52 protein-coding genes, 1 tRNA gene and 3 rRNA genes (1 of these 56 only partly in view) are annotated in these 57671 nt (G+C 37.4%); 30 read left to right on the top strand and 26 right to left on the bottom strand.

Annotated features, from left to right (window positions below):
- Window positions 1–126 precede the first annotated feature (126 nt).
- The 7 genes from HO345_RS10220 to HO345_RS10190 form a co-directional block, all read right to left on the bottom strand.
- Window positions 127–696, bottom strand: a complete 570-nt coding sequence (locus HO345_RS10220; RefSeq protein WP_301338708.1) for a His/Gly/Thr/Pro-type tRNA ligase C-terminal domain-containing protein — start codon at window positions 694–696, stop codon at window positions 127–129.
- A gap of 3 nt (window positions 697–699) precedes the next feature.
- On the bottom strand, window positions 700–1974 hold the full coding sequence (locus tag HO345_RS10215) for an ATP-binding protein (RefSeq protein WP_253682816.1): 1275 nt from the start codon (window positions 1972–1974) through the stop codon (window positions 700–702).
- Window positions 1975–2133: 159 nt separating this feature from the next.
- Complete coding sequence (locus tag HO345_RS10210; RefSeq protein ID WP_253682815.1) at window positions 2134–3489, bottom strand: RNA-binding domain-containing protein; 1356 nt, start codon at window positions 3487–3489, stop codon at window positions 2134–2136.
- 87 nt (window positions 3490–3576) lie between these two features.
- Window positions 3577–4200, bottom strand: coding sequence for a hypothetical protein (locus tag HO345_RS10205; protein ID WP_253682814.1), 624 nt, complete (start codon window positions 4198–4200; stop codon window positions 3577–3579).
- 14 nt (window positions 4201–4214) lie between these two features.
- Complete coding sequence (locus tag HO345_RS10200) at window positions 4215–4754, bottom strand: hypothetical protein (RefSeq protein WP_253682813.1); 540 nt, start codon at window positions 4752–4754, stop codon at window positions 4215–4217.
- 18 nt (window positions 4755–4772) lie between these two features.
- On the bottom strand, window positions 4773–5324 hold the full coding sequence (locus HO345_RS10195; RefSeq protein WP_253682812.1) for a hypothetical protein: 552 nt from the start codon (window positions 5322–5324) through the stop codon (window positions 4773–4775).
- 53 nt (window positions 5325–5377) lie between these two features.
- Window positions 5378–5905 carry a hypothetical protein gene (locus HO345_RS10190; protein WP_253682811.1) on the bottom strand — a complete coding sequence of 176 codons (528 nt, stop codon included), beginning with the start codon at window positions 5903–5905 and terminating at the stop codon, window positions 5378–5380.
- Between the two features lie 180 nt (window positions 5906–6085).
- Here HO345_RS10190 and HO345_RS10185 point away from each other — a divergent pair, with 180 nt between their 5' ends.
- From HO345_RS10185 to HO345_RS10135, 11 genes are all read left to right on the top strand, one after another.
- Window positions 6086–6718, top strand: coding sequence for a hypothetical protein (locus HO345_RS10185; RefSeq protein ID WP_253682810.1), 633 nt, complete (start codon window positions 6086–6088; stop codon window positions 6716–6718).
- 10 nt (window positions 6719–6728) lie between these two features.
- The gene (locus HO345_RS10180) at window positions 6729–7334 is read left to right on the top strand and encodes a hypothetical protein (RefSeq protein WP_253682809.1); all 606 of its coding nucleotides are present in this window, start codon (window positions 6729–6731) and stop codon (window positions 7332–7334) included.
- A 111-nt stretch (window positions 7335–7445) separates the two neighbouring features.
- A complete protein-coding gene (locus HO345_RS10175) occupies window positions 7446–7943 on the top strand; it encodes a YfbM family protein (RefSeq protein ID WP_010693305.1) in 498 nt (165 codons plus the stop codon).
- A gap of 55 nt (window positions 7944–7998) precedes the next feature.
- Window positions 7999–8649 (top strand): DUF4304 domain-containing protein, encoded by a 651-nt coding sequence (locus tag HO345_RS10170; RefSeq protein ID WP_010693303.1) that lies wholly within the window; start codon window positions 7999–8001, stop codon window positions 8647–8649.
- Window positions 8650–8682: 33 nt separating this feature from the next.
- Entirely contained in the window at window positions 8683–9378 is a 696-nt protein-coding gene (locus HO345_RS10165) for a DUF6966 domain-containing protein (protein ID WP_253682808.1), read from the top strand.
- A 62-nt stretch (window positions 9379–9440) separates the two neighbouring features.
- Complete coding sequence (locus tag HO345_RS10160) at window positions 9441–9581, top strand: hypothetical protein (protein WP_253682807.1); 141 nt, start codon at window positions 9441–9443, stop codon at window positions 9579–9581.
- A complete protein-coding gene (locus tag HO345_RS10155; protein WP_253682806.1) occupies window positions 9559–10014 on the top strand; it encodes a hypothetical protein in 456 nt (151 codons plus the stop codon). Before HO345_RS10160 ends, HO345_RS10155 begins: the two co-directional genes overlap by 23 nt.
- Window positions 10015–10061: 47 nt before the next feature.
- Complete coding sequence (locus HO345_RS10150) at window positions 10062–11045, top strand: hypothetical protein (protein ID WP_253682805.1); 984 nt, start codon at window positions 10062–10064, stop codon at window positions 11043–11045.
- Between the two features lie 12 nt (window positions 11046–11057).
- On the top strand, window positions 11058–11357 hold the full coding sequence (locus tag HO345_RS10145) for a hypothetical protein (RefSeq protein WP_002686970.1): 300 nt from the start codon (window positions 11058–11060) through the stop codon (window positions 11355–11357).
- 382 nt (window positions 11358–11739) lie between these two features.
- Window positions 11740–12141 (top strand): hypothetical protein, encoded by a 402-nt coding sequence (locus HO345_RS10140; protein ID WP_436411227.1) that lies wholly within the window; start codon window positions 11740–11742, stop codon window positions 12139–12141.
- A gap of 24 nt (window positions 12142–12165) precedes the next feature.
- A complete protein-coding gene (locus HO345_RS10135) occupies window positions 12166–13359 on the top strand; it encodes a leucine-rich repeat domain-containing protein (RefSeq protein WP_253682804.1) in 1194 nt (397 codons plus the stop codon).
- 312 nt (window positions 13360–13671) lie between these two features.
- On the opposite strand, the gene gatB is transcribed toward HO345_RS10135, so the two are convergent.
- Genes gatB through gatC form a run of 3 tightly spaced genes read right to left on the bottom strand, consistent with a single transcriptional unit; the run spans window position 13672 to window position 16929 of the window.
- On the bottom strand, window positions 13672–15153 hold the full coding sequence (gene gatB, locus HO345_RS10130; protein WP_253682803.1) for an Asp-tRNA(Asn)/Glu-tRNA(Gln) amidotransferase subunit GatB: 1482 nt from the start codon (window positions 15151–15153) through the stop codon (window positions 13672–13674).
- Window positions 15146–16603: an Asp-tRNA(Asn)/Glu-tRNA(Gln) amidotransferase subunit GatA gene (gene gatA / locus HO345_RS10125; protein ID WP_253682802.1), complete on the bottom strand. Its 1458-nt coding sequence runs from the start codon at window positions 16601–16603 to the stop codon at window positions 15146–15148. Before gatA ends, gatB begins: the two co-directional genes overlap by 8 nt.
- Before the next feature lie 14 nt (window positions 16604–16617).
- Window positions 16618–16929 (bottom strand): Asp-tRNA(Asn)/Glu-tRNA(Gln) amidotransferase subunit GatC, encoded by a 312-nt coding sequence (gene gatC, locus HO345_RS10120; RefSeq protein WP_147625341.1) that lies wholly within the window; start codon window positions 16927–16929, stop codon window positions 16618–16620.
- A 582-nt stretch (window positions 16930–17511) separates the two neighbouring features.
- Here gatC and HO345_RS10115 point away from each other — a divergent pair.
- From HO345_RS10115 to HO345_RS10085, 7 genes are all read left to right on the top strand, one after another.
- A 16S ribosomal RNA gene (locus tag HO345_RS10115) occupies window positions 17512–19056 on the top strand.
- A gap of 127 nt (window positions 19057–19183) precedes the next feature.
- Window positions 19184–19257: transfer RNA gene (locus HO345_RS10110), tRNA-Ile, on the top strand.
- Between the two features lie 180 nt (window positions 19258–19437).
- Window positions 19438–22397, top strand: a 23S ribosomal RNA gene (locus HO345_RS10105).
- Window positions 22398–22505: 108 nt separating this feature from the next.
- Window positions 22506–22617, top strand: a 5S ribosomal RNA gene (rrf, locus tag HO345_RS10100).
- Together the 16S, 23S and 5S rRNA genes with 1 tRNA gene alongside form the textbook arrangement of a ribosomal RNA operon.
- Window positions 22618–22797: 180 nt before the next feature.
- On the top strand, window positions 22798–24096 hold the full coding sequence (locus HO345_RS10095; RefSeq protein ID WP_010693255.1) for a DUF58 domain-containing protein: 1299 nt from the start codon (window positions 22798–22800) through the stop codon (window positions 24094–24096).
- Window positions 24080–27796 (top strand): transglutaminase domain-containing protein, encoded by a 3717-nt coding sequence (locus HO345_RS10090; RefSeq protein WP_253682801.1) that lies wholly within the window; start codon window positions 24080–24082, stop codon window positions 27794–27796. The genes HO345_RS10095 and HO345_RS10090 overlap by 17 nt, the downstream gene beginning before the upstream one ends.
- 46 nt (window positions 27797–27842) lie before the next feature.
- Window positions 27843–28811, top strand: coding sequence for an AAA family ATPase (locus HO345_RS10085; protein ID WP_253682800.1), 969 nt, complete (start codon window positions 27843–27845; stop codon window positions 28809–28811).
- A 24-nt stretch (window positions 28812–28835) separates the two neighbouring features.
- Here the strand turns inward: HO345_RS10085 and HO345_RS10080 are convergent, their stop codons facing one another.
- The 3 genes from HO345_RS10080 to HO345_RS10070 are packed head-to-tail and all read right to left on the bottom strand — an operon-like array spanning window position 28836 to window position 32425.
- Window positions 28836–29609 (bottom strand): TIGR03943 family putative permease subunit, encoded by a 774-nt coding sequence (locus HO345_RS10080; RefSeq protein ID WP_253682799.1) that lies wholly within the window; start codon window positions 29607–29609, stop codon window positions 28836–28838.
- Window positions 29606–30544: a permease gene (locus HO345_RS10075; protein ID WP_253682798.1), complete on the bottom strand. Its 939-nt coding sequence runs from the start codon at window positions 30542–30544 to the stop codon at window positions 29606–29608. Before HO345_RS10075 ends, HO345_RS10080 begins: the two co-directional genes overlap by 4 nt.
- Before the next feature lie 3 nt (window positions 30545–30547).
- Window positions 30548–32425, bottom strand: coding sequence for a hypothetical protein (locus HO345_RS10070; protein ID WP_366796385.1), 1878 nt, complete (start codon window positions 32423–32425; stop codon window positions 30548–30550).
- 285 nt (window positions 32426–32710) lie between these two features.
- Here HO345_RS10070 and HO345_RS10065 point away from each other — a divergent pair, with 285 nt between their 5' ends.
- From HO345_RS10065 to HO345_RS10050, 4 genes are all read left to right on the top strand, one after another.
- Window positions 32711–34501 (top strand): ABC transporter ATP-binding protein, encoded by a 1791-nt coding sequence (locus HO345_RS10065; protein WP_253682796.1) that lies wholly within the window; start codon window positions 32711–32713, stop codon window positions 34499–34501.
- Window positions 34502–34518: 17 nt separating this feature from the next.
- Window positions 34519–36348: an ABC transporter ATP-binding protein gene (locus HO345_RS10060; protein WP_253682795.1), complete on the top strand. Its 1830-nt coding sequence runs from the start codon at window positions 34519–34521 to the stop codon at window positions 36346–36348.
- 66 nt (window positions 36349–36414) lie between these two features.
- On the top strand, window positions 36415–37359 hold the full coding sequence (locus HO345_RS10055; RefSeq protein WP_253682794.1) for a hypothetical protein: 945 nt from the start codon (window positions 36415–36417) through the stop codon (window positions 37357–37359).
- Window positions 37360–37379: 20 nt separating this feature from the next.
- On the top strand, window positions 37380–37610 hold the full coding sequence (locus tag HO345_RS10050; RefSeq protein WP_253682793.1) for a PspC domain-containing protein: 231 nt from the start codon (window positions 37380–37382) through the stop codon (window positions 37608–37610).
- A 49-nt stretch (window positions 37611–37659) separates the two neighbouring features.
- Here the strand turns inward: HO345_RS10050 and HO345_RS10045 are convergent, their stop codons facing one another.
- Genes HO345_RS10045 through HO345_RS10035 form a run of 3 tightly spaced genes read right to left on the bottom strand, consistent with a single transcriptional unit; the run spans window position 37660 to window position 39733 of the window.
- Window positions 37660–38619 carry a poly(ethylene terephthalate) hydrolase family protein gene (locus tag HO345_RS10045; protein WP_253682792.1) on the bottom strand — a complete coding sequence of 320 codons (960 nt, stop codon included), beginning with the start codon at window positions 38617–38619 and terminating at the stop codon, window positions 37660–37662.
- Between the two features lie 6 nt (window positions 38620–38625).
- Window positions 38626–39567, bottom strand: a complete 942-nt coding sequence (gene pip / locus HO345_RS10040) for a prolyl aminopeptidase (RefSeq protein ID WP_253682791.1) — start codon at window positions 39565–39567, stop codon at window positions 38626–38628.
- A complete protein-coding gene (locus HO345_RS10035; RefSeq protein ID WP_253682790.1) occupies window positions 39551–39733 on the bottom strand; it encodes a hypothetical protein in 183 nt (60 codons plus the stop codon). The genes pip and HO345_RS10035 overlap by 17 nt, the downstream gene beginning before the upstream one ends.
- A gap of 110 nt (window positions 39734–39843) precedes the next feature.
- Here HO345_RS10035 and HO345_RS10030 point away from each other — a divergent pair, with 110 nt between their 5' ends.
- From HO345_RS10030 to HO345_RS10015, 4 genes are all read left to right on the top strand, one after another.
- Window positions 39844–40227 (top strand): hypothetical protein, encoded by a 384-nt coding sequence (locus HO345_RS10030; protein WP_366796676.1) that lies wholly within the window; start codon window positions 39844–39846, stop codon window positions 40225–40227.
- 72 nt (window positions 40228–40299) lie between these two features.
- A complete protein-coding gene (locus HO345_RS10025; protein WP_253682789.1) occupies window positions 40300–41322 on the top strand; it encodes an ABC transporter substrate-binding protein in 1023 nt (340 codons plus the stop codon).
- Complete coding sequence (locus HO345_RS10020) at window positions 41319–42323, top strand: FecCD family ABC transporter permease (RefSeq protein ID WP_253682788.1); 1005 nt, start codon at window positions 41319–41321, stop codon at window positions 42321–42323. The genes HO345_RS10025 and HO345_RS10020 overlap by 4 nt, the downstream gene beginning before the upstream one ends.
- Window positions 42307–43110, top strand: a complete 804-nt coding sequence (locus HO345_RS10015; RefSeq protein WP_253682787.1) for an ABC transporter ATP-binding protein — start codon at window positions 42307–42309, stop codon at window positions 43108–43110. Before HO345_RS10020 ends, HO345_RS10015 begins: the two co-directional genes overlap by 17 nt.
- Here HO345_RS10015 and HO345_RS10010 read toward each other — a convergent pair.
- The 9 genes from HO345_RS10010 to HO345_RS09970 all read right to left on the bottom strand — a co-directional run bounded on the left by HO345_RS10010 (window position 43089) and on the right by HO345_RS09970 (window position 54280).
- Window positions 43089–45359: a xanthine dehydrogenase family protein molybdopterin-binding subunit gene (locus HO345_RS10010; protein ID WP_253682786.1), complete on the bottom strand. Its 2271-nt coding sequence runs from the start codon at window positions 45357–45359 to the stop codon at window positions 43089–43091. The two genes, HO345_RS10015 and HO345_RS10010, sit on opposite strands and share 22 nt — an antisense overlap.
- Before the next feature lie 8 nt (window positions 45360–45367).
- Entirely contained in the window at window positions 45368–46207 is an 840-nt protein-coding gene (locus HO345_RS10005; protein ID WP_253682785.1) for an FAD binding domain-containing protein, read from the bottom strand.
- Window positions 46207–46668, bottom strand: coding sequence for a (2Fe-2S)-binding protein (locus HO345_RS10000; RefSeq protein ID WP_253682784.1), 462 nt, complete (start codon window positions 46666–46668; stop codon window positions 46207–46209). Before HO345_RS10000 ends, HO345_RS10005 begins: the two co-directional genes overlap by 1 nt.
- 78 nt (window positions 46669–46746) lie before the next feature.
- Window positions 46747–47322: an NTP transferase domain-containing protein gene (locus tag HO345_RS09995; RefSeq protein ID WP_253682783.1), complete on the bottom strand. Its 576-nt coding sequence runs from the start codon at window positions 47320–47322 to the stop codon at window positions 46747–46749.
- A 45-nt stretch (window positions 47323–47367) separates the two neighbouring features.
- Window positions 47368–48327: an XdhC family protein gene (locus tag HO345_RS09990; RefSeq protein ID WP_253682782.1), complete on the bottom strand. Its 960-nt coding sequence runs from the start codon at window positions 48325–48327 to the stop codon at window positions 47368–47370.
- A gap of 38 nt (window positions 48328–48365) precedes the next feature.
- Entirely contained in the window at window positions 48366–49910 is a 1545-nt protein-coding gene (locus tag HO345_RS09985) for a BCCT family transporter (RefSeq protein ID WP_253682781.1), read from the bottom strand.
- 11 nt (window positions 49911–49921) lie between these two features.
- Complete coding sequence (locus tag HO345_RS09980) at window positions 49922–51418, bottom strand: HAL/PAL/TAL family ammonia-lyase (RefSeq protein ID WP_253682780.1); 1497 nt, start codon at window positions 51416–51418, stop codon at window positions 49922–49924.
- Window positions 51419–51574: 156 nt separating this feature from the next.
- On the bottom strand, window positions 51575–52435 hold the full coding sequence (locus HO345_RS09975; protein WP_253682779.1) for a DUF4300 family protein: 861 nt from the start codon (window positions 52433–52435) through the stop codon (window positions 51575–51577).
- Window positions 52436–52501: 66 nt separating this feature from the next.
- Window positions 52502–54280 carry an ABC transporter ATP-binding protein gene (locus tag HO345_RS09970; protein ID WP_253682778.1) on the bottom strand — a complete coding sequence of 593 codons (1779 nt, stop codon included), beginning with the start codon at window positions 54278–54280 and terminating at the stop codon, window positions 52502–52504.
- Window positions 54281–54304: 24 nt separating this feature from the next.
- Here HO345_RS09970 and HO345_RS13155 point away from each other — a divergent pair, with 24 nt between their 5' ends.
- A complete protein-coding gene (locus HO345_RS13155; protein WP_366796674.1) occupies window positions 54305–54439 on the top strand; it encodes a DUF2871 family protein in 135 nt (44 codons plus the stop codon).
- 89 nt (window positions 54440–54528) lie between these two features.
- Here the strand turns inward: HO345_RS13155 and HO345_RS09965 are convergent, their stop codons facing one another.
- A complete protein-coding gene (locus HO345_RS09965; protein ID WP_253682777.1) occupies window positions 54529–55416 on the bottom strand; it encodes a PD-(D/E)XK nuclease family transposase in 888 nt (295 codons plus the stop codon).
- A gap of 201 nt (window positions 55417–55617) precedes the next feature.
- Here HO345_RS09965 and HO345_RS09960 point away from each other — a divergent pair, with 201 nt between their 5' ends.
- The 3 genes in view from HO345_RS09960 to flgE are tightly spaced (at most 12 nt apart) and all read left to right on the top strand, a layout consistent with a single transcriptional unit that may run on beyond the window.
- Window positions 55618–56991 (top strand): flagellar hook-length control protein FliK, encoded by a 1374-nt coding sequence (locus HO345_RS09960; protein WP_253682776.1) that lies wholly within the window; start codon window positions 55618–55620, stop codon window positions 56989–56991.
- Window positions 56992–57002: 11 nt separating this feature from the next.
- Window positions 57003–57512: a flagellar hook assembly protein FlgD gene (flgD, locus tag HO345_RS09955; protein ID WP_253682775.1), complete on the top strand. Its 510-nt coding sequence runs from the start codon at window positions 57003–57005 to the stop codon at window positions 57510–57512.
- A gap of 12 nt (window positions 57513–57524) precedes the next feature.
- Window positions 57525–57671, top strand: the beginning of a protein-coding gene (flgE, locus tag HO345_RS09950) for a flagellar hook protein FlgE (protein ID WP_253682774.1). It continues 1245 nt past the right edge of the window; 147 of the gene's 1392 nt are visible here — the first part of the coding sequence; its start codon is at window positions 57525–57527; its stop codon lies beyond the right edge, outside the window.

The following is a 57671-nucleotide window of genomic DNA, read 5'->3' as shown; positions in this document are numbered from 1 at the left end:
ACAATCCCATCTAGGGATCATTTTATTATCTCAAAATTTACCTTTTTTGTCTAAAATATCGGGAGGGAAAAATCAAAAAATAGGGGTTAAAAACCCCTATCGAAATTTCTTTAAAGTAAAATAAAACTACATGCCCATTGATGGCATTTGTGACAAATTACAAACATATTTTACAAAATCATCAAGTGACATTTTTTTATTTTCGTTTTCTCCTAATTCCCTGAATGTTATCATATTTTCAGATTTTTCTTTATCCCCGATTGTTACAATTATATTAACTTTAGCAACGGAATGTTCACGAACTTTGTATCCAATTTTTTCATTACGATCATCAACAGACACATTTAACCCGCATGATTTTAATTTATTCATAATATCATTTGCATAATCAGTTACAGATTCATTAATTGTCGCAATTACAATTTGTGATGGGGATAACCAAAATGGTAAATGACCAGCATGTTGTTCAATTAATATACCCAAGAAACGTTCAATTGACCCGAATAATGCCCTGTGTATCATTATTGGTCGTTCTTTTTGATTTGATTCATTTACATACGAAATATCAAATCTTTCCGGTAAATTCATATCAACTTGAACCGTTCCACACTGCCATTTTCTTCCCAGCCTTTCCCTGCTGTAAAATTTGTAACAAATAATTTTTTTACAAGCATTCCGTTTTCGAGAGGCAGCCAAAAATTAATTTTTCAAACATCCTATAGGCACTATAAAAATACCATCTTCTCGTTTATATGCAAACTCTCCTATTCCAATAACTATCATCAAAAAAGAAGGAGCAGGCATTTTTGATGTATCGATTTTATTCGACAACGATTTTAAGTTTTCCGCTGCATCTTCAATAAATTTTTGGCCGCCCAGTTTAATTTCTGCTAAACCATATCTGCCATTTTTTAGATGAATTACCGTATCACATTCCAAACCTGATTTATCCCTATAATGTAAAACATTACCTCCAATACTTTCTGCATATACTCGAAGATCTCTTACACACAGCGTTTCAAATAGCAGCCCCATTGTGTTTAAATCATTAGTCAAATCTTTCGGCCCAATTCCAAGAGCGGCTACCGCTATTGAAGGATCTACATAGTATCTTGTATCGGAAGATCTGATTGATGTTTTTGATCTTAAATTAGGATTCCACGCAGGCATATCTTCGACCACAAAAATATTTTTTAGTGCGTTAATATAGGATGCAATAGTGTCTTCATTTAAAGATTCCGTATCATTTGAAATTATATCATCCCTCAGCATAGTGTTGGAAATTTGTGTTCCTTGATTTCTTGCAAAAGACCTCATCAATCTTTTTACTCTTTCCGGATTTTTACTCACACCATCAGCTCTATTAATATCGGATTTTATGACTGCTTCATAGTAATCTTCAGCTTGGAGTAATGCAGGTTTTTCCTTCATTCCAACGGCATGAGGCCACCCGCCTCTGCAAATTAAAAAAGCCAATTTTTCTATACTTAAATTATTCATACCGTCTATCACATTAGGATTTTCAAAAAGTTGATTCAAGCTTACTTCTCCTGTTGAATCTCCTGATTCAAATAAAGACATGGGTCTCATCATTAACCATGTAAAGCGTCCTGTTCCTGAATGAGTTATTTCCCTTGATTCTATCGGTACTGCCGAACCTGTAAGTATAAATTGTCCTTCTTCACCTCTTGTATCAACCTCATATCTTGCTGCATCCCATAGCTTTGGTGCTATCTGCCATTCGTCAATAAGTCTTGGGGTCTTACCTTTTAGCAATCTTCCGGGGTCTATTTCAGACATTTGGATATTTGTTTCTCTTTTGCTTGGTTCATCCATTCTCAATATACTGCCTGCGACTTGCATTGCTGTTGTGGTTTTTCCGCACCATTTAGGGCCTTCAATAACAACAGCTCCTTTTGACTCAAGTTTATCTTTTAACATATCGTCTACTATGCGGACTCTATATTCTTTCATTAAGCTTTACCTCTGCATATATTATGTCATTTTTTCGGCGTTTTGGCAATATTTTTTTCGGCATTTTGGTTGAAAATTTTTCGGCGTTTTGGCAGTTATTTTACATTCCATTTAAGTAACGGAGGTAGGGTTTTTCCTAATTTGAGCGATTCGGTTGTTTTATTTTACTACAATCCATTTTCCGTCACGTTTTGACCCGATCCTTTCTATTATGTTTTTTTCTTGTAAAGTTTTAAAAGTCCTTTCAATTGTTCTTTTGGAAACTTCTATTTTTTCTGCAAGATCAGCGGAAGTATAGCTTGGTTTTTCTATTAACAGTTCAATTACTCTTTTCTCTGTTTTATTCAAACCGACATTCAAACCGACATTCAAACCGACATTCAAACCGACATTCAAACCGACATTTTTATTTGTCAACACAGCCGTAACTTCTTTTTCAAATGGAATTATGCAGCGGATATAGTTACTTTCAATTTCAAAGACTTTTTTTCCATACTTCTCGACAATTGTCGGGATTCCATGCCCCGTATGTTCTGTCAGACCCATAGTTAGAAAAATTCTCATCAATGTTGCATTTCTCGGTTTACTGATACCCTCGAAAAATTGTTTCTTAGTTAAGCCGTTTGGAAGACCTCCGTGTGACAATATTTCAAGTCTGTCGTTATACATAGATATTTGCGGTTCGGTAACCAGCCAATCATTATGAACTAGAGCATTTAATATGGCCTCATTTACACAGTCATAATCAAATAAATAGGTATCTTTTCTAGGTCTAACTGTTGTATTTGAAATACAGATATTTTCAGCTTGTAATCTATTTTTTATTTTGCTATAAGTTGTTAAAAGGCAGCCATAGCCATAGTCGCTTCTTTCAGAAATTGAAGCTTTGTTTTTCCCTTGAAATTTTACAAATATAAAAGGGATATTATTTTTATCCGATAATAGTTCAGCTAATAAATTGTATTCTCCGATTTCATTCCGTAAGTTCAAATTACTTTCAAAGGTCTTATCTTCCAGATGATAACCTTTTTCAGAATAGTATATTTTGAGCTCCCTAAAAGATAATTCTTTTGAATTTGATTTTTTCTTAATCATGTATTCTCTATCAATAAATTTCTGTTCATATCTTATTTTTATCTGTTCCGGAGTCATTTCTTTGCAAGTTGTTCCTATCCTTATCGAACATCCGGTAGAAGAAAACCCATACTTCTTTTGGCAATAAATATGGTTTTTGCCTTTATTAATGTGAATTACAATGATTGGTTTTTCATCATCAAATTTTATCTCTGATTTTATTTCGTCTTGCGGATTCGGCTCTATTTGTGATGTAATAATATCGGATATTTTCCTAAGCACTTCATCACTTTTATTTACACCAACTACAATACCATTATCTTTCACTCCAACAAAAATTGTCCCGCCGTCTCCATTAAGAAAAGATACTATTTCTTTTACAATCGTTTCCCTATATTTTTCTTTTAACTCTATTTTTTCCGATTCAATGTATTTATTCATTTTTGTTATCCTCTAATATGTTAATTATAGCATATTAGTAATATTTATAAAATACAAACGCGTTTAACTCCTTAATTTTAAATTATATTAAACATTTGAATTCACATTAAATTTATAAGTATCGTCTTCATTATCACATTTTGTCACATTATTATTTACTGCATTTTCATTCTTTTTGAACACAAAGGCATAGCCGTAGTTTTTGCTTTCTCTTTCAGTTTTCTCGATTTTTTCCAAGCCTATGAGGTCGAATTCATATTTTCCTTTGGGTATATCAAAACCTAAACGGTAATTATACGGCTCCATAATTTCTTTCGGACCGGTTTTAATATATTCCGTGTGCTCTGTAATATTTTTTTTAATATTTTCAAAATCATAGTCCAAATCATCGAAGCAGGAAAAACATATCTTATTTAAATCCCCCACTTCAAGATAAAATTTTTCAAACCTGCATACTTCTTTAAATCCTTCAGGTATGACAGCTTCTTCATTTATAGAGGCGAATATATGATATTCAAAAGAATTGATTCGATAAAATGGGACAAGCTTGCCTTTTTCTACAAGCTCCAGAAAAAGATCGAAGTTCTTTTGCAGATAACTTAAAAGCTTCTTCGCCCTGCATTTTTTTGAAGCAAGATATCCCGTAAGCAAATCAATAGGAATAATAGCCATTCCGTAACCGTCTGTTGTTAATTCTCCGATATAGTGCATTATCATCTCCTCCGTTATTTCTTTTCTTCGATAAAATCAATTACATCCGACCAACCTTCATCTTTTGCATCATAAGCCCAGCGTTTATCCGTCAAGAATTCAAGGTCATCAATGCTTTTATGCAAAGCCTCGGACATTTCTTTTCTCTTATCTGCGGGAATCGAATTTAAATATGTATCGCTTATTTTGAATCTGACATTTTGAAGAAAATTGACCGTATCTACATAGGTGCTGGAATATTCAAAAACCGTATTTTCAGGGAAACATTTTATCACATTTTCAAAGGCCGCTTTCATATCGGGTAATTTTAATGCTGCCAATGTGTCGGGAACATACCGGATAAGCTGAGGATAATTACAGATAAATTCCCACCAACCGTCACCCTTCCAATTTCCTATGATGTTAACGGCAATATGAAAAAGAAATAAGTCTTCATCGGTTTGATTTTTAATTTCTTCTATTTCTCCGATTTCCCATAGTTTATCTGACACTTCCGCAAAGAAGCTTTCATTAAAATTTTTTTGATTTTTAATCAATTCTTTCAGTGTAAGCATTTTATTTCTCCTGTTTTGCTACTTCGAAACATCAAATCCCAGTTTCTTTAAATTGTTCATTTGTTTTTGTTGATGTTCTGCCGTGCCGGCTCCGGTTAGAACGTCGCTGTAAATTTCACTTGCGGGCCAATCATCGTAATAATTATTGAGGAACTGCGGGACTTTTTCGTGTATAGGTTGAATGATTGAAATAAAGCCCTGTTTAAGGCATTGAATATAAGTTTTTTCATCAAGTATTTCAGTATGGGCGTATTTGTCAAATGAAGTTCGGCGGTTGAGGGCTCCTTCAATGTCCCAAGGTGTAAATACAACTAAATGCAGAGGACGGCTCCAGCGTTCAATATCCGTTTTATCGGGCGAAGGAAAAAGCTTTTTCCAAAAGCCTCGTTTTACTGCATAGCTGCCGGTAGAAATATACAGGCGATATGGTGTATTTTCAAACGCTTCTTCGGATATTTCACCGGAAAGGGGGGCGAATACTCCGTATAAATCGCAATTTAAAAGGCGGGCATAATAGGATTTTTCGCCTGCATCTATTTCGTAAATTGCACCAAGTTCGTATCGTGCCATTTCATACCTCCCATAAAAACTTTTTGCAAGGATTAGCAAATCTTGAAGAAGCCTTAACCTTCCCCGAATATTCGGGAAAAGAGTTTTTTCATTTCTCTTGCATATTTGACCGCACCCGGAATACGCAGCCTTTTATAATAATCTGCTAAAATTTCAGGATGATTTTTTAATATATCGAATTCCAGCATATACATGGCTAAACATGACTTTGTATATTTGCCGACTGAAATAAGTTTTGATTTTTCATCTTCATCAAGTTCTTCTTCCGGAGCAAATTCGCCGTCAGGATATTCATCTGGCGTATCATTACTATACTTCCAAAATTCTTTTGTCCAAAGAACAATATCGCTTTTATTTTCTTTGATTAGATGCAAATACCATTCGGCCAGTTCTTTTTCGGTAGATAATTTACAAGTAAAACCTTCCAATAAAAATTGACGTTGTTTTAATCTATCATGTAATCGGGAAATTTCAATATCCTTGATTTTTTCTTCAATACTTGCCGAGTCCGTAAGCCGAATCAGCTCCGAATAGATTTCGCTATCTAAAAATTCTTTTAAAGTATTTGTTTCTTTTGCCATGTAAAAGCCCTTCACCAATTAAATATTGTTTGTATTATATCATTTTTAACCGTTTTTTTCTATATATCAGAGTAGTTGTTTTTATATTTTTACTATATAGAAAAACACCATAAAATCATGTATAATTTGATAAAGTAAAACCGGATATTACTTATGTTCGGATTAGGAGAGAGGGAATAAATGACCACTAAAAAATTTGCTCAATATATGGAAAAACAATGCAAAGGAATAAATAATTTTTCACTGGAAGCCATTTTTGAAGAGTATATTGTACTCGTGTCAGGGAAACGAATCGGTGTGTTGTATCAGGAAAAGTTTTATGTCCTTTATGCGCCAACTTTTGAAAAAACGGAAAATATACTGCCTTGTTTTAAAACGATAAATTTATTTAATTGGAAGTATTATCAATTCATTGAAGTTACAAATCTGGAAGATAAGGAGAACCTTGAAAAAATCATACATTATGTCTATCATGAATTATATTTTCTAAAAGAAGTGGTCGTTGATATAGGATTTATATTTCAAAGTTATAGAGGCTATCCTGAAACTATTTATAAACTATATGAAGAAAATCTTACATTTCTTAATTTTGCCTATGAAAAAAAACTGATAAAGGAAAATCCTGTAGACAGAGAAGGCAGAATTGTAAAACTTTTATATACGAATCTCGATTTAACCGAAACCGGACAGAAAATTTTATATGACTTATATAATAAATGGCTGATCTATACGGATAAAAATGATGCCGATTCTTTAAAAAGAGCACGGAATATAAAACAATTGGAGAAGTATTATCAAAAACTGGTGGGATAAAAATAGATAGATGAACACGATAATGGATAACTCAAATTTTAATATTCAAGAATGGGTAAATTTAAATTCTTATACCGACAGTAAAGGTTGGAAAGGATATTGCAGAAGAAATAAGCCTTTTACTATTTTCCGCGCAAATAAAATAGTCGATTATTTTATGCATTTTTTTAGAAAACATACAAATAATATAATAATAGTTTCTAATATTTTCAAAGTAAAAGAATATAATCTAAATAAGAGCAATATAAATAATTACATAAAATACATAGAAAAATATCTGATTGATTTTGGATATATAAAAATAATAACTGCTTCTATTTACGATAATGCTAATTGCCTATCTTTAGGCTTCAAAAAATTTCTCACTACGGATTATGATATTATATCTATGTTCTCTTTATTAATGATGATGGATGAAGGAATTGACGGACATTGTTTTTTTATTTTTGATGAATTAGGACTTATTGCTTATCCTCATGATGATACAGGTTTTGGATTTATACGTATCAAAAATACTAAAGTTCACTATGAGGATTTGTTTCTTAAAAGTGTATCTCAATTTTCAGATTTTACTAGCGTTGTTAAGGGCAATATCTTGATACCGAAACAGAATTAGTATACAATAGATTTAGGTACTATTCGATTGACATTATCTTAATAACGTAGTACAAAAGACAAGAGTATTCACAAGAATGATAATTTAGATAACAGCTAAGGAGAATTTGATATGGGAATGATTGCAAACTATCAACTCATAAGTGATAGGGACTTAAAAAAACTTATGACCGAAAAAGACATTGCGGATTTTACGGAAGAACTTCAAGAAGCCGAAGACTGTATTTTATTCGACATGGATAAAATGTGGGACGTTTTACATTTTGTACTTACCGGTGTTTCAGCAGGAAAGCCGATAGAGGGTAACCCGCTCAGTGAAGCAATTGTCGGAGTAAATTCTTTCGAAGAATGCGAAGATTTTATCGGATATACAAAAAAGGAAACCATACCATTAATCGTGAAAAAATTAAATGAAACCGATATTGATTCTCTTTTGGAAAACTTCAGTATGCAAAAATGTAAGGAAAATAAATTGTATCCGAATATCTGGGATTATGAAGATGAAAAAGAAGAAATTATAGATGAACTTAAATGTGCATTTGCCGGACTTAAAGATTTTTATAACGAAGCAGCCCAAGCAGGTCAAAATGTTTTGGTTTCCATTTATTAAAATGTGAAGATTTTGAAATATTAGAATTTTGGAAATGAGTTTTTAGGAGGAAGTTATGAAACCAAGAGAACTTTGCGAAAAAGCATGGCAAGAAATAGCACGCAATTTCCCCGACTTTAAAGTGTTAGGTAAAGGAAAGACTTTACGAAAAATTGCAAATAACAAAGACATTATTTTTGAAATATATTTTCAAGCCAATAGATACAACTGTGAATCTAGTGTTGAGTTTATCCCGCATATCAACATTTATTCAAAGGCTATAAAAAAAGCAGGCATAACCGGTGAAGGAATTATTTACGGCGGAGAGCTTAGTTCTTTAGCCGGAAGAAAAGCGGGCGCTTGGTGGCAGTTGGCCGGTGCAAGCTATAAAGATACCGTAACGCAAATTACGGGATTATTACATAAACACATTATGCCTTTATTTGCAGACTTTGAAGATACAAATAAAAATATTGAAAGAATTTTAAACGGCTCATTAAAAGGGTATGCTTTGCTCTACTATATCTACTATTTTGGCGGCAAAGAGCCGGCTGAAAGATATTTTAATAAAGTCATCAAAGAAGATAACTTAAAGAAAAAATATATTTCGTTTTATAACTCATTAAAAGAAATCCCAAAAGAAAATATCGATTTACATTTTGAGGACTTTTACGGCGCAAGTTTAATTAAATTTGCATATTTACATGGTTTAGAAATTATTCAATAATCTTTAGAAAAATGGGATAGGAGGAGGTAAACTATGGACGAGCGTATTGTGAAACAATTTCCGGATTTTCTAAGAGAAAATGATAGATACTATATTTATGCATTGCAAGCTTTAAAACAATTGTTTACCGAAACATCCTGTACTTGGCGAAAATGGATTGAAATCGATATTGAAGAATACTTAAGCACAGGCAGCGTTGAGCATCATCTTGGGGCTTACGGAGGAATGGGCAGTATAAATGATATTTGGATTTGCAAGGTAAATAATCATACTATAAACGACGAGGCTGAACCATGGGCAAATGAGTTGATGGAATATCTTAAATGCCTTTCTTACGGAATTGCAAATATAATAAAAGCAGGGAAAAAAATCAATATTGAAAAAATATTCACAGAAAGCCGGTCACGGAAAATCTTAACCGGCATTCAGTGTGAGGCTTGCGGTTTTCCACAAATACACAAAAGAGAAACGGATTCATATTTGGCTTCACTTCTTTTACCTAACATGGTAAAAGAGGCTGTTTTACAAAACAAAACGGAAGAATTGATTGCCGCTTGTCTCATACCGGATATTCCGAACTTGGTTGAAGAAAGAGAGCGGATTATAAAACTTGCAGAACAAAGCGGAATCGGCTTTTCGGTATCTAAAAATTCTTGCTGCAAAAAATGCGGCGGCGATACAAGAATTAGATATTGGAAATTAGACGGTAATATTTTTAAACCGTCTTAAGGTAATATGAGTGAAATTGGGATTGCTGTTAAACAAATGGGCATCTCGTCTTTGGAAGAACTTTGGCTTATACAAAAGCGTGGTACTTCCAAAGCGAAGATTTAAATGATGCATGGCGTTTGAGTATAGGAACACAGGATAGATATGTAATTCAAAAAACTAAGAATAAGGATAAACAAGATGAAGAACAAAATAATAATTAACGATAAAATATTTATTTTCAATGAACATAACGGCTGTTATGAAGGCTGCTGTAAAATTTGGGGCAATGAAGTGCAAACAGTAATTGAAGTCAAATATGAACTGCCTGATATCCTTTCTCCTATTTTATCAAGACTGGAATGGCTTAACGTAAATAGAGAAAAAATATTGGATGCACTTTTAAAAGAGAATAGCTATTTTGTAGATACTATAAACGAAATGATAGACAATAAAGAATTTGAAGCTGATAGCCATATTACCATTGCCGATTTTAGAGCCTCTCTGTTTATTTTATATCTTAATTTTGAACTTGACTCAAACGGTGTAACTTGCTCTTTCGATCTTGATGCAAAACCTGATTATCTTTTGGGGCATTTAGCTTTTATGACAATGGATAAAGAATATAATATCAAAAATGACGGTATAAACGGATAAATTATAATTTGAATAATAGATAAGGAGAAAAAGAAAAAAAAACGGATATGAATGAAATTTATGCAATTAACGACTTATCGGAACTGGAAAATTTTTTACATTCTCAAAACTTCATTGAAAAACTGCGTGAAAAACTTTTTGCGGAATTTTTAAAATATGCGGATTATAAAAGCGTATCGGAGTGGAACAAGGCGGTGCGGCTTTGCGAATGTCTTGCCGTAATCGGCTGGGGAAACCATGAACCATTGGAAGCGTCAAGAGGTGTGTTTTTTAACGGTAATCCCCGCACCTTTTTTTGCAACAGATTCGGAGAGCTCCGTTTTGTCGAAGCAATATGGTCAAAAAGAAAAACGGGATTTACGATGGAGCAGGGCAGAACTTCCTATTATCCCAGTCCCGACTACAAAGACCAGAAGCAACCGATGTGTTGGGATTATCCCGTAATCGAAAATATAGAAGACATAAAAATTGAAAGTCAACGCAATTGGATTCCTAAAAATCCTGTTTGGATTGTACGTACAATATCCAACTGTTATGAAAATTCCAAACCTGTTATAGAAAGTATTGAGGAAAAACTTCAGGACGAATTGAATAAAAAGATGCGTCCTGAAAAATACGGCAAAGCCGTAAATTGTATTTTCTTGAAATGTGCTTTCAGTTATTATGACAATGCTCATTGTAAAACAAACTATATCATCGATGAATCGGGACGCAAATTATCAAATCAAAAAGCATGGAACGAATTGCACGAATTATATACGAAAGAGGAAATTTCCGAAAACGGATATTACTTGCGTCCCCGATTTCAATACGGGCCTTTTAAAGCAGATACGGGCAAGATAGAGGTAGTCATTCATTTTGAAAAAGAATTCAGCTTATTAACACATCATCAGCAAAAAGAAAAACTGGCAGAGTATTTTTTACTTGCTCTTAAAACCATTTCAGAAAAACAAAAAAAGAAAACACCGAATTATGATTTCAATTTAATGATTTCCGATTTTACCGAAATAGCAAAAAAGTGGATGAATTAGGGAGGTGTAAATATGATACCGATTCAAGGTTTAGGACTTCTTTATGTTATGGTAATTTATATAGGTGGAATATCTTTGATATCGAAATTGTCTTTTATCAGCTCGCAAAGCAGTAAGGTGCAAACAATTGTGATATTGATAAGCCACATAATTCTTTCAACTATAAATTATTTTCTTTCACGATTTTTAAACCGAAACGGAGTAAAGCACAGTGTTGCAGGTGCACGTTTGGAAAACGCCGTTATCGCTTTAAGCCTGATACTTTTGTTTGTGATATGTCTTATGATATACGGAGAATTTTTTAAGGGATAGAAAAAACGAGATACCAATTTATGATTTAATCAACACCCCTGATGCATAATTTTTCCGAGAAACAGCGATATTTCTGACTTGGGACAACAGGACTTTTCCAGCAGCGCAGATTCAAAAGGAGCCCGCAAGGAACGCCAAGGGAAAATGAAAGAATATGTCATCAAAACACCATCAAAATTCCTTTGCGCTCTTAGCATCTTTGCGGTTATATAGTATGAGCCTTTTTAAAAATAGGCGGAGCAGATTCAAGGCGCAAGAAAAAAACACCCGCAGGCGTGCTTTTTGCACGTCGAGGATTGTTTTTTTTGAAGCAACGCAGAAGATGCCCGTATATTTTAAAAAAAAACATTGAAATCCGCATAAAACCGTGCTATACTGTACAGTGATGATAGGAAAACGCTTAAAAAGCACCGCTGGCAGTTACAACCATTCTCACAAAAAAAGTGCAAAAAGTTTTGCAAAAGGACTTGACAAAGCCGAAACGCACCTCATAATTTTTAGCGACAAGCGACAAGCGACAAGCGACAAGCGACAAGCGACAAGCGACAAGCGACAAGCAACAAAGCGGCATAAATTCCCGCTCCGCCCAAACAAATTCACAATTAAATACAAATTTTCTCACAGCACACCGCACGCACAAGAGCAAATTCCTATCCTTGTGCGTTTTTTACATTACACATTCAATAAAACCGCAACGAACGCAACAAACGCAAATGATTATAAAAGAATGTCTTACAAAGCCTATCTTAAAACACCTTGCGTCCTTGGCGTGCTCAGCGGTTAAATTAAAAAATATAAGGAGTTTTTTATGAAACATCTAAGTAAGAAGACGAGAGCCGCGGCGCTCATCACAGCCGCAGTTTTAGCGCTTGTTGCGCTATTTGGAATGACCGGCTGTCCGAACAACGCGGGCGGAAGCGGTTCAGGAAGCGGTAACTCCGGCGGCGGAGGCGGAGGCAACAGCGGCGGCGGAGGAGGAACGCCCACACCTGTCTACACACAGGTTGCCTACGGCACAAACGGAGCGGACTTACAAGCCTGGCTTCAAAACACCGCTTCAGCGACGGACTTAAACTACATCGAACTGACCGGCGTACCGAATACAGTCCCCGGAACCGCTGCCACAAACGGAAAAGCCGGCCGCTTGGGAGAGATAATCAAAGAGAGCGGTAAAAGGGTTGCCCTTAAACTGCCTGCAAATGTTACCGAAATAGATGATAGGGCATTTCTGGGCTGTACGCGCTTGGAAAGTATAGACCTGTCCGCCTGCACTTCTCTTACCGCAATAAAGCTGGCGGCTTTTACAGGCTGTACATCCTTAAAAGCGGTGCAGCTGCCCCAGAGCCTTACCACGATAGATAATTTCGTTTTTAAAAGCTGTACGGCCTTAAAAGAGGTAGAGCTGCCTCAAAGCCTTACCGTGATAGGAACTGATGCTTTTAAGGGCTGCTCTATTGAAACGCTGGTTATACACTGCGATATCAAAGGTACGATTATCGAAAATTTTACGAAAAAGGATGAGGTAAATAAGAACGTAAAAAAGCTGACTCTCGGAAAAGGCGTTACTGTGATAGGTAATGACGCTTTTTATATTATTGGATACTCCAAGCTTGCAGCCGTCGACTTTTCCGCCTGTACCGCTCTTACCGAAATAGGCGAAAATGCTTTTGCCTACTCTAACTTAACGAATGTGAATCTGTCCGCCTGTATCAAGCTTACCGAAATAGGTAAGAGTGCTTTTTCCAACTGCACTGACTTAACGAATGTTGACCTGTCCGGCTGTACCGCTCTTACCACAATAGGAGAGGAAGCTTTCAACAGCTGTTATGAGGCAACGGTTAAATTGCCGACCGGTATAACTGCAATAGGACACTGGGCTTTCGGTGAAAACGACGAGGACTTTTTGTGCAAAAACGTTCTCATTCCGCGCTCTCATGCTGCAACCATAAAGCACCTTGTAATAGCTTCGGATTATCCTGAAGACAGGATAAGAGAGTATTAGTAACGGCTAATGGTTAATTCCAATGGATAATGGATAATTGGTAATTATGTGGAAAAGTCAATTACACATTAGCAATTACCAATTGAGTTACAAATTACAAATTAAATCGACCGCTCTCAAGCCGGGGAAAGCTCCGGCTCGGGGCGGTTTTTTTTGCACCGTATTTTACATTGCCTGCAAAAGGTCTTCGGTAATTTACCGGTTTTTAGGGGTATGCTGATTAGAACAATCGGAATGTTGCACTCGGTATGATACGGCAAGCCGGTTTGTAGAAAAGCTGCTAGAAAGCATCTGCCTAAAACGGCTGTAAGCTTACTCTGTCAGTCTTTTGTTTACAAGGTCAGCCGCTTGTTTTGGGTTGGCCTTGCCGCCTGATTTTTTCATAACCTGACCCATAAGCCAGCCTGCAACATTGGTCTTTCCGTTTTTCCAATCTTGGACAGCTTCAGCATTTTCGGCAAAAACTTCTTCTACAATTTTTTCGATAAAGGAAGAATCGCTTACCTGTTCCATGCCTTTTTCGGCTATTACGGCAGAAGGCTTTTTACCGCAAGCTATCATCTCGGCAAAAACATCTTTGGCCTGCTTGCTTGTTATCTTTCCTTCTTCAATAACATTTACAAGCTCGGCTATAGCCTCAGGCCCGAATTTTAAATCCGAAAGAGAAGAGTTTGTTTCGTTTAAAACAGCCAGTACTTCTGCCAATATCCAGTTGGCACATTTTTTTGGAGAAGAAGATTTTTTAGCCGCCTCTTCAAACCATTCTGCCAGCTCTTTTTCAGAGGTTAGGGTTTGAACATCGAATTCCGACAAGTGATATTCTTTTTTAAAACGGAGCCGTTTTGCTTCCGGTAATTCTCCGACCGAATCACTTACCTCTTTGATAAACTTATCGCTCAACTCCAAGGCTCTTAAATCCGGTTCGGGCATAAAGCGGTAATCTTCCGCTATTGTTTTTGTACGTTGTACTACGGTCTGTCCCGAAGGTTCATCCCAGCCCATGGTGCGTTTAAAGCCCGTCTTAAAAGCGATGCGGTCTTTGCTGTTGTATTCTTCCAGTTGACGGGAAACCTCATAGGTGCAGGCATCCTTTACAGCCTTAAAGGAGTTCATATTTTTTATTTCGGAAATAGGAGTTCTAAATTCTACACCGTTGTCGATGATTTTTAGATTGACATTTGCATCGCAGCGCAGGGCTCCTTCTTCCATGTTTCCGTCGGTAACGCCGATAAATTTTAAAATCTCTCTGATTGTCTGCATATATTTCGCAGCCTCATCGGGCGTAGACATATCCGGCTTTGAAACAATTTCTATTAGAGGAACGCCTGAGCGGTTAAAGTCAATATAACTGTGCGAGCCTTCTATGTGAAGACTTTTGCCTACATCTTCTTCCAAATGGATTCTCTCAATTCTTATCTTTTTGAATTTCGGCTCTTCATTTTGAGAAGCAAGGTTCACCTCGACTTCACCTTCTTCGCATAGAGGTGTGTAAAATTGAGTTATCTGATAGCCCTTTACAAGGTCGGGATAAAAATAATGCTTTCTGTCGAATTTGGAAAAATTATTTATCCGGCAGCCGAGGGCATGTCCAGCCTTAATTCCGAATTCTACATATTCCTTGCTTACTCTGGGAAGAGCTCCGGGCAGACCCAGACAGCAGGGACAGACCCTCGTATTTGGAATTCCGCCGTAACGGTTTTCGCAAGAACAAAAAGCCTTTGTCTTTGTTAAAAGCTGGCAGTGTATTTCGCAGCCTATAATTATTTCGTATTCTAAATTGCCGTGTTTAAGCATTTTGTTCCTCCCAGGCCTTTGCAAGTTTTAAGATACGGTCTTCAGAAAATTTCTTTCCGCAAAACTGAATGCCTACCGGAAGACCTGCCTTTGTTTTTCCTGCCGGAACCGAAAGGGACGGAATACGGGCAAGGTTTACAAAGGTTGTAAAAAGGTCCGAAAGGTACATAGCGATAGGATCGTCTACTTTTTCGTTAAGCTTAAAGGCCGGGGCCGGAGCCGTAGGGCAGATTATAAAGTCGTATTTTTGTAAAACCTCATTTACGCCCTGAGCTATTTTTGCCCTTACGTTCAAGCTTTTTTCGTAACAGTCTCCTGAAAATTCTTTTGAAAGAACATAGTTGCCGGTTATAATTCGTCTTTTAACTTCGGGGCCGAAGCCTTCGCTTCTTGTTTGAATATAAAGCTCGTCATTTCCCTTGCCGGTATCTTTGCGGAGGCCGAATCTTATTCCGTCTATGCGTGAAAGATTGCTTGCTGCTTCCGAGATTGCAAGGGTATAATATGTCGGAATGGAAGCCTCCAAAACAGGTATGGAAACTTCTTCAAGGTTTGCTCCGTTTTTGGTAAGCCAAGCGCAGAGTTCGTCAAAAACCTGTTTTACTTCCGGATCTAAGCCTTGGGTATTTAAGAATTCCTTGGGGATTGCAATCTTTAATGAGGCTATTTCTTCTTTTGAGTAGGCAGATAGTTTTAATAATGAAGAAAAATCGGCTTCTTCCGAAGTTTCGTCCTTTTCGTCCTTCCCTGCCATCACGGCGAGACCGAGGGCTATATCGGCGGCTTCTTTTCCGAAAAGGCCGACTTGGTCAAGGGAAGAGCTGAAGGCAACTACCCCGTACCTGCTAAAAAGCCCATAAGTCGGTTTAAGGCCGTAAATTCCGCAATAAGAAGCCGGAAGACGGACAGAGCCGCCTGTTTCAGTTCCTAAAGAAAAGGGCGCTTGATTTCCTGCAACTACTGCAGCCGAACCTCCTGAGCTGCCGCCCGGAGTTCTAGCCCTGTCAACGGGATTCCTTGACGGGCCGTAGCATGAAAATTCGGTTGAAGAACCCATAGCGAGTTCGTCCATATTTATTCTTCCCATTAAAACGGCTCCCGCTTCCAATAAGCGGTCTATTACCGTTGCATTGTATGGAGCATAGTAGCCTTGTAATGAGCGGCTGCAGCATGTGCAAAGCTTTCCTGCCATTGAGATATTGTCTTTTACTGCGATGGGCAGGCCCAAAAGAGGCTTTTCATCAAAGGAAACGCCTTGAGCTATAAGCTCATCCGCCTTTTTTGCATTCTCTTCTGCATCTTCAAAAAATTCTATAAATCCGTTTAATGGGAGTGGGTGTTTTAAATCTTTTTCATACTCATCCTTAAATGCTTTAAGAATTTGAAGGGAAGAAAGTTCTTTATTTTTTAATTTGCCGCGCAGCTGTGTAAATGTCAAATCAGTTATCATGAAATTTTATCTCCTTAGGCTCCTGAGCCCAAAACCTTCGGAACCCTAAAATAATTATCCATATATTCCGAAGTCATTTTTTTAAGATCGCTTTGAGCAAGACCTTCTTTTACTTCAGAGGAGCGTAAGTCTGTTTCACTGTGTTTGGCATACATCGAAGAATCCAAACTGCTGTCCGCAAATTTATCCAAGATTTCAAAATAACCTACCAAGTTATTTACCTGTCCCGATAAGCGGGCTTCTTCCTGTTCACCTAAAGAAAGGCGGGAAAGATACAAAAGTGTCGAAAAGACTTCTTTTGATATTTTATTGCTATTTTTTTCCATAAGTAAAGGGAATAATATCATAAATGTAAAAGGATGTTAAGTAGGGCGAAGGAAGGTAAGCAATACACCAAAAAAAGGTCGGAAAAATGGAGAGTTTACCGTCAGAAAACTTGCAAAAACCTTGCAAAAAGCACTTGACAAAAGTTTGAGAAAGGGGTATATTCACACTCACCGTCGGCTAAGACGGTGTGCCTAGAAAATCAAAGAAAACACTAGAAAAGTTTTGCAAGTCTTGCAGTTTTACTGAAGGTAAGCTTCTTAAGTTTAGCAGTTTAAAAGCTGCAAAAAATGTTAAAAAAAATAAAAAAAACTTTTAAAAAGCACTTGACAAAAAGTGAGAAAATACTGTATACTCCTTTTTGCTCGCTATATAACTTTTACCAGTTTTTAGCGGATGATATTTGAAATTAAGAGGGAAGGGAAAGAACAAAAATAGCCAAAGCGTAAAGCTTTTGGTAAGGAAAGTATCAAAAACCGGTAAGGGTTAAGCTGATTAACCTTTACCAAATTCCTTAACAATATAAGTAAGGGACAAACTAAAATTAGAAATCAACCGCTCTTTAAGGGCGGCTTGAAATAATAATGATGGAGAGTTTGATCCTGGCTCAGAACGAACGCTGGCGGCGCGTCTTAAGCATGCAAGTCGAACGGTAAGGGAGAGCTTGCTCTCCCCTAGAGTGGCGGACTGGTGAGTAACGCGTGGGTGACCTGCCCTGAAGATGGGGATAGCTAGTAGAAATATTAGATAATACCGAATGTGCTCATTTACATAAAGGTAAATGAGGAAAGGAGCTACGGCTCCGCTTTAGGATGGGCCCGCGTCCCATTAGCTAGTTGGTGAGGTAAAGGCTCACCAAGGCAACGATGGGTATCCGGCCTGAGAGGGTGAACGGACACATTGGGACTGAGATACGGCCCAAACTCCTACGGGAGGCAGCAGCTAAGAATCTTCCGCAATGGACGAAAGTCTGACGGAGCGACGCCGTGTGAATGAAGAAGGCCGAAAGGTTGTAAAATTCTTTTGCAGATGAAGAATAAACATAGGAGGGAATGCCTGTGAGATGACGGTAATCATGCGAATAAGCCCCGGCTAATTACGTGCCAGCAGCCGCGGTAACACGTAAGGGGCGAGCGTTGTTCGGAATTATTGGGCGTAAAGGGTATGTAGGCGGTTAGGTAAGCCTGGTGTGAAATCTACGAGCTCAACTCGTAAACTGCATTGGGTACTGCTTGACTTGAATCACGGAGGGGAAACCGGAATTCCAAGTGTAGGGGTGGAATCTGTAGATATTTGGAAGAACACCGGTGGCGAAGGCGGGTTTCTGGCCGATGATTGACGCTGATATACGAAGGTGCGGGGAGCAAACAGGATTAGATACCCTGGTAGTCCGCACAGTAAACGATGTACACTAGGTGTCGGGGCAAGAGCTTCGGTGCCGACGCAAACGCATTAAGTGTACCGCCTGGGAAGTATGCCCGCAAGGGTGAAACTCAAAGGAATTGACGGGGGCCCACACAAGCGGTGGAGCATGTGGTTTAATTCGATGATACGCGAGAAACCTTACCTGGGTTTGACATCAAGAGCAATGACATAGAGATATGGCAGCGTAGCAATACGGCTCTTGACAGGTGCTGCATGGCTGTCGTCAGCTCGTGCCGTGAGGTGTTGGGTTAAGTCCCGCAACGAGCGCAACCCCTACTGCCAGTTACTAACAGGTAAAGCTGAGGACTCTGGCGGAACTGCCGATGACAAATCGGAGGAAGGTGGGGATGACGTCAAGTCATCATGGCCCTTACGTCCAGGGCTACACACGTGCTACAATGGTTGCTACAAATCGAAGCGACACCGCGAGGTCAAGCAAAACGCAAAAAAGCAATCGTAGTCCGGATTGAAGTCTGAAACTCGACTTCATGAAGTTGGAATCGCTAGTAATCGCACATCAGCACGGTGCGGTGAATACGTTCCTGGGCCTTGTACACACCGCCCGTCACACCATCCGAGTCGAGGGTACCCGAAGTCGCTAGTCTAACCCGTAAGGGAGGACGGTGCCGAAGGTACGTTTGGTAAGGAGGGTGAAGTCGTAACAAGGTAGCCGTACCGGAAGGTGCGGCTGGATCACCTCCTTTCTAAGAGAAAGGGTAGTTTAGAAGGTTGTTTAACCTTCTAAATAATATACAATGTATATTAGTCTTGAAGTACACAAGACAAATCGATACTTCCTTTTCGTTCTTTCCTGAAACTCTTTTTTTTATAGGGCCTGTAGCTCAGTCGGTTAGAGCACTTCTCTGATAAGGAAGGGGTCATTAGTTCAACTCTAATCAGGCCCATACCGATTGAAAAATCGGCTTAGCATATCCTTTTGGGATTTAGCAACAGATATTTGACATAACTAGGGAAGGGAATGAAGACGCTGTAGTGGTTAAAACATTACAGTGTAAAAGAAAACTAAAAAAAATACAAAACTTCTTTTTTAAACGAAAGATAAAAGAAAGAACGGACAATAATATGGTCAAGCGAGAATAGGTTTATGGCGAATGCCTATGGAGCTAAGAGGCGAAGAAGGCCGTGGTAAGCTGCGAAAAGTTCCGTGTAGGAGCACACATCCTGTGATACGGAAATAGCCGAATGGGGTAACCCGTTAGTAGTGATACTAACATTACGCTCTTGAATAAAATAGAGAGGTAAAGCGATACTGAGTGAACTGAACCATCTAAGTAACTCAAGGAAAAGAAATCAAGTGAGATTCCGAAAGTAGCGGCGAGCGAAATTGGAGGAGCCTAAACCCTTTAAGGGAGTTGAAGGGCTGCATCGGCGTAGGACCGACAAGTTACAAATTCGATTTATAGCAGAAAGGTTTTGGGAAAGCCTGGCGCAGAGGGTGAAACCCCCGTAAGCGAAATAAATCGGACTTGTTGATGCAGTACCTGAGTACGGCGGGGCACGAGAAACCCTGTCGGAAGCCGGGTCGACCACGATCCAAGGCTAAATACTACTTAGCTACCGATAGTGAACAAGTACCGTGAGGGAAAGGTGAAAAGAACCCCAGTAAGGGGAGTGAAATAGAACCTGAAACCGTAAACCAACAAGATGTTACAGCCCTTTTAAGGGTGGTAGCGTGCCTTTTGTAGAATGAGCCTGCGAGTTACGATATGCAGCGAGGTTAAGGAATAGAAGTTCCGGAGCCTAAGGGAAACCGAGTCTGAATAGGGCGAATAGTTGCATGTCGTAGACCCGAAGCCGGAGTGATCTAGTCATGAGCAGGTTGAAGCAAGGGTAAAACCTTGTGGAGGACCGAACTATAATCTGTTAAAAAAGGTATGGATGACTTGTGACTAGGAGTGAAAGGCTAATCAAACCCGGAAATAGCTGGTTCTCCCCGAAATGCCTTTAGGGACAGCCTCATACAAAATTATCGGAGGTAAAGCACTAGTTGGACTAGGGGGCGTCAAAGCCTACCAAACCCAGTTAAACTCTGAATGCCGATAATCAACGTATGGGAGTGAGACTGCGTGCGCTAAGGTTCGCAAGTCAAAAGGGAAACAGCCCAGACCGTCAGCTAAGGTCCCCAAATACTGCTTGAGTGTGAAATGAAGTGTGGATACAAAGACAGCCAGGAGGTTGGCTTAGAAGCAGCAATTCCTTTAAAGAGTGCGTAACAGCTCACTGGTCGAGTGTCCATGCGCAGATAATGTAACGGGGCTAAGCAGTATACCGAAGCTACGGGTCTTACGCGATTTTATGTGTAAGGCGGTAGGGGAGCATTCCATTAACTGATGAAGGCATACTCGCGAGAGGTGCTGGAGGAGATGGAAGAGAGAATGCAGGTATAAGTAACGAAAAGGGAGGTGAGATCCCTCCCCGCCGAAAATCTAAGGTTTCCTGGGTAAAGGTAATCTTCCCAGGGTAAGTCGGCCCCTAAGGCGAGGACGAAGGTCGTAGTCGATGGGAAATCGGTTCATATTCCGATACCTTTTATAATTTCGATGGCAGGACGCATGAGGTGAAACCCGGCCGGCTAACGGATGCCGGTCAAAGTAAGCGAGCCGTTATAAAGGATGATAGGCAAATCCGTCGTCCAAGGTAAGCTGCGACAGCGAGTGAAACTACGGTGGAGCGAAGCGGGCGTAATCAAGGTGCCGGGAAATACTGTCTAAGGTTAAGGTTATAAAAGACCGTACCGTAAACCGACACAGGTAGATGGGATGAGAAATCTAAGGCGCTCGAGAGAACTCGCGTTAAGGAATTCGGCAAAATGCACACGTAACTTCGGAAAAAGTGTGACCTCCTTTTTTTTAAAGATGAGGGGGTGGCAGAAAGCAGGCCCAGGCGACTGTTTATCAAAAACACAGCCATCTGCGAACCAGCAATGGGACGTATAGGTGGTGACACCTGCCCGGTGCCGGAAGGTTAAGAGGAGAGGTTAACAGCAATGTGAAGCTTTGAATTGAAGCCCCGGTAAACGGCGGCCGTAACTATAACGGTCCTAAGGTAGCGAAATTCCTTGTCGGGTAAGTTCCGACCCGCACGAATGGTGTAACGATTCTGGGCACTGTCTCAACGCGAGACTCGGTGAAATTTATATACCGGTAAAGAAGCCGGTTACCCATAGTTAGACGGAAAGACCCCGTGAACCTTCACCGCAACTTATTATTGGGACTTGGTTTATCATGTGTAGAATAGGTGGGAGGCTATGAAGCTTGACCGTTAGGTTGGGTGGAGCCGAAAAGTGAAATACCACCCTTGATAAATCAGGTTTCTAACCTGTCCCGTGAAACCGGGATAGGGACAGTGATAGGCAGGCGGTTTGACTGGGGCGGTCGCCTCCTAAAGAGTAACGGAGGTGCGCGAAGGTCTCCTCACGCCGGTTGGAAATCGGCGCAGCGAGTGTAAAGGCACAAGGAGGCTTAACTGCGAGAGTGACAGCTCAAGCAGATACGAAAGTAGGTCTTAATGATCTGGCGGTAGCGAGTGGAAGCGCCGTCACTTAACGGATAAAAGGTACTCCGGGGATAACAGGCTGATATTCCCCAAGAGTTCACATCGACGGGAATGTTTGGCACCTCGATGTCGGCTCATCGCATCCTGGGGCTGAAGCAGGTCCCAAGGGTTTGGCTGTTCGCCAATTAAAGCGGTACGTGAGCTGGGTTCAGAACGTCGCGAGACAGTTCGGTCCCTATCTGCTATGGGCGTTGGATACGTGAGAGGAGCTGTTTTTAGTACGAGAGGACCGAAATGGACGAACCTCTGGTGTACCGGTTATCCTGCCAAGGGTAATTGCCGGGTAGCTAAGTTCGGAAGGGATAACCGCTGAAGGCATCTAAGTGGGAAGCCCGCCTCAAGACTACGTATCCCTGAGGGTTTAACCCTCCTAAAGACTCCTTGCACACTACAAGGTTGATAGGTTGGAGGTCTAAGCACAGTAATGTGTTCAGCCGACCAATACTAATAAGTCGTGAGGCTTGACCATATTATTGTTTCTTTTTTCTATACATAAAAGATTAACTTTCTTCTTCATTCTCTTTTTTAGTACACTTAAAACCTTTAAAGTTTTAAGTCCTTAATTTGTTTTTTATTGCCAGGTGGCCATAGTGGAGAGGTAATACCCGTTCCCATCCCGAACACGGAAGTCAAGCTCTCTTACGCCGATGATACTGCTGATCAAGTGGGAAAGTAGGATGCTGCCTGGCTTTTTTTATTCGTGCGGAGGCTTTAATACCCCGATGCTCTGCGTCGTAACAAAGGGTATTAAAGCCGACTGCAACCACCTTATGAGAACATACAGTGCGAAACATTGAGCACTGTACCCCGATGCTTTGTGTCGGGGTTGTTGATTGATTCTTTCTTTTAAAAATGATATTATGCCGTTGATGAAGGTTTTTAAGTTTACGGTTTCCGGAACTATTTATATTATATTTTCAATTCTCTTGTTGACGGGAGCCGCTATTCGAGGCGAATTGTTTGCAATTGTTTGCGGTGTTTGCTTATGCCTTTATGTTGTACTTTCTTTAATTCTTGTTAGTGTTTCCGTCTTGTTATGGAAAAAAACGGATTTATTGGTAGAATTAAAAAATGAAAATATTTCCATTCTACCTTCAAGAGGCCGAAAGGGGAAAAAACTTTTTCCGATTGTTTTGCCCGGGGTTCTTGTATTTTACGGTTTTGAGTTTTTATCGGATTTAAAAAATAAAAAAAGCAGAAGTTTAAAATTTAATATTAGACTTAAAAGAACCGCTGCAAATTTTCCTCTGCCGAAGGAAGAACGAGGCAGATTTTTTTTGGAAAAAGAGTATATCAAAATTTCCGATCTTGCAGGATTTTTTTCATTTCGATTGTTAAAAAAAGAAAAATCCATACCTCAGCTTTTTATTTATCCGATGTTGACCGAAATAAAAAGCTTTGCACTTCCCGAAATTTTAAATGAAACATCAGCTCATACTATAAACTTGAAGCGTACTGATGAGCTTTATGATTCCCGTCCTTATTTTCCGGGTGATGATATAAGAAAAATTAATTGGAAGTTATATGCTCACACTCAGGAACTTAGTATAAAGCAAGGAGATTTTGTTCCTCCGCCGAAGATTTTTTTTACAATATATGTTGAAAGTCCGATTGTAGAGAAAGATATTGCATTTTATAAAAAGAAATTCGATGAGTTTATTAATTTGAGTACGTCGATAGCTTTTTATTTACATCAAAAAGGAATAAGTTTTAATATTCGGTTTTATGATAACGAAAAAAATTCTTATGAAACAGGAACCTTTTATCCGGAAGATAGAGATGCGGAAGAATCGATAAAAAGAATTTTTTCCATTCCGCAAATTAAGGTTCAAAAAAAATCGAATAAGCTTGAGCCTAAATTAAAAAAGAATTTTTTTATTGATGAGGAAAACAAAAAAACTTGCTTGCTCTATTTTTTTATGCCTATACAATCGAGTAAGAAAATTTTAGATAAACTTTTTGAAATCTTTTCAGATCATAAAAATGAATGTGTTTTTTATACCGGATTGGAAAGTATAATTACCGGACCTAAAAATATTTTAAATTCTTTTTTATTTTATACTTCGTCTCAAAAAAAATATAACCGCTTGTCAAAAGAAATGAACGAAAAAATTGAAATTCTAAAACACGAATTGAAGAATGGAGGTTTTTATGCTTACTCGATATAAGCTTAATTTTCTTTTACGTATACTCTCATTGTTAATGCTGAGTATTATTCCTTCATTATATTTGTTTGAAATTTTGCCTCATTTTGTTCTTCCTGTCTGGGCTGTAATTATAATTTTTTTGTGTTATCGGTTCCAAAAAAAACAGATAAAACTATCGGCATCTATTATTTTGATATGTTTAAGTTTGATTATTTTTTTGTTTTTGCTTTTATTTTTATTTAAAGTCATTTCAGCCGAACCTTTCGATATTTTATATTTACGTTTGGGAATTATCATTCCTTTTTTGATATTACAAACTGTTTTTATTTCTACTTCTACTATTTATTTTTACAAAAACGAAAAATACCGCCGTTATGAACCTATAATTTTTTTTAGTATTTTTGCTCTTCTTTTTTGGACTCAAGGAAATTTTTCGATGTCGGTTTTTGAACATCCGATATATGCTGTTTTATTTTCTCTTAGCTTTTCTGCAATAGAAATGCTCCGTCTTTTTTTGTCTTCTAATTTTGAAAAAAAAGTCTTTACATTTTTTCTGCTTTTTTTATCGTTTTTTGCTTTTATAATGACCTTTGTACTAAAAAACTATAATGAAGCCTCATCGATTAATCATGGAGGTTTATTGCAGCCTACTCTTTTTAGATTTGATTTTTCCGATTATTTAAAATTGCAAAGTGAAATTAAAATGAGTGATGACCTTATTTTGGTTGCTCATTTTGATAATGATTTTTCTCACAATATGTTGAGGAGAATGTATCTTTCAGGCTGGGATTCTGCAAAAGGATTTTATGAAAAAAAAGCTCCTTCCGAAAAAGCACAAGTTACTTCTTTGCCTAAGGGCCGAAAAGATATTTTGCATAGAGCCTTTTCTATGCGTGAAAAAGTTGCACAAGAATATTTTTTTGTAAATCTATCACCGTCTTCCTTTATAGCTATGGATTATCCGACGCAGGTAATTCCTTATGAGATTTGGGATAGTTCAAAATTTAACGGCGGGTACAAGGTTTTTAGCGATGCAATATTTGATTTTGCATCGGATCTTTACGGCGAGGCGTTTCCATCAGGAGATGAAGATGAGGGAATGTCGAAAGAAGATTTGGATTTTTATACTAAAATTGATGATGAAAGTTTTAAACTTGTGCATCAAACAGCTGAAGATATAACCTGCGATATTCCCGATTATTTGGATAAAATTTTAGCTCTTCAATTTTATTTTACGGATGGCGATTTTCGGTATTCTCTAAAACCTGGAAAAGCTCCTGACGGTAATCAATTAAAATATTTTTTGTGTGAAGCAAAAAAGGGATACTGTACTTATTTTGCATTTTCTTATGCTCTTATGCTTAGAAGCATAGGGATACCTGCCAGAGTAGCAGTAGGATTTTTTGTTCAGCCCGAATCTGAAGTTATGAATTATTATCCGGTACGGGCAAACATGGCTCACGCGTGGGTTGAAGTTTTTTTTCCGTACATAGGCTGGGTTAGTTTCGATCCTACGGCTTCTCAGCTTGCAGAAGGAGAAAATATTAATTTTGGTATGAATGCGGGAGGCGAGGAATTTAATTCTCTTTTAAGTGAGATTCTTGAAAAACGCAGTGAAATAAAAATTACGGAAATTACCGAAAAGGAAGATGACGTTTCAAACATAGGTACTTATATAAAACAATTTTTTAAAGATAACATACCTTTTTTCAGATTTATTATAATTCTTTTTTTAATTATAATACTTGTAATTTTCAAGGCTAGGCCTCATCTTGTATTAAAATTTTCTAAGAATAATAGAAGAATTGTGCTTACAGCCGGTAAGTTATTTAAAAAAAGAAAACGGAGCGCTGAAGAGAAAATAGAAATGAATACTCTAATTCAAAAAGCAAAATTTGCACCGGAATGTACAATAGATGATGCAGAGGCTGCCAAAAATCTTTTAAAAAATAAAACAAAAAAAATCATTGTTTTACTGGCTTTTTGTCTCATCTCGTGTTTTGTATTTGCAGAAAGTGCGGAAAGTATTGTTGTTGAGGCCGAAAAGGCAGTGGAAGCTGAAAATTGGGAGCTGGCCTTGTCTCTTTTACAGGATGGAATAAAGAAATATCCTCAAAATGACAGTTTATTTTTAAAGTTAGGAGAAATTTATTATAATAAAGAATTATATAAACCTGCATATAAAATATTAAAAAAAGGTTTGGAAATTAATCCTGAAAACAGCAGTATCTTATTTTATATTTCCGGTTGTGCATCCTCGTTAAATAAATATGAAGAAGCCTTGATGTATATAAAAAATTATTTACATCTTATTCCTTATGACCGCTTTGCAGCTTCCAATTACGGCTGGTTATGTTATAAGTGCCGCATACCGGAAGAAGGAATACGTTTTTTATTGAATAACATAGAGCGCTACGGGGAAAATATGTCGGTTTATAATTCTTTGGGCACCTTATACAATGAAATGTTTGATTATGAGAAATCGAAAGAGTTTTATACAAAGGCAATAAAAGCTGCTGAACAAGTTAATAGAACATATTCGGGTTCCATTTATTATTATAATAAGTCTATTTTAGAAAGTCAATTTTACCAATTTGACAATGCAATAGATGATGCAAAGGCTGCTTTAAATATGAAAGAGCGTAATTCAGGTTATATGATGCTTGGAGAACTTGAAGAAAGAAGAAATAATTTTTCACAGGCCTTATCTGCATATCTTTCAGCATCAGCCGATGATGACACTCCTCTTTCAGCCTTAAGCATTATAAGTCTATATTTAAAAACAGGTCATATTGAAATGGCCGAACAATATATTTTAAACCAACTTCAAAACACCACTGAAGCATGGATTTCAAATTACGGCTTGAGTGTAAACGAATTTAAAACTAACCTGTATAAAATTAAAAAATCCTTATACATACAAAAATATAATTTTGAAAAAAGCAGATTAAAATTAGGCTTTTTAGATTGGATAAAAAATTTAAGCAATAAGATAAATTATAAACTAAAATATACATATTATGATGCTGTTTTTAGATTATACTCTTTAAAAGTTGCAAAAGAATATAAGAAAAACGCTACAGAAGATTTAAGCGGTAATACAAATAACCTTTATACAAACACTTACTATTATAATGCCTTTAAAGGAAAGGGGAAAAAAGCTTTAAAATATCTTAAAAAAGCCGAATCTATAGAAACTATGTTTATTCCGCAAAGTGCCGGCGCTTATCTTGCAGACCGGGCAATTCTGGAGGGCGATTTAAAACTACTCAATGAAGGTATTTCAAAAATGGATTTGGAGTGGGAAAAAAGTAGTCTTGCAGATTTATATGCCCAGGGAAGTAAAATTGCAAAAAAATATTCTTCACAACTCTATTATATTTATTTGGAATCCCTTTTTGATTTGAATCCTGCCGTCTTTTTGGAATATGATATAAAGTTACCTGTAAAAATAATTGTGGAGATAAATAAAACTGAAAATATAAAAATCAATGCAAAAAAAATGAAAAAATTGATAGTATCATCCCGTTTTGTAGAAGATGCCGATTCAAAATTCTCTCTTCAGTTGACATATTTCAATAAAAGTCTTGCTTTTAAATTATACGATAAAAACGGATATACTCTTTACAGTAAAAATTTTCCGATTCAAAAGTTAGATAAAAACGGATTTAAAAATTCCGTTAATATTTTTGTAAAAGATATTTTTACTTTCAAGTTATAAAGCATTTGATATAGACAAAATTATATTTTCGGTTATACTGTTTGATATGAATACAAAAGATATAATAGATGAGCTTATAAAAAATATCGGTTTAGTGGTAAAAGGAAAAGATGATGTTATTCGTCTTTTTGTTGCGGCGTTTTTGACCGGAGGCAATGTTCTTATAGATGATGTTCCCGGAGTCGGAAAAACAACAATGGTAAAAGCCTTAGCTAAATTAATAAAAAAAGACTATGGAGATACTGCTGAGTTTAAAAGGATTCAATGTACCCCTGACTTACTTCCATATGATATTACCGGTGTTGATGTTTTTAATGCTCAAACTCAAAGTTTTGAATTTATAAAAGGCCCCGTTTTTTGTGACATTTTTTTAGCCGATGAATTAAATAGAACTCCTCCCAAGGTTCAAGCCGCGCTTCTTGAGGTTATGGAAGAAAAACAGGTTACTGTTGGAAGACAAACTTACAAACTACCCGAGACTTTTTTTACGGCTGCCACTCAAAACCCTGTAGAAACATTAGGAACTTATCCTTTGCCTCCGGCTCAGCTTGACAGATTTATGATTTCTATTTCTATAGGTTATCCCGATGATGCGTCTGCTCTTGAAATCCTTGACGGTAATCCCGGTGTGTCGGCACTTTCAAAACTTTATCCCGTCATCACTACAGGCAATATAATTACATCTCGAGAAGAGCAAGAAAGAGTTTACTGTCATAAAGCCCTACAAAAAGCTATAATAGATATCTGCAATAAAACAAGAGAACATTCCGACATTGAATTGGGGGCTTCTCCTAGGGCTTCTTTGCAATTTTTGCATCTTGCAAAAACTATTGCTCTTTCTAATGGACGAAACTGGGTTGAAGATACGGATATTGAAATAATCGCTCCTTATGTTCTTGCCCATAAATGTATTTTTAAAAATAGAAAGGCTAATGCAAAAGAATCTATTGCAGAAATTACAAAATCCGTTTTAATAAAAATGGATAAAGAAACGGACTGGTCTAAAGGGGCTTAAATAAAACAATTATCGGAAAACTCTTTAAAAAGGATAGACATATTCTAAAACCGGACGCGGAATAGATTCTATATTATCGACTATGATTAGAGGTTCAAAACTGCCTTCATATTCTATTTTTGAAATTGTTCCTGTAACGCGTACCCAATCGTCCTCTTTCAGCTCATTGGCCTTAAACCATTGAGCTATGAGACCTGCCGGCTGCATATCGGCTGCACAGCAAACCATCAACATTCTTCCTATAGCAAATTCGTTTTCACTTAAAACTTCAGGATTTTTCCAAACACTACCTTCGATTTTTATCTTCTTATCTACCCATGAGTCCAAATTCAGATAAAGTTCAGGCAGCCAGCGCCCGAAGGTTTCATCATCCATAACCACAAAGCCGTCTTCCAATTCCAAAAGCCTGCTCGGTCTAAAATTGAAATTATAACCGGCTTCTTCTTTTTGCTTTTGAAATAAAAAAATATCTCCGTTAAATGCAAGAGAGTCCGAAGTTAAAGCTTTGTACGGAATAAGGATCGCAAACAAAATTGGCAGTAAAAAAATTACTAGGTACAGGGGACTTTTTCTTTTTGAATGAGTGTGATATGGAAAATAAAAAGCATCCTTCATTGTAAGAATCCCTATTATAAAAAACACAATAGCCGAAAAAATAATTATACCGATGTGCCGGATATGAACATATAACAGGGCTTTTTGTGAGACTACTGCATAGATAAAAATAAAAGACCCTATCAATAACAATAAGGAGCGTATAATTTTTTCAATAAAAACACTTAAAAATATTTTTTTCATATCTTGATTAGAAAACTCATTGCACTTATAAAAATGATATTCATAATAGTTATGATTATAGTTAATTCTATTACAAACCGTTTTTTAAAAATAGATAAAAGCATGAAGATGTTTTTTATATCCATCATGGGGCCGTATACGAGGAAGCCCATAATTGAAAAAAGTGAAAAAGTTCCATAAAAGCTTCGGGCAATAAAGGCATCCGATGTTGAACATGCAGAAAAAATAAAGGCAAAAAGCATCATAATTAAAATTCCGCTCAAAGAATGGGATTCATTAAATTGTATAAAAAAATTACTCGGTACTCCGGCTCGTATTAGGGAAGTAAATAAGGCTCCCAATATAAAATAAGGACCGACATTAAAAAATTCCGCTCCGCTGTGCAAGAACATTTCTTTTAGATTTTCAATAAAGGATCTTTGTCCGGAACCATGAGATGCGCTGTAAGAGTCTTCGCAATTGCAGCCGCAAGAACAATGATTATCGTTCTCTATGTCTTCCTTCAAATATTCGTTTTTAGGATAGAACAAAAGCAATATCCCGATTGAGGCGGCTGTTACTATACCTAAGATTATCCTATATACCGCAATCATCGGAGATTCAGGGAAGGCATATAAGGTGGCCATTATTGAAATGGGATTTAAAATAGGAGCTGCAAGCATAAAGGTTACCGCAATAGGCATGATAACCCCTTTTTTTATAAGTCCTGAAAGAACGGGCACCGAAGCACATTCACATACCGGAAAAACAAGTCCGCCGAATACGGCTGTTAAAAATCCAAGACCGTGTCTGCTCGGAAAAACTTTAACGATAAAATTACCCGAAATAAAAACATGAAGGATTGAAGATATAACTATCCCCAAAAGCATAAAAGGAAAGGCTTGAAGGAGGATGCTTAAAAAAATCGTGTTGGTTGTACTTATAAAACTCAACATAAATTAAGAATACTGCGATACCAATTTTACGATGTAAAGTTCTGCATAGTTTTGTAAAGCCTTTCTCTCCTTTATTTTTAAAAGGCTGGAAGACTCCAGCAGAGTTTTAGCCAGACTTCTGACTCTGTCGGCGGTAAAGCTGGAAAAGGAAAGCGTTCTATTTATGCCCCTTAAATAATCTCGGATTAATGCATTTACGTCCTCTGTCAGATTCTCTCTTGCAGGATGTCCCAAAGTTTGATTCCATTCATCCAAAGCTTTTTCCAAAGTCTGATCCAGTGTCATTCCTTCAGGGATAAATTCAGCGCTTATTTTTTCTGCAGCATCCTTTAATTTTAGCTTCGGCTTTTTATAAGAAGTCTCTTTTTTTTCGGGCTGTACAGGCTGAGGTATCTTTTTCTTTCGTTTAAAAAATGCAATTATTGAAGAAATTATAGGAATCGTATACCAAAATGGAAGAAGAATTTTGGTATCGCTTAAAATCTCGTGTCGGTTGAGCATTAAAATTTCGCTATATGCTGCAGGCTTACCTGCCGGAAAAATTCTGTTTATTTCCATAGCTTGAATTTCATTTAAGCGGGGATCTGCAATGATTGATAAAATAAACGGAGCATTTAAAAGTCCGTATAGATTTGGTGCCGAATGAGCGGTAATTTCTCTTAATAATTCATTAAAAGCCGTGTCATTTTTTATCGAGTCATCTTGCTCAAAATTCATTAACATTTCATGCCATTTTTTTATACATAGCTCCCTAACAGGCTTTCTTGCTTCATTGATAAGAGATATCAAAAGAGGAACAACCTTTTCGGTAAGCAAATAGAATCTATCATTTGAAGCATTTGTAAAGGTAAGAATATCCGGAATTATGTACTTTTCCGAGGAGCTGGCTTTTTGCTTCATAAAATTTTGTAAGGTTTCCTCAGAATATTGCCCAAGCAGCGGAACTCCTCTGGAATCGGTAAATTGTGTTATTTGCTTCATTGTAAAATAATAAGGCGCCTTCTGAAAAGCTAGAAGAAGATTTTTTAAAGCCGTGTCTGTTTGAAGGTCTTTTTGAGTTTTGTTTCTGTAATAGTTATTTAAATATTCCAGAATACCGGCAGCCTGTAGTAAGGCTATCTCATCAGGCAATTTTTCATTCTTTTTGACAAATTCCTGTTTTATGAAGGCACATAACTGTCCCCACAATATATAGTTATCGCCTGATTCTTTAACATTTTGAAAGCTGTTAACACTATGTGCCATAGTTTTTGTGATAAAGGTCTTAACCGTAAATTCCTTACCGGGATTGGCCACCATGAGCCTCTTTTGCATATAATCCCTGCTTTCATCTTTTGATAAAAAAAGTTTAATCTTGCCTAAGGCTAAATTTAAGAGTTTTTCTGTTGTATAAGAACCGGGGAAGATGAGGGCCGGAATGTCTCCATTGTAGTTTAGGGCATATAAAAAAGAATTTTCCTTTGATTCGGGGGCTAGCTCAGCCAAATCATCTGAAACGCTTATTGCCTTTAAAAGTTTCCCGGGAAAATTCCTAGGCAGATCGGATAAAAGCGGAAAAGGGATGTCCGGATGCTGCTCAAGATGTGCATATTGACGGGATATATTGTCTACATGGTAGTATGGAACAAATATAATAGTTGTATTGGATTTATCCGTTGTTATTTCGATATCCCCATCATCTTGTATTTTTTTTAGTTCACTTAAAAGAGTTTCAAGAGAAATTTCAAGATGAACAGCCAACTCCGGTTTTTGCTGTAAAAAATGCCGTGCATAGCGGTGGAGATAATCTTGAAAAGGTTGTAAGGTCACTTGAGCACTGTTTCTACGTAAAGAAAACATCCGCAACAGGTGTAGTAAATCCGTATAAATAGTCATCCCCATATTATACACAAAATTTCCCAATAATTCAAGATTATTATTAAAAAGTTTTTATTTTTTCTAAACCTTAAATTTTTGAACTTCACTTGTCAATACTTCTATGCTTTGCTTATTCCTTTGGGTAATCTCATTTACTTCCTGTACTGCATTATTTATTTCTACAATCGCGAGGATGACTTCAGGGCTTCCATATTTCTATAAAACTTAATTAAAATTGGTTTTGAATTTATATAGCATAAATATTTTTTTTGTGTTAAAATAATAATTTAGGAATTAGGGTATCAAACTATGCAAAATTTAAAAAAACTTTTATCGTATGCGAGAGGGCAAAGCCGGCTTTATCTGCTTGCCCTTATTTTTACGCTTTTTTCGCAAGTGATTGTTGCTATGCAGCCCCAGTTAATCCGAATTACAATAGACTCGGTAATAGGCGGAGCTCCCCTGCCGAAAGGTTTAATATCTCAGCTTGTTGCCTTGTTTAAAAATCACTTAAACGGAACAAGCGGTCTTATTGTGATGGCCTCCTTGGTAGTTGCATTTTCACTTATAAGGGGCATCTTTACATTCGGCAGAATAAATATAGCCAGTATTGCAACCGAGCGCTCAATAAAGACTCTGAGAAACAGATTGTTCAATCACATTCAGCTTCTTCCTTATTCTTATCATTCAAAGGCAGAAACCGGAAATTTGATTCAGCGATGTACTTCTGATGTTGAAACCATCCGCTTGGCTCTGTATTCCCAGATAATGGACACTATAAGTGCCGTGTTTTTAATAATTTATACTATTTACCTGATGGCGCAATTAAACACAAACCTGATGCTTATCTCCTTTTGCATTATGCCTTTAACATTCTTTTCATCAGCTATATTTTTTAAAAGAATTCAAAGTCAATTTAAAAAGGCAACGGAGTATGAAGCCTCAATGACTACTGCGATACAGGAAAATTTAACCGGCATAAGAGTCGTAAAGGCTTTTACCCGCCATCAATACGAAATAGAAAAATTTATTAAACGGAGCGAGAGATACCGCAATCAGAATTTAAAGATTAACAACAGCTTTGCCGCCTTTTGGGCCTTTGCCGATTCTCTTTCGATTGCTCAAGTTTTTGGGATAATCCTTTACGGAAGCCTTCTGGCCTACCGCAATGAGATAACGGCAGGCGATTTGGTAGCCTTTATTTCTTATACGGAAATGTTAATCTGGCCTGTTCGCCGTTTAGGGCGAATAATAAGCAATATCGGTAAATCATTTGTTTCGGCAAACCGTATTGAGACTATTTTAAATGAAACACCTGAAGATATTTTTCCGACAAACGAAAAACCCAAAATTACCGGAAACATAGTTTTTGATTCCGTTTCGTTTTCTTATCCCGAAACGCAAAATCAAAAGATACTTGACAATGTTTCTTTTAGCATTAAAAGCGGACAGACCCTTGCAATCTTAGGGCCTACAGGTTCGGGAAAAAGCTCCCTTGTACATTTACTTGCCCGTCTTTATGAATATGATTCCGGTTCTATTAAAATAGACGGAAAAGAATTAAACACAATAGACAAGGGCTGGATAAGGTCGCAGGTAGGGCTTATTTTGCAGGAGCCTTTTTTATACGGCAGAACAATTATGGAAAACATCAAATTGGCCGTCCCTGATATTTCGGATTCCTCGGCCCGTCATTTCTCAAAGGTTGCTTTTTTAGATGATGAAATAAGTAAGTTTGAAAAAGGCTATGAAACCTTGGTCGGCGAGCGCGGTGTATCTTTATCGGGAGGGCAAAAACAAAGGCTTGCAATTGCCAGAACACTCATCAAAGATTCTCCCGTTATTATTTTTGATGATTCCCTTTCGGCGGTGGATACTCAAACGGATATCAGCATCCGTTCCGCACTAAAGGAAGAAAAGGGAAACAAAACTATGATTATAATTTCGCATAGAATTTCGACTATTTGCGATGCAGATAATATAATCGTTTTAGAAAACGGAAAGATAAGCCAAGAGGGCACTCATGAGGAGCTCATAGCTCAAGAAGGTTTATATAAGAGAATTTACGATATTCAAAGTGCTGTACAAGCTAGAGCGTAATTTAAGGAAATAAAATTATGGAAGATTTTGATATAGATAAAGGTAACGAGAAATTTAAAAGCGGGATATGGAAGAAGGTTCTAAAAGAATTCGGTTATTTTAAGGAGCTGCTGGTTCCGGGCATTCTTTTGGGCGGTCTGACAGGAGCATTGGATGTTGTCCAGCCTAAGATGACCAAATATGTTCTAGACACCTTTGTAAAGGGGCGGGATTTAAGCAATTTTAATGCTTCAATCATTTTTACGGTAGTGTTCTTGCTGATTACTGCAGCCTCTACTTTTTTCTTTATAAAATTTATAGGCCATTTGGAAATAAAAATGTGCCACCGCCTGAGAACAAAGTGTTTTACAAAATTGCAGTCCCTTTCACTTTCTTTTTACGATAAAAATGCTGTCGGCTGGCTTATGTCAAGAATGTCCTCCGATATAAATAAATTATCCAGCATTGTCGCATGGGGTGCAACCGACCTATTTTGGGGTTTTTGTATGATGATGGCTGTAATAATTGCTATGCTTGGAGACAGCCCTCGGCTTGCTCTCATAGGCTTACTGACCCTTCCCGTAATTGTGCTTTTCAGTATTTATCTGCGGGGTAAAATCTTAAAAGCACAAAGACGGGTGCGCAAAATAAATTCTCAATTGACAGCCTCCTACAATGAGGATATTCAGGGTGCTAAGACAACTAAGACCTTGGTTCGTGAAGAACTTAATGCAAAAGAATTCTTGTCCAAAACCGAGGAGATGAAAAAGGCATCTATCATTGGTATCTTAATTTCGTCTATTCTTATGCCAACCGTTCAATTAATCGGCGCTGTCGGCACCGCCCTCATGATTGTGTATGGAGGAATTTCGGTTGTTTCGGGGGCTATTACGATGGGCTTGCTGGTTGCCTTTTTTTCTTATGTTACTCAGTTTAATGCTCCTTTAGCTGAAGCCGCCGACCTTTTTGCCGAATTTATTTCGGCTCAGGCAGCAGCCGAGCGAATTTTCGGGCTTCTTGAAGAGGAGTCCGAAATTAAGGACAAGGATGAGGTTATAAAAAAATACGGTACAGCCATTTGTCCCACAGATGAAAAACGGCCGGCTATTAAGGGTAATGTAAAATTTGACGATGTTTCCTTTTGGTACAAGGAGGGAGAACCTGTATTAAGCGGTTTTAGCCTCGATGTTGAAGCGGGACAGACTATAGCCTTGGTCGGGGCTACGGGAGCCGGAAAATCTACCATTGTCAATCTTTTTTGCAGGTTTTATGAGCCCAAAAGCGGACGCATCCTTGTGGACGGCATAGACTATACGGATATGCCCGAGAGTTGGATTCACGAAAACCTAGGCTATGTGCTTCAGTCTCCCCATCTTTTTTCGGGAACGATTGCAGAAAATATCAGGTACGGAAAATTGGATGCGAGCGATGAAGAAATTATCGAGGCTGCAAAGCTGGTAGATGCCCATGATTTTATAGTTAAAATGGAAAAGGCTTATGATACGGAGGTCGGAGAAGGAGGAAGCCTTCTTTCCACAGGACAAAAGCAGCTTGTTTCTTTTGCCCGAACCTTGGTAAGAAACCCTCGCCTCTTTGTTTTGGACGAAGCAACTTCTTCAATAGATACCGAAACCGAACAAAAAATTCAGAGTGCCATTACGACCGTATTATCGGGACGCACCTCCTTTGTTGTAGCCCATAGATTATCGACAATAAGAAATGCAGATAAGATAATTGTTGTTGAAGGCGGAAAAATGATTGAGTGCGGTAATCATGATGAGCTGATGAAGCAAAAAGGCCATTATTATGAGCTTTATACCCATCAATTTATCAGTGAAGAGCAAAGGTCCTTAAACATAAATAGTTAAAATTATCCTCATTGCTGTTGTCTTTTTGCAATTATAGGTGTATAATAGAAGGAGGAGGAATTGAAAATGCAAAAACTCTACTCAAAAATATTTATCGCAATTTTATGCACGGCTCTTGTTTTAGGCTGTAAGTCGACTCCGAAGCAGGCTTCTGATACTCCATCAGGGCCCGGACAGATATCCGTTAATTCGGTTACATGGATGATAGAAAGATTGGATACTTCAATATGGAACGGAACGCTTAAAGGCAATGGTGAGATGTTTATAAGCTTTTTTATCAATTATGAAGGCTCTTTTAATACAAATTATGTCCAGAAACTTTTGGTTGAATCCCCGGTCGATATGTGGGTATTAAATTCTTCTCAGCTTGAAAAGATAACCGAAATTGATGACAAGGCTAAGATTGCATCCGTAAAACGCCTTCAATGCGGGGAAGGATCAGGTTCCGTTGCTCTCGGAAAGTGGAAATTCATTCTTACCGATAGGAACGGCAATAAGTATGAGCAGGTTCTGGATATTACCGGTTTTGAAAAGAAAGCTCAAGATAAAACCGATGAATCCAAGGCTGAAGAAGGAAACCTTACTTCTGCTGAAACTGCTCCGGAAAATATCAAAAAGATAGTTCCTCAATCTTCGTCAAAGAATGAAATAGCCGCTCTTTCGGTTCCTGTAATTAAATCGGTTTCAAAAGAAGCTGACTCGATAGAAATTTTCTTTTCGGTAAATGATGAACGCGTAAAAAACGGATATTTTTGGTTTGATGTGCCGGGAGAAAAATACTATAAAGATTCCGGTTCTATGATAGATGCATCGGGAAAGCCTGTAAACGGGTGCAGAGCTTTTTCAAAGGACGGAAAGGAATGCCGCTATATTCTGCGCAAGGATGATTCAAATTCCGATTGGTTTAATAAGATAACCGCCTGTTTCTTTGTTGTATCCGATACAAACAGGGTTTCTTCTCCTTGGGAAGAGAGAAACAGAACCGTAAGTGCCAAGTCTGAAGTCAAATAGACTTATTTTACGAGGAAAAGATGAAAAAGAGATTATGCAAATCATCAAGGGATAAAAAAATTTTAGGAGTTTGTGCAGGACTTGCCGAGTATCTTGGTATTGACCCTGTTTTGATAAGGCTCCTGTGGATTATATTTGCTTTATTTGTAGGTTCCGGAATCATTGTTTACATAATAGCGGCTATTATCATGCCCTATGATACGGAAGTTAAGGATGATGATGAGTCCTATGAGTATGCCCCTCGTGATTGATTGAGTTTATAACTATTAAAGCAAAAAGCTGCCGATAAAGGCAGCTTTTTTATTTTAAATTGCGCGAATCATAGCTTGGATAGGTTTCGTGCTCTCTATGTATTTCGGTATAGAGCAAGTCCTTAATATCTTGAAAACTTTCATCATTTATTTGAAAATATTTTAAATTTTCTTTTTTACCCTTTAAAAATGCATCAAGCCATAATACTGAAAGACGGGAATAAAGTTTAAATGCTTTTTCATCATAGCCTCCGGATAGGGGTGTTTTAAAAATATCCAAGGCCCCATTATGCTTTATATTTTTAAATGAGAGAAAACATGCAGGGGCATCTTTATTTAAGTTTTTAAAAAACTTGTAGGTTTTTTCGGGATAAGCGGATCTATCAATTTCGGAAGTTAAAAATAAAACGGCACTTTTAATTTTCGGGAATTCGTCGCCTAGTTCTTCATTGGAGCTTGCTATGGCTTCAACAATAGGTGAGGCTCCATTATAAGGATGAATTGCACTTATAGCCTTAACTTCAGGCATAAGGCTTGCGTAATAAAAAGATGCAGGCCCGCTCATCGAATGGGTTACAATACCTATATTATTTATATCGATTAAGCCGTATAAATCGTGAGAGGAATCTTCATTTTTATTCTTTATCAAATTGTGGACGGCAGTAAAGGTTGGAATCCAATCCTTTGGAATGGCTTTTTTCTTTGAAGTAAAAAGAACTACGGCATATCCGTATGAGGCAAGATAGTGTCCGATAGGTAACAAACCGTATTTATAATTAGCCCAACCATGGCTTATTAAGATAAGAGGATATGTTCCTTTCTTTTTAGGTATATAGACTGTAATTTCACCTCTTAAATTTTCTTCATCTGAAAGGCTCTTGTCCTCTTTGTTGTCCTCCAATGTTTTTTTATAAACACGGTTAAATCCTATCATATTTTTGTCATTGTAAGCTCTTATATCGTAGGGACCTTCAAAGATTTTATGTTTGCCTTGTAAATGAGAATTCATAATAAACTAAAAAAATTTTTTATGGTCTTCTGCAGCTCTTACAAGGCCGTCCACCAGTCCCGGTTCCATGCTGGAGTGTCCTCCGAATAAGACAATGTTCAAATTCGATTTGGGTAATTTTTTATGCAGTTTATAAGCGGAGAAGGGCGGACAGTCCATATCGTATCTTCCTTGCACGATAGTACATGGGAGGTCTTTAATCTTATTGCAGTTGTTTAAGATATAATTATCATCCTTAAAAAAGCACTTGTGTAAAAAGTAATGACATTCAGCCTTGGCCATAGCAAGGGCTTCTTCATCACTCATATCATAGACAGCCGGAAAGAGACGCACGAGGGCCGATTCCCAGCGGCTCCACTTATGGGCAGCTTCAAGCGAAAGTTTTTTATCCTCTCCAAAAAGGCGTTTTGAATAAGCCCTTACCAAGGAGCTCCTTTCTTCCAGCGGAATAAAATTTTGGTAGGCTTCAAAATCTTCAGGGAAGAATTTGGAAGCTCCGCCTTCTTCGTAAATCCAGTCTATTTCTTCTTGCGTTCCTAAAAAGATTCCTCGTAGGATTATAGATACAACCTTATCGGGGTGAGCTATGGAATAGATTAGAGCGAGGGTACTTCCCCAGCTTCCGCCGAAGACCATCCATTTTTTAATACTTAGATGTTCCCGTAGTTTTTCTATATCTTCAACCAGATTTTCCGATTTGTTTTCTTTCATCTCGCAAGGAGGTAAACTTTTTCCCGCACCCCTTTGATCGAATAAAACTATTCGGTAAAATTCGGGATCAAAGTATTGGCTGGCAACCGGAATACATCCTCCTCCGGGGCCTCCGTGTAAAAAAACTACGGGCTTCCCATCGGGATTGCCGTATTGAGCATAATAAATACTGTGAATATCCGAGACCTTTAAAAAGCCTTCATCAAAAAGCGGTGTTTTTTCATATAAAATTTTCATAGATTACCTCTAATAAAAACTTTTTGCAAGGATTATCAAATCCTGAAAAAAGTTTTTCAAGTATGTGCTGAAAGCACATACATATAATAATGCGAAGTTTTGTACCTAAGGTACAAAACTCGGCAGATAAACAGTGAGGCTGAATTTCTGCCGAACTGTTTATCATACCTCCTAATAAAAACTTATGATAGCTTTTTTGTTGCGGAATTTCAAGATACCATATGATTATAAGATTTTTTTCTATAGATCTTTTCTGCCTTGAATAATTAGAAAGCGATAACGATTTTTTTTAATGCCCTTTTAAGATATGGCGAGATTCTTTCAAAGGAGCTTTATAAGCCGTCAAAGCGCAATTTATACAGAAATCGCTTTCTTTATTGGACTCCCGATTTGGATAAGGCTTGGCTTGAATACAGAAAAAAATATCTTCAAACCGAAAAGGTTGCCGAAATGGAAAAGATATATTTTTCAAATCTAAAAAAAATCTCTCTTTCCCTTTCAACTTATGAAGATATAAAGGAACTTATAGAATACACCAAAGCCATTGTTCATAATCTTATATCCCGCTCCTTTATCGAAAACTGGAAACCGGAGGAATTTATTAAGCACTTTCAACAACAAATAATGTGGATGAAAAACGGGCTTAATAGAGGAGAGTGAAATGCTTGACAGACCATTCACATATCTGTAAAATCGTATGTTAGTTATAGTTAAATCACAGGAGGAATATCTATGAGAAAAAAAATGAAGTTGTTTGCTGTTTTAATGTTTGTTATTGCAGGATTCCAATTATGGGCAGGCGGAAGCCGTGAAAAGTCGGGAACCGGGACTTTTGCCGAAGTTACCGACCATCGGGGACGGCAGGTTATAATCCAAAAAAAGCCTGAGCGTATAGTCGCTCCTTTTTATATTTTGAGTAATACGGCTCTTGCAATCGGCTGTAGAGATATAATCGTTTCAGGTGACGGCGGTAAGAGCGGAGTAAGACCCTTTATAAAAGAATTCGCTCCCGAATTAGCTGAAAAGCCCGTTTGCGGCTCTGCAAAGAGTTTAAACCTTGAAGCCCTTGCTTCGGTAAATCCCGATCTTATCCTTGTTCCGTTTAAGGCTGCTGATCAATTGCCTCAAATAGAAGCTCTCGGAGTTCCGGCCTTGGTTGTTGAACCTGAGACTATGGAAAACTTTTTCAGCTATGTGAAAATGTTGGGAAAAGCAGCCGGTAAAAATAAAGAAGCCGATAAACTTCTTAAATTTTATAATGAGATTTTAAGTGATGTGGCAGGTTTTATAAAAGGTGAAGCCCCTGTTTCAGTTTATATGAACAGCCGCTCCGATGCCTTAAATGCACTAAGCCCTAAAATGTTTCAAGCGGAGCTTATTAAGGCTGCAGGCGGCCGATTGGTTACGGACGATATAAAGGACACATATTGGACAAAGGTTTCTCTTGAGCAAGTGCATAAATATGCTCCTCAAGTTATTGTTATGGCTGCTGGTGCAAAAAAATCGGGAGACCTGTCTTCTAAAAAAGAGTGGAAGGGTATTCCTGCGGTAGACACAGGAAAAATTTATACCTTTCCGTCATCTGTTGATGAGTGGGATTCTCCTATTCCCAGTTCATGCTTAGGTATTATTTGGCTCGCAGATAAATTGCATCCTGGTAAGATACCTGAAGGCTATTTTGAAACAAAAGTAAAAGCATTTTATAAGGAATTTTTCGGCAAAGAAAAAGACATAAAATCCTTGAATGTAGAGTGAAACAAAAGTATAAAATATTTTTAGTTATTATTCCCATCATTGCGGTATTCTTTTCGCTTAGTTGGGGAAGGTATTTTATTCCATTTTCGGAAATATTTAAAATACTTATCCCGCTAGGCGGAGAATATTCTAATTCAGCCTATAATGTTTTTATAAATATAAGACTTCCCAGAACTTTATTTGTATTTATTGCAGGGGGCGTTTTAGCTTTAAGCGGTACAAGTTTACAAAGCCTTTTTAGAAATCCTCTTGCTTCCCCCGATATTATAGGTGTTTCTTCCGGCGCTTCTCTTGGGGCAGCTCTTGCAATAGTTATTTTTCATGCAAGTCCTTTTATCGTGCAAACATTTGCTTTTGCAGGGGGAATAATTGCAGTTATCTTAGTCTTACAAATTTCTCATATAGGAGGGGAACATTCTCTTATAAGGCTTATCCTTGCAGGTATTATCATAAATGCAATAGCCGGTTCTTGTGTTTCGATTATTAAATATACTGCCGACCCGATGAATGAGTTACCCTCTCTTGAGTTTTGGCTGATGGGCTGTTTTAATATTATTACATGGCGGAATTTTATCGTGTTTTTGCCGATTGTGTTTTTGGGAGGATGTTTTATTTTTTTATACCGCAGGCAATTAAATATTTTGTCCTTGGGAGATGAAGAAGCTGCAAGCCTCGGCGTATCGGTAAAAAAAATGAGACTGCTTTTTATCGCTTCTTCTACCTTGTTGGTGGCCGTCGTTGTTTCTGCTGCCGGAATAATAAGTTGGATAGGTTTAATTGCTCCTCATATTGTAAGACTTCTTTTTGGAAATAATAACGATAAGCTGGTTCCGTTTTCGTTTATATGCGGGGCATCTCTTTTACTTGTTGCAGATACCTTTGCACGTTCTATCACCGGAGGAGAAATTCCGATAAGTATTATAACGGCATTTATAGGTGCTGCGGGGCTTGCAAGTTTTATGTCGGCTAAAAAGAAGGTAGGCTATGAATACGGCTTTTGAGCTTAAGGATGTTTTTGCCGAAAGAGGAAAAACTACCGTACTTAAAAACATATCGCAAATTATTCCGCAAAATAAGATTATAAGTTTGATAGGTGCGAACGGCGCAGGTAAAACTACTCTTTTAAGATTATTGGCCGGTTTGGAAAAACCTGTAAGCGGAACGCTGTCGGTATTGCAAAAAGATTCAGGCTCATTAACACGGAAAGAATTTTCCCGCTATGTTTCTTATATTCCGCAAGAACATCGGAGCGTCTTTGCTTACACTGTAAGAGACTTTGTAGTTATGGGAAGAAATCCTTATCAATCGGAAATAAAGGCTCCTTCAAAAGAAGATTGGGAATTTACGGATTATGTGCTCGAAAAATTGAGATTAAAAGATTTTGCCGAGCGTCCTTATACTCAGTTAAGTTCGGGTGAAGCCCGTCTAATTTTGCTTGCACGCGGTCTTGTTCAAAATGCTCCTATCATGCTTTTAGATGAACCTACCTCAAACCTTGATTTTTATAATGAGCATAAACTCATAGAAATTATATGCAAGCTGTGTAAAGAAGAAAAAAAGAGCATAATAGTTTCTATTCATAATCCGGCTCTTGCAATTCAATATTCCGATATTGTTTATTGTATTCATCAAAACACAATCTTTGAGATGGTAGAAAAATCCGATAATTCTTTTGACAAAAAAATAATCGAGCTTCTTAATCTTATTTATAAAAAAGATGAGTCTTCACAAATTCATTTAAAATATGTTGATGATAAACCCTTTGTTTATATAAAGCCTCGTTTTTGAGATAATTTTGTAAGTTCTTCAACAATTCTTTCGGGTGTTGCCGGATAGTCGGTAATGTTTGTTCCCAATGCATGATTTATTGCATTAAGAACAGCAGGGGCCGGTGCTACCGCCGAAATTTCGCCTACGCTTTTTAAGCCGTAGGGAGCCTTTTCGTCTTCACTCTCAATAAGAAGCGTTTTTATATATGGCATATCTTGCGAATTTAAAACATGATATTTTGAGAGAGTGCTGTTTTTGATATAGCCTTCTTCATCTCTGATAATTTCCTCGGAAAGAGCCATGCCTAAAATAAATTGGCAGCCGCCGTGAATCTGGCCTTCTGCCAATAAAGGATTAATGGCTTTCCCTATGTCGTGAATTGCAAGCAAATCGGTTATTTCTACAAGCCCCGTTTTTTTGTCGACCTTAACTTCGGCAAAGCAGGCGGCAAAGGCTGCGGGGTTTGTTTTTTGTTCGTGATGAACATAAACGGAAGTTTGATCCGAAAGTTTTTTTTCTCTCATTGTAGCTATCTCTCCGTAAGTGTAGGTTTTAGATGAGTTTTTGATTTTTACAATACCCGAATCCGTGTACATATCTTCAAGCGGGATATTTTCTACCTTGTTGAGCGTATCGAAAAGTTTTGCTTTTAATAATTCTCCAGCTTCAATGAGTGCTCCGCCTGCAACAAAGGTTACTCTGCTTGCCTGTGTGCCTGCTGCGTCATAAGGTGTTATTGCCGTATCCGCTTCGGGTATTGTAATTGCGGATGGGTCAATGTCAAGGGCTTCTGCCGCTATAAGCTTTAAGGAGTCGATTGTTCCGCAGCCCTGCTCGTGTACCGCAATTTTTACAAAAACGGAACCGTCGGGGTTTAATATCATTTCGGTATTTATAAAATCGGGGAAGGCCCCAAGATAGCCGTTTCCGTGCGTGGCACAGGCGACTCCTACTCCGTAGGCATAGCGTTCGGTGTTTTGTTTATGGATGTTATTGTATTTGTTTTTCCAGTCGAAAGTTTCCATTCCTTTAATGATACATTCTTTGACCGCTGCCTTTCCTAAATTGGGACCTCCTACGGGATCGTCATCATAAGGGTCAACTAAATTTTTAAGACGGAATTCGCAAGGGTCTATTCCTAATTTTTTTGCGGCATTTGTTATATTAATTTCGGAAACGGCATGGGACTGAGGGCCTCCGTAGGCACGGCAAGCTCCTCCTGGAATTCCATTTGTATAATAAGCCCTGCCGTGAAATTCCTGATTATAAATTTTATAAAGTCTAAAAAGTTTTTTTGCATAGGCATTTGTTATGCTTGTATTATTTGTATCATAGGCTCCGCCGTCGATTAGGGTTTCAACCTTTCTGCCTAATATGGTTCCGTCTTTTTTTACAGCGGTTCTGATTTTTACCTGAGTAGGATTACGTGAAAATGTTCCTATTATGCTTTGCTCCCTGTCCATGTAAACAAGTACGGGGCGTTTACAAATCCATGCTGCGGCACCTGCAGTAAATTCCAAAAGGGGCTGCTGCTTTCCTCCAAAGGAGCCGCCCATGTTAGTCTTAATTACCCTCACTTTTGAGTACGGAATTTGTAAAATGCGGGCCATGTGCATTTGCACTGCAAAAACGATTTGTCCCGGGCTGTGTATTATTAAAGTTCCGAAGTCGTCAAATTCGGCTAAGGAGATGTGAGGTTCTATTGCAAGGTGATGGGTACGCGGAGTGGAGCCCGTATCTTCTATTATGTAATCGGCCTCCGCTTCCGCTTTTTCAAAATCTCCGCATGCTATTTTTTTTTCATAAGCAAGGTTGGATTCTCTTTTAAGGATTACCTTATCTTGAGCGGCTTCTTCAATGCTTGTCACAACCGGTAATTCCTTATAGTGTACGGTTACTTTTTTTACGGCTTCTTCAACAGCTCTTTTTGTTTCTCCCAAAACAATGGCAATTCTATCGCCTACAAAACGCGCTTTATCATTTAAGATATATTCATCATGGTGTGCGGCTATTCCTGTAAACCATTCCATACAGTTATACGGTATTTTCGGAATATCTTTATATGTTAGAATTCGGTAAATTCCTTTTACCTTTAATGCTTCATCAAAATCGAAACTTATTTCTGCGTGAGGTTTTTCGCTCAGTATTAGTTTACCGTAAAGCATGTTATATCTTTTTATGTCTGCTAAAAATTTTGTTGCACCTATTACTCTTTCAAGACTGTCTTCCCGTTGGAATCTTTTACCGATGTATTTATATTTATTCATAATAAACCTCAATCTTCTTTTAAGTTTTTAATTAGGTCTTCAATTAATCCTTCGACCGCCGTTCTTTTATAAAATCTGGAAGAGCGTGTAGGAATTGCATTTTCTATTTCGTTATGTGCAATGTTTTGTAATTCTTGAAGATTAATACTTGAAATATTTTTCCCTTCAAGATAGGTTTCAATATTAACGGCTTTTACAGGCTTTATTCCTACAGCCCCTAAGTAGGCTCTTACATTTGTCAGTGCCCCATCATCGGGTATGTATTCTACAGCACAGCTTACCTTAGAAATTGTAACGGCTTTCCTTGCTCCTACTTTTTTAAATGCACTCACTCTATTTTTTTGAGGAATTAGAATTTCGGTAACAACTTCATTTTTGGTAAGAATAGTTTTTTCCCTTCCGATTATAAATTCATCAATAGGTACGATTCTTTCCTCACCGCTGCAATCAAGAATTTTTACGGCAGCTTCTAAGCAAAATAATGCTAAACTGCAATCTGCCGATTGGGATGCGTTACAGACATTTCCGCCGATAGTTGCTCTGTTTCTTATAAGGGTAGAGCCTAATTCATAAGCGGCTTGGTATAATGCTTTACATTTTTCTTCTATTATATTATTTTCGCAAATTTCGGTCATAGTTATAAGCGAGCCTATATGTAAGAAATATTTTGTTTCATAGACAGTTTTAAATTCTTTTATTTTTGTTATATCGATAATGCTGTAATCGGTAAGCTTACTATTTTTTAAGTGAATAACCAAATCCGTTCCGCCGGCAATTATAAAAGTGGAATCGTCTATGTTTTTTAGCAGGTTTAATAATTCATTTTTTTCCTTAGGAGAATAGAGCATTAATTTACCTCCTTTGCTGCCGCTTCTATGGCTTCAATGATTTTAATATAGCCGGTACATCGGCAGAGGTTTCCTTCTACGGCTCTTTTTATTTCATTTAGGCCGGGATTTTTATTGTTCATCATAAGGGCTTTTGCACTCATTATAAACCCCGGAGTGCAAAAGCCGCATTGTACGGCGCCGTATTCAATGAATTTTTTTTGTAGAATATCAAGTTCTCCGTTTTTTGCAAGACCTTCGATGGTTAAAATTTCGCTGCCGTCTATTTGTCCGGCCAAGACGGTACAGGAGGTAACGGCTCTTTTATCCATAATTACGGTGCAGGCACCGCATTCTCCTTCAGAGCAGCCTTCTTTTGTTCCCGTCAAATTTAGTTCATCTCTTAAAAAATCGATGAGCCTCATTTTTTCATCTACATCCGCTTCAATCGGACGGCCGTTAATTATCGTGTTTATTCTCATTATAAAACCTCAAGCTATATTATACACTAATTTTTAAATTATTAGAATATAGTAAAAATTCGCAAAAAACGAAATTTATTACATACCAATCTTAATAATTTTTTCATAGCTTTCAGTATCATCAATATCAAAGCCTTCGATTGTGTTTTCAATGATTAAAAACTTTGAGTTATTCTCATTTATTAAAGAGGCTCCGCCCTTATCTTTTTCAAGGTTTAATAATTCGTTCTTGTATTTAGAAGGGAGGATTACGGGAGAACCCCGGTCATTCCCGTATTTAGGATAAATAATATAATCTTTGTTTTTACAATAGAATTCCATAAGATTTTTTATTGTAGGAACCGTTAAAAAAGGCTGATCTGCTACAAAGAACATATAAGCATCGGCAGATCCGGATGCCTTTATTCCCTTTTTTATCGATTCCGATTTTCCGATATGTGCAGTTTCATTAGGTACCGGCTTGATTTTTCTTTCGGAAGCATAAAGTGAGATTTCGCTGTCATTTGTTACAATTATTTTTTCCGCAAATTCGATTTTTTCTATATTGTCGATAATGTACTGATATACTTTTTTCTCCCGTATCAAAAGTTTTAATTTATTTTGCGGCATTCTTTTTGAAAAACCGCTTGCCAATATTATTGCAGAAATTTTCATTATAATTATCCTTGTAATTTTTTGTGAGTTTTTAAAAACAAACAGCTATTTATTATTCCTGTAGCTTTGAATTATTTCACCTGCAATGCTTACTGCAATTTCTTCAGGAGTCAAGGCCGAAATTTTTATACCGACAGGAAGGTGAACTTTTTGATTGTAGATATTTTCCAAATCGGTATTTGCAAAATGTTCTTTATAAGAAACAGCTTTGTATTTGTTTCCGACGACGCCGATGTAGTACGGATTTTTACGGAGAACGCTTTCCAATACCGTGATGTCATGTTGATGACCTCGGGTCATTATACAAACATAATCGCTTTTTCGAATATCGATGCAGTCAATTTCGGAAAAATCCATAATAATTTTTTTTATGCCGGGAAAATCTTTTTCGGTTATAAAGTCTTTTCTGTCATCTATGACCGTTACATCAAGATTTAAAAACTTAAACAAGTTTGCTGCAGCTTTTGCTATGTGTCCTCCGCCGAAAATAAATACCTTCATCTGATTTTTTATTTTGGTTTTAAATAAGTCTTCTTCTTTGTATGTGTTGCTGCCGGAGGTAAAAGGATATAGCTTTCCGTTTATTTCTATTGAAATTCCTAAGTCCTCTTTTATATTGTATACTAAATATACATCATTATTTTCAACCGATTCGATTATTTTATCTAAGTATTCCAATGTTTTTTTATTGGTTACATCAATGTATTGATAATGAATAGTGTTACAACCGCCGCAAACCATTCCAAGATTTGCAGCCGTTATTTTTGAAACTTCATAGTTGACATTTTCGGACTGTTTCTTTTCCAATAATTCGACCGCATGGTTTGAAACTTCGTACTCTTGGCTTCCTCCGCCTATTGTGCCTGCATATCTGCCGTCACTGGTAACGAGCATTGTGGCTCCCACTTCTCTTGGGGCTGAACCGTGTTTAAAAATTATTGTTGCCGCTACAAATGGAATCTTTTTTAGAACCAAGGAGCGGGCTTCTTCTATTATCTTTATCATATGGAAAAGCGGGTCAAAGAAGACCCGCTTGTTTTATCTTATTCTACGATTTTGTCCACAAAGAACATTTTGATTGCCGATATTACCTGTAGAATGAAAATGAATAATACGACAAAACCGCCTGCTGCCGCTAAAGACTTAACGCCTGCAACACCTTGTTCACCTCCGCCGAAGGCTGCCATAACGATAGCAACTACACCGATTATAACGCCCCAAAGAACTTTTAAATATCTGGGAGCTTCGGAACCGATAGGTATGTTTTTGATACACATGGATGCAACATTGTTTGCAGTTGCATCGGCTGCGGTTACAAACGATATCAAAATTACAAAGAGGTTTACCGGTACAAGTATTGCAGCAAGAGGAATGTTCTTTATAAATTCAAACAGTCCCATGACCGCATTTGAATTTTGAATTACACCTACCAAGTCGACTTGACCTGTCAACTGCATATTTAATGCCGTGCTTCCCCATACTCCGAACCAAACGATGCCGAATACTGCGGGAAGAACCAGGTTTACAAGTAAACATTCTCTGATAGTTCTTCCGTAAGAGATTTGTCCTAAGAAAATACCTGTTACGGGTGCATAAGCTACCCAGAATGCAAAGTCAAAAAGTGTCCAAGAACGGGTAAGAGGTGCTCCTCCGATATCGATAGGATCCAATCCCCATCTCCAGAAGTTATGAAGCCATTCAGCCATACCTGCTGTGGTATTTCTTAAAATATAAAGGGTTGGGCCCGTCACGAGTAAAAGTATAAGTAATCCGTAATAGAAGTATGCATTAATACCTGCGAGCTTCTTTAATCCCTTATCAAGACCTACGTAAGAAGAAAGTGTAAACATTGCAACAATTAAAATACCTACTACAATGAACATTGTCAAATTGTTTGATAATCCGTATGAAGCATTTAAACCGGTTATTATCAATGTTATACACATTGTCAATGCTGTACATAAACCTATGGCGATTGCAAGCATTGAAAGGGTGTCGATAATACTTGATGCAACTCCTTTTTTTATTTTGTCTCCGAATAGGGGCTGTAAGGTTGAGGTTACATTTAATTGTTCTTTTTTGTTAAAATATATGTAAGCTACAACGATACCAGCAAGGGCATAAATAGCATAAGGAATAAATGTCCAGTTATAAAAACATCGGCCCATTGCAAAGCGGGCTGCTTCTGCAGTTCCGGGTTGGATTCCTACTGCATCGAGTTCTCCCCAGACATTTCCCAAATAGATAATGGGCTCGTTTACACCCCAAGTTACTATTCCTGTTGCAACACCGCCTGTAAGGGTCATAGCAAACCATGTTCCGAAAGAATATTTCGGTTTTGCATCTTTACCGCCGATTCTAACGCTTCCAAGTTTTGAAAACATAATTACACAGGTAATAATAAATACGGCCATTACTGTAATTTGATACAGCCAGCCGAAGCTTTCTAAAGACCATGCAAAAAATGTATTTGACATACTTGTCAAAGCTTCATTGTTTACTATACCGATAATAGCGGCAATTAGTACAAACGAAAATGCCGGAATAAAAACCGACCATCGTATTTCTTTTTTCTTGTTCTCATCCATAAAATTGCTCCTTAGATGTTTAATAATTTTTTTGATTTTATAAACTCGTACATTGTTTCAATGTCGCGGCTTATATTTCTATCTTCGTTGTAGAAAGGTAGGACTTCTCTTATAAGAGAATAGGCTTTTTTTGTACCTTCTCCCAACTTTTTATTTCCGCGCAAGTCTATTGCCTGAGCTGCATGCATAGCTTCAATTCCGATAATATAGCGTATATTATCAAGCATTTGAAATATTTTATAACATGCCAAAGGTAAATTGCTTGCGTGGTCTTCAATAGTTCCTGCCAAAGAATAAAAGTCCATTGATGACGGATTTGCCAAACCTCTGTTTTGGGTGTCAAGCATTGTGAAGGTTTTTTGAATTGTACCGAAAGCAATGGTTTTTACATCTTGGGGCGTTAAAAACCTGTTTAGCTTTGTAAAAGACGGGTCTGCAAGTTTTATCATTCTGTAGCATGAAGTTTTTGACAAATGGCTTAAAGCTGTTGCAAGCATTTCAACTCCGATTGCCAAGGATGTTATTTCAAAATTTGCACTGACAAAGGAAGAATGTTCATCAATTATGATACAGGGATTGTCATCGGTTGTATTCATTGTGGTTAATAATTGCTCTCTGACATAATCCATTGCATCATACATTGTTCCGTTTACGGAATGTGCACACCTAAAGCTCAATGGGTCTTGTAAGGCTCTTTCAGGATCGGGATCATATAAAAAACTGCCTTTTAAAAATTTTCTGCACATTTCGGCTGCTTTTATTTGACCTTTGATTCCTCTTACGGCATTGACATCTTCTCTTAATGATTGAACAACGCCGTTAAGGCCTTCAAGGCTTAAACAAAATATCAGGTTGGACATATAAACCAAATCTTCTATTTCTTTTAAGACAATGGCAGTCATCGCTTCCCCTTGTGCATTACAGGAAACGATACTTAAGCCATCCTTGGGGCCCAGCTTTGCCGGTTTAAGACCTGCTTTTTCCATAGCTTTTTTGGAATTCATAATTTCACCGTTAAAAGAAACATCTTCCTCTCCGATAAAAGCAAGACCTATGTGGGAAAGGGTTGTTATGTCTCCTTCTCCTATGGAAGAGCGCATTGGTATTCTCGGATGAATTCCGTAATTTAAAAAATCCCTGTAATGGTGTAAAAGCTCTGCGGAAATTCCTGTGTGTCCTGTAAGGGCCTTATTTAAGCGTAAAAGCAGGATTGCTCTTACCTGTTCATCTGGATGATAAGGTTTTACACCTAAACAATGGCTGTTTAACAGGTTGCGGTTATAGGTTGCAAAAAAATCTTCATCAAATTCTTTGTCTTTATTCCAGCCTACTCCTCGGTTAAGACCGTAAACGGGCTTTCCTTCGGCTGCCATATCGAATAAGATTTGGCGGGCCTTTTTTACTCTCTCTTCCGCATCATCGGAAATTTTTACCTGCCGATTACCGTATGCAACAGAGTATACATCTTCCAAGGATAATGGCTTGCCTGTTAAAATTAAAGCATCCATAATTAAGCCTCCTTAAATTTGCCTAAATAAGGACCGGATTGGTTCCGCATTTGTCTATAACTGATAGACAAATCAATCTTTTTTTATCTATAAATAGGCTCTTCAAAGATTATATAATATAAATTCCAATATTGCAAGGAAAATTTATTAAATTTTTTAAAAAATTTCCTTATATAGCTCCAATTCTATAAGCTCATTGTTTTCCATGATAAAAGGTTTTGCCGTATCTTCGTCTTGGTAATGTTTATATTTTAAGAAGAGGTAATTATAGCAATCTTCTTTTTTGGCAAATTTTACGGCCTGAAATGGCTCGGAAAAAGAAAGCTTTTCTACAAACAGGAAAGTGTTATTGTTTTGCAGCAATACGCCCGTGTGTCCTATAAAAAGAAAGTCTCCGTCCAAATTGTCATGCAGAACAACCGAAAGCATTTTTGCATTTTTATCGAAACCTACGTTTGCAAAATGTTCTTTCATCTTTTGGGCATGAATGAGGATATCCTTTGTATTTTCGGTTTTTACCCTTGAAAATAATTGTTTAAACCTTTCAGTATCGTTATCATTAAATATTTTCCCTACGGAGATAGCTTCATTATCCATAAACAAAAGAGCATCATCGATAGGGGCTTTTTTAATTTCAATATTATCCTTTAGAAGCATAAAGGCGTTTATTCTGCAATTTGTTCCGATAAAATTGCCTTTTTTAGATTTCCATAATTCGTCTATTTTTTGCTCATCATATTCAGGAGGCTCTTTTTCAAAACCCTTTGTCAAGCCGGTTTTTTCTATCGTTTCATTATAGTCGATAACTCCCCGTATAAAGGCTTCCGCATTTTTGTTTTCCAAATGAGAATTCAAAACAGCTTGAACTTCTTTTATACTTTCACCGTCACTCATGTTCGAAAATAGTGGTTTTTCGTCTTGTACCTCATTTTGAATTGTAAGAGCTTCTTTTGTATCATTGTTTTTTTGGCATGATACAATGAGCATTAGCATAAGCACTGTTAATATTTTTTTCATTATTGTCTCCTGAGTGTCTATTTAAGCTTTCCTTTTTAAAAAAAGTTTTTTTATTCATTGTAATGCTTATTCCAAATAATTTTCTGCCTGTTTGGTAAACATCTCATAATACCGTCCTTTAAGTTCAATAAGTTCATCATGAGTTCCATATTCCTGTATGGTTCCGTTTTCTACCAAGACTATTTTATCTGCATCGCGTACTGTAGAAAGTCTATGAGCTATCATTATTGTAGTAGTTTTATTTGCTTCGCCTAAAATAAGCTCATTCATTTTATATTCGCTTAGAGGATCTAGAGCCGAAGACGGTTCATCTAAAATAAGAAGTCCGAATTTTCCCGACATAATTCTGGCTAATGCTATTTTTTGTATTTCTCCGCCCGACAACATAATACCGTCTGCATCAAACTCCTTTGTAAGCTCCGTTTCGCGGCCTGCACCGCTTTTTTTAAAAATAGAGAGAAGCTCCAGTTTTTCGCATATTGCTTCTATATCGCTTATCGGAATATCTTCGTACAGCGAAATATTTTCTTCTAACGACATAGCATAAACAAGAGGCTTTTGAAAAGCAACACCGATTTTTTTTCGCAATTCCTTAATATTATACTCACTTATTCGGTTGCCGTTTATAAATATTTCACCATTCGTAACATCATAAAACCTAAGCAGTAATTTAACAAGTGTAGATTTACCCGCTCCATTTTCGCCTACAACAGCAATCTTTTCTCCCGGATTTATCGATAAATTTATATGAGAGAGCGAAAAAGCGGAATTCTCATAAGCAAACGACACATCTTTTAGTTCAACCGAAAAAGCCGATTCTTCTGAAGCTAACTTACCGCCGGTACAAGATTCAATCTTGGATTCAATGTCAAAAAATTCGCGGAGTTTTTCCGCATTCAATGACAATTCGTCTGCACCGGTAATGAGATCAATAAGTTCACGAAGTTTAGAGTCCCCGCGGTAAAAAGCGAGTGTCATCATTATATAAAGTCCTACTTCTGCGATATTTCCAACCGTAATATTATAGACAATATAACAAATAATAATAAACTCCGTTAACGCAAAAGTTGTCTCATGCAAAATACTGTAAAGTGCTTGTTTTTTCGAGTATCGTTTAACTATATCCAAATTTTCATTTTCAGTAATGTCATATTTATCCATTATCTTTTTACCGACTAAAGTCGATTTGATATCCGCAGCATATTCGCTCTGATAAAACAAACGTTGAAAATACGAAAAACGTCTTTTTACGGGAACTAATTTCTGTTTATACGCAATATTCATTTTATTTTTTATAAAATCTATTTTACAATGTAAAAACATTTGAATTATTTCTATAGGTATAATCCAAGGTCCTATAGCGGCTATCATCGTAAACAACATAGTTACCGACATAAAATGTTGAATAAATTTACTCATAAAATCGCGTGCGGCAAGAGTTTGTGCTGAGTATTCGGTAATTGCCCAAGCATATTTATTATAATATTCAGGATTATCGATATATCGATAGTCAATAGAGAGTGCTTTTTTATAGATATCCCGCTTAATTTTAAGCTCCACTTCTTTGCTTTTGCGTTGAAAATACGGATACAATACCTTAGGCGTCATATTTTTAATAAACAAAATTCCGCATACTATTGCAGAAAATATTGCTACATACCAAAATGATTTTCCCACAGCTAAAAGATCAACGATTTCTTTGGGAAAATACACATAGAAAAAATCATCGATCGGTTCCAATAATGCGGAAGTCAATAGAATCACAAAAAAATAAACTCGGGCGTACTTCCGATACGGGCGGCATAACCAAAAAATATTTTTTAATCTTTTACCGAAATGCTTCATTTAATTTTTTAAACTCCTTTTTAAATTTATTTAGGAAATAATTACACCTCAAAGGCTCAAGATGCAGCCTTTTCAGGTATAGCAGGAATAGGACACATTCTTTTAGCTCTTGGTCTTATATATACATTTTTGATGATCTTTAAGACAAGAGAAGATTAAAAAAGCCTGTCTAACTTTTTTTTACATAGAATATTTATGTCCGCCTCTAAAATCTTTTAGATTTGAGAGGCTTTTATTTTAGGTTTAAATTATAGTTGTTCGATTTCTTTAATATCCAAGCCTGTAGCCCTTGCAATATTATTGGGTGATAGCCCCATATCAAGTAAATTCCTAGCCGTTTCAAGTGCTTTTTGATGTGAGCCTTCAGCCAACCCTTCTGCTAATCCTATGCTTCTTCCTTTCTCCCGGCCTTCCGCCAAGCCCTCTCTTCTAGCTTCACTGCGTTCATCTTCTACATACATCCGGTATTTTTCGTCAGAGAGTTCTATTGCCATTCGCCTCTCTTCATCAGTTACCCTAAAGAGTGTTGCTTCTGCCATTTTTATACCCTCCTCTAATTTACACAATTTTTCCAACATTCCGCTTTTTTTGTCTTCTTCATAGTTGGCCAAAAACCTTATCCAAAAATCTTTTAAGCTATACTCTTCCAAACTCTTTTTCATAGTATAACCTATTAACTCGTTTAATTCAACATAAAGATATTGAATTATTGAGCTCTCAGGCATCTTTACAAGCTCTGCGTTTTTAGGAACATCGCAGCCGAAAACGGAAAGGCTTATAGCGTACAAAAAGTCATCTTCCTTGGGCTCCGTTTTTAAAAAACGGGAAGCGAGACGCATAAGGTACATTTGACTTCTGCGAGGATAGTTTGTTTTCCAAAACTGCTGCATCTCAAGGTCTACAATAAGGCCGTTGTCGGTTCGAATCAAAAAATCGAGGCGGTAAGTTTCTCCCGAAGGCCTGCCCCGGATAAGCTCGGTATTTATGATTTCGGCCTTTATTATTTTACCGTAGGAATCTTCCAAAAAAGCGTTTAGAAAACTTATCAGAGCCTTGTTGCCTTCTTCACCTTTTGAAAACATCAGCTTAAAAACCCAATCTGTTTTGGGGTTTAAAATAGTTTGTTCATTTGACATAACTTTTCTCCTTAAAATAGCAAATTATTTTGCTGCTCTCACTATTATTATTCAAATTTTTTGTAATATATGGTAATTTTTTTTAAGAAACTTTAAAATTCTTAATTTAAAGCTTGTATAGACTTTTTTCCTAAACCCGCCTTAAAAATAAGCCGAAAATTTATTGAAGTAACATATAGAATTAATGTATAGGAGGTTCATATGCAAGCACTTGATGTTCGTATGCAGGCTTTGCCGGTACAAGAACCGGAAAGAAAAGCTTCTGAGGACTTTAAAAGAGCTGATGCGGAACCTGTAAGAAATGGAGATTCATTCCTGGCAATGATCAAAAAGATGATTGCCGCCGCCAAGGATGGAAGCAAGGAGGCTGATGAAGCCCGATTTGAGGATGCCCGTCTTAGGGAAGCCGAAATCAGGGATTTATCGCTTCAAAAGGAAGCAGGAAGGCAGAATACGGAACTATCATCTGAAGACCATAAGTCTAAGAAAATAGATGCTGAAAATCTGCTTAATTCCAAAGAAGCTTATTTAAAAGATTCCAAGAATTTGCTAAAGAAGCCGAAGAACGAAATTCAAAAGCCGAACTCAGAACATTTGCAGGCTGAAAAGACTCAAAAAGATGCTCTTGAGCTAAATCTTAAAATTCTCAATGAGGATTTTAGTGATGAAATTAAGGACTTTTTGCCGCAAGACGTAAAAGAAGATGAAACTATTTCTCTTCTTTCCGATGAAGCTTTAAAAAAATTAGACAAGGCGGAAAAGAAAAAAACTCAGTCCTTTGACGATGAAAAGACGGAACAAGCCGGAAAGTTGGGGCTTTTATCCAAGGCCGATAAAAAAGACTTATCAAAAAAACTTTCTTTGCAAGCCGAGGCAGCTCAGGAAAATGTAAGCAAAAAACCGGTTTCCAAACCTAAACCGAAGATTTCTGTAGAAGACTTACGTTCAATGCCTTCTGCCCAAGCGGATGCTGCCATTCATACAACAGCTTCGGAATCGCGGGTTGAAACGGACAACTCCGTCGATATGGTAATCGATTTTAGCGGCAAAGCTCAAAATGCATCACAGGGCGGAGAGGTGCAAAACACTCAAACCGGAAGCGAAGCTCAAAAAACAAGCCAAACTTTTTCTGCTATGTTGACTCAAGAAATACGGGAAGCTGCAGCAGACTTTGTACAAGCCGGAAAAATAGTTCTCCGCGACAATAATGCAGGAGAAATAAGACTCCATCTAAGACCTGAAAATCTGGGAGCCGTAAAAATCAATTTGGAGCTGAGCGAGGGAAAAAGGGTTACGGGAACAGTAACTGTTGCCTCTAAAGAAGCCTACGAAGCCTTTGAGAAAAATTTGGATAATTTGGCCGAAGAATTTAAACAAAACGGTTTTGAATTTGCCGAATTTAATTTAGATTGGTCGGGAACTTCAAGTCAAGAAGGATTTGCCGAAAATTTTGAACCTTTTTCAGGATTTGCTTATAAAAATCAAGAACAAGATTTAAGGCAGCTTGAAAAAACGGCCGATAATTTGAGTACCTACAGTTATGTCTATGGTTCGACTGTAGATCTTTTGGCTTAAAGGGGTATTTTATGCAAGTAAATAACATTAATAGAAGTGCCGTAGATACGGCTTTTGAACAAGCTGAGATGATGAAGAATTTTAAATCCGAGATGAGTCCTGAAGAAAAAGCTCTTTTAGGTCTACAGGTTGACACCTTAAATAAACAGAATTTTGCAGAAACAAGGGTTCCGAAGCAGCAGCTTGGAAAAGACGACTTTCTTCAGCTTTTAATTGCCCAGCTCACACATCAAGATCCTACATCTCCGATGGAAGACACTCAATTTATAGGGCAAATGGCTCAATTTTCATCCCTTGAGCAGATGACCAATATGAACAAAAACTTTGCAGCCTTAAATGAGCTTATGACAGGCTCATCGGCAGTAAATGCCGTCGGCAAAAAAGTTGACTTAGACCTAGGGTCTTCACAGGTTTCCGGTTATATTTCGGCTGCAACACGCGGTATAAATCCGGAAGTTATGGTAAACGGAAACTGGTACAACTGGTCTGCCGTTAAAACAGTTTATGCAGAAAACAATTAGGAGGCAATAATTATGATGAGATCATTATTTTCCGGCGTAACCGGAATGCAAAATCACCAAACAAGAATGGACGTTATCGGAAATAACGTTGCCAACGTAAATACAACAGGTTTTAAGAGGGGAAGAGTAAACTTTCAAGACTTAATTTCACAGCAATTA

The sequence above is a fragment of the Treponema denticola genome, assembly GCF_024181645.1.
Taxonomy (GTDB): Bacteria; Spirochaetota; Spirochaetia; order Treponematales; family Treponemataceae; genus Treponema_B; species Treponema_B denticola_A.
Note: the sequence above shows the minus strand (reverse complement) of the source record. Positions and strands in the feature narration are given on the sequence as shown.

Bases quoted from the DNA above. Each gene is read 5' to 3' on its own strand.
- HO345_RS10035 (WP_253682790.1), bottom strand. From the start codon at position 39,733: ATGATAAACAGTTCGGCAGAAATTCAGCCTCACTGTTTATCTGCCGAG.
- HO345_RS10155 (WP_253682806.1), top strand. From the start codon at position 9,559: ATGAAGAACAAAATAATAATTAACGATAAAATATTTATTTTCAATGAA.
- HO345_RS10175 (WP_010693305.1), top strand. From the start codon at position 7,446: ATGGGAATGATTGCAAACTATCAACTCATAAGTGATAGGGACTTAAAA.
- HO345_RS10185 (WP_253682810.1), top strand. From the start codon at position 6,086: ATGACCACTAAAAAATTTGCTCAATATATGGAAAAACAATGCAAAGGA.
- HO345_RS10090 (WP_253682801.1), top strand. From the start codon at position 24,080: ATGCTTACTCGATATAAGCTTAATTTTCTTTTACGTATACTCTCATTG.
- HO345_RS10025 (WP_253682789.1), top strand. From the start codon at position 40,300: ATGAGAAAAAAAATGAAGTTGTTTGCTGTTTTAATGTTTGTTATTGCA.
- HO345_RS10200 (WP_253682813.1), bottom strand. From the start codon at position 4,754: ATGCTTACACTGAAAGAATTGATTAAAAATCAAAAAAATTTTAATGAA.
- HO345_RS10145 (WP_002686970.1), top strand. From the start codon at position 11,058: ATGATACCGATTCAAGGTTTAGGACTTCTTTATGTTATGGTAATTTAT.
- HO345_RS10170 (WP_010693303.1), top strand. From the start codon at position 7,999: ATGAAACCAAGAGAACTTTGCGAAAAAGCATGGCAAGAAATAGCACGC.
- HO345_RS10075 (WP_253682798.1), bottom strand. From the start codon at position 30,544: ATGTTGAGTTTTATAAGTACAACCAACACGATTTTTTTAAGCATCCTC.
- HO345_RS10165 (WP_253682808.1), top strand. From the start codon at position 8,683: ATGGACGAGCGTATTGTGAAACAATTTCCGGATTTTCTAAGAGAAAAT.
- HO345_RS10135 (WP_253682804.1), top strand. From the start codon at position 12,166: ATGAAACATCTAAGTAAGAAGACGAGAGCCGCGGCGCTCATCACAGCC.
- HO345_RS10210 (WP_253682815.1), bottom strand. From the start codon at position 3,489: ATGAATAAATACATTGAATCGGAAAAAATAGAGTTAAAAGAAAAATAT.
- HO345_RS10205 (WP_253682814.1), bottom strand. From the start codon at position 4,200: ATGCACTATATCGGAGAATTAACAACAGACGGTTACGGAATGGCTATT.
- HO345_RS10065 (WP_253682796.1), top strand. From the start codon at position 32,711: ATGCAAAATTTAAAAAAACTTTTATCGTATGCGAGAGGGCAAAGCCGG.
- HO345_RS09960 (WP_253682776.1), top strand. From the start codon at position 55,618: ATGCAAGCACTTGATGTTCGTATGCAGGCTTTGCCGGTACAAGAACCG.
- HO345_RS09965 (WP_253682777.1), bottom strand. From the start codon at position 55,416: ATGTCAAATGAACAAACTATTTTAAACCCCAAAACAGATTGGGTTTTT.
- HO345_RS10180 (WP_253682809.1), top strand. From the start codon at position 6,729: ATGAACACGATAATGGATAACTCAAATTTTAATATTCAAGAATGGGTA.
- HO345_RS10150 (WP_253682805.1), top strand. From the start codon at position 10,062: ATGAATGAAATTTATGCAATTAACGACTTATCGGAACTGGAAAATTTT.
- gatB (WP_253682803.1), bottom strand. From the start codon at position 15,153: ATGCTTAAACACGGCAATTTAGAATACGAAATAATTATAGGCTGCGAA.
- HO345_RS10060 (WP_253682795.1), top strand. From the start codon at position 34,519: ATGGAAGATTTTGATATAGATAAAGGTAACGAGAAATTTAAAAGCGGG.
- HO345_RS10005 (WP_253682785.1), bottom strand. From the start codon at position 46,207: ATGCTCTATTCTCCTAAGGAAAAAAATGAATTATTAAACCTGCTAAAA.
- HO345_RS10015 (WP_253682787.1), top strand. From the start codon at position 42,307: ATGAATACGGCTTTTGAGCTTAAGGATGTTTTTGCCGAAAGAGGAAAA.
- HO345_RS09995 (WP_253682783.1), bottom strand. From the start codon at position 47,322: ATGAAAATTTCTGCAATAATATTGGCAAGCGGTTTTTCAAAAAGAATG.
- HO345_RS09985 (WP_253682781.1), bottom strand. From the start codon at position 49,910: ATGGATGAGAACAAGAAAAAAGAAATACGATGGTCGGTTTTTATTCCG.
- HO345_RS10055 (WP_253682794.1), top strand. From the start codon at position 36,415: ATGCAAAAACTCTACTCAAAAATATTTATCGCAATTTTATGCACGGCT.
- HO345_RS10215 (WP_253682816.1), bottom strand. From the start codon at position 1,974: ATGAAAGAATATAGAGTCCGCATAGTAGACGATATGTTAAAAGATAAA.
- HO345_RS09990 (WP_253682782.1), bottom strand. From the start codon at position 48,327: ATGATAAAGATAATAGAAGAAGCCCGCTCCTTGGTTCTAAAAAAGATT.
- HO345_RS09970 (WP_253682778.1), bottom strand. From the start codon at position 54,280: ATGAAGCATTTCGGTAAAAGATTAAAAAATATTTTTTGGTTATGCCGC.
- HO345_RS10190 (WP_253682811.1), bottom strand. From the start codon at position 5,905: ATGGCAAAAGAAACAAATACTTTAAAAGAATTTTTAGATAGCGAAATC.
- HO345_RS09980 (WP_253682780.1), bottom strand. From the start codon at position 51,418: ATGGATGCTTTAATTTTAACAGGCAAGCCATTATCCTTGGAAGATGTA.
- HO345_RS10080 (WP_253682799.1), bottom strand. From the start codon at position 29,609: ATGAAAAAAATATTTTTAAGTGTTTTTATTGAAAAAATTATACGCTCC.
- HO345_RS10050 (WP_253682793.1), top strand. From the start codon at position 37,380: ATGAAAAAGAGATTATGCAAATCATCAAGGGATAAAAAAATTTTAGGA.
- HO345_RS10010 (WP_253682786.1), bottom strand. From the start codon at position 45,359: ATGAATAAATATAAATACATCGGTAAAAGATTCCAACGGGAAGACAGT.
- HO345_RS09975 (WP_253682779.1), bottom strand. From the start codon at position 52,435: ATGAAAAAAATATTAACAGTGCTTATGCTAATGCTCATTGTATCATGC.
- HO345_RS10070 (WP_366796385.1), bottom strand. From the start codon at position 32,425: ATGGGGATGACTATTTATACGGATTTACTACACCTGTTGCGGATGTTT.
- HO345_RS10095 (WP_010693255.1), top strand. From the start codon at position 22,798: ATGAAGGTTTTTAAGTTTACGGTTTCCGGAACTATTTATATTATATTT.
- HO345_RS10000 (WP_253682784.1), bottom strand. From the start codon at position 46,668: ATGAGAATAAACACGATAATTAACGGCCGTCCGATTGAAGCGGATGTA.
- HO345_RS10085 (WP_253682800.1), top strand. From the start codon at position 27,843: ATGAATACAAAAGATATAATAGATGAGCTTATAAAAAATATCGGTTTA.
- flgD (WP_253682775.1), top strand. From the start codon at position 57,003: ATGCAAGTAAATAACATTAATAGAAGTGCCGTAGATACGGCTTTTGAA.
- HO345_RS10045 (WP_253682792.1), bottom strand. From the start codon at position 38,619: ATGAATTCTCATTTACAAGGCAAACATAAAATCTTTGAAGGTCCCTAC.
- gatC (WP_147625341.1), bottom strand. From the start codon at position 16,929: ATGGAAAAAAATAGCAATAAAATATCAAAAGAAGTCTTTTCGACACTT.
- pip (WP_253682791.1), bottom strand. From the start codon at position 39,567: ATGAAAATTTTATATGAAAAAACACCGCTTTTTGATGAAGGCTTTTTA.
- HO345_RS10195 (WP_253682812.1), bottom strand. From the start codon at position 5,324: ATGGCACGATACGAACTTGGTGCAATTTACGAAATAGATGCAGGCGAA.
- gatA (WP_253682802.1), bottom strand. From the start codon at position 16,603: ATGATAACTGATTTGACATTTACACAGCTGCGCGGCAAATTAAAAAAT.